This is a genomic window from Agrobacterium sp. AGB01 (assembly GCF_014851585.1).
Classification (GTDB): Bacteria; Pseudomonadota; Alphaproteobacteria; order Rhizobiales; family Rhizobiaceae; genus Agrobacterium.
In genome coordinates this window covers 230,687-287,721 of record NZ_JACVAB010000002.1, presented here as the reverse complement: position 1 = coordinate 287,721, position 57,035 = coordinate 230,687, and the positions used below count along the sequence as shown (strand labels likewise).

At 54.7% G+C, this 57,035-nt stretch carries 55 protein-coding genes, 1 other RNA gene and 2 pseudogenes (2 of these 58 running past the window's edge); 26 read left to right on the top strand and 32 right to left on the bottom strand.

All coding sequences use genetic code 11. From position 1 onward, the window contains the following. From IB237_RS08110 to ruvC, 5 genes are all read right to left on the bottom strand, one after another. Window positions 1-446, bottom strand: the 5' portion of a protein-coding gene (locus tag IB237_RS08110; RefSeq protein ID WP_192488143.1) for an NUDIX hydrolase. The gene continues 76 nt to the left of window position 1, outside the view; the window shows 446 of its 522 coding nt (coding positions 1-446); it begins with the start codon at window positions 444-446; the stop codon falls past the left edge of the window. Beyond that, the gene (locus tag IB237_RS08105) at window positions 443-1,021 is read right to left on the bottom strand and encodes a DinB family protein (protein WP_192488142.1); all 579 of its coding nucleotides are present in this window, start codon (window positions 1,019-1,021) and stop codon (window positions 443-445) included. Before IB237_RS08105 ends, IB237_RS08110 begins: the two co-directional genes overlap by 4 nt. A gap of 21 nt (window positions 1,022-1,042) precedes the next feature. After that, window positions 1,043-2,083: a Holliday junction branch migration DNA helicase RuvB gene (ruvB, locus tag IB237_RS08100; RefSeq protein ID WP_192488141.1), complete on the bottom strand. Its 1,041-nt coding sequence runs from the start codon at window positions 2,081-2,083 to the stop codon at window positions 1,043-1,045. Window positions 2,084-2,159: 76 nt separating this feature from the next. After that, window positions 2,160-2,777 (bottom strand): Holliday junction branch migration protein RuvA, encoded by a 618-nt coding sequence (ruvA, locus tag IB237_RS08095; RefSeq protein ID WP_192488140.1) that lies wholly within the window; start codon window positions 2,775-2,777, stop codon window positions 2,160-2,162. Between the two features lie 29 nt (window positions 2,778-2,806). Then, window positions 2,807-3,319: a crossover junction endodeoxyribonuclease RuvC gene (gene ruvC, locus IB237_RS08090; protein ID WP_192488139.1), complete on the bottom strand. Its 513-nt coding sequence runs from the start codon at window positions 3,317-3,319 to the stop codon at window positions 2,807-2,809. A gap of 251 nt (window positions 3,320-3,570) precedes the next feature. Here ruvC and IB237_RS08085 point away from each other — a divergent pair, with 251 nt between their 5' ends. Beyond that, window positions 3,571-5,886: a methyl-accepting chemotaxis protein gene (locus tag IB237_RS08085; RefSeq protein ID WP_192488138.1), complete on the top strand. Its 2,316-nt coding sequence runs from the start codon at window positions 3,571-3,573 to the stop codon at window positions 5,884-5,886. A gap of 156 nt (window positions 5,887-6,042) precedes the next feature. Further along, window positions 6,043-7,041, top strand: coding sequence for an LLM class flavin-dependent oxidoreductase (locus IB237_RS08080; RefSeq protein ID WP_192488137.1), 999 nt, complete (start codon window positions 6,043-6,045; stop codon window positions 7,039-7,041). A 65-nt stretch (window positions 7,042-7,106) separates the two neighbouring features. Here the strand turns inward: IB237_RS08080 and IB237_RS08075 are convergent, their stop codons facing one another. Continuing rightward, complete coding sequence (locus IB237_RS08075) at window positions 7,107-7,853, bottom strand: YebC/PmpR family DNA-binding transcriptional regulator (RefSeq protein WP_192488136.1); 747 nt, start codon at window positions 7,851-7,853, stop codon at window positions 7,107-7,109. Window positions 7,854-8,043: 190 nt separating this feature from the next. On the opposite strand from IB237_RS08075, the gene IB237_RS08070 reads away from it, so the two are divergent. Beyond that, window positions 8,044-8,547 carry a pyridoxamine 5'-phosphate oxidase family protein gene (locus tag IB237_RS08070; RefSeq protein ID WP_192488135.1) on the top strand — a complete coding sequence of 168 codons (504 nt, stop codon included), beginning with the start codon at window positions 8,044-8,046 and terminating at the stop codon, window positions 8,545-8,547. 69 nt (window positions 8,548-8,616) lie between these two features. Here IB237_RS08070 and IB237_RS08065 read toward each other — a convergent pair whose 3' ends face one another. The 7 genes from IB237_RS08065 to IB237_RS08035 all read right to left on the bottom strand — a co-directional run bounded on the left by IB237_RS08065 (window position 8,617) and on the right by IB237_RS08035 (window position 13,536). Continuing rightward, a complete protein-coding gene (locus tag IB237_RS08065; protein ID WP_192488134.1) occupies window positions 8,617-9,459 on the bottom strand; it encodes an MBL fold metallo-hydrolase in 843 nt (280 codons plus the stop codon). Window positions 9,460-9,591: 132 nt separating this feature from the next. Next, a complete protein-coding gene (locus IB237_RS08060) occupies window positions 9,592-10,416 on the bottom strand; it encodes a TIGR00282 family metallophosphoesterase (protein ID WP_192488133.1) in 825 nt (274 codons plus the stop codon). 11 nt (window positions 10,417-10,427) lie between these two features. Next, the gene (locus tag IB237_RS08055) at window positions 10,428-11,006 is read right to left on the bottom strand and encodes a 5-formyltetrahydrofolate cyclo-ligase (RefSeq protein ID WP_192488132.1); all 579 of its coding nucleotides are present in this window, start codon (window positions 11,004-11,006) and stop codon (window positions 10,428-10,430) included. Beyond that, window positions 11,006-12,268, bottom strand: a complete 1,263-nt coding sequence (locus tag IB237_RS08050; RefSeq protein ID WP_192488835.1) for a hemolysin family protein — start codon at window positions 12,266-12,268, stop codon at window positions 11,006-11,008. Before IB237_RS08050 ends, IB237_RS08055 begins: the two co-directional genes overlap by 1 nt. A gap of 362 nt (window positions 12,269-12,630) precedes the next feature. After that, window positions 12,631-12,789, bottom strand: a non-coding RNA gene (gene ssrS / locus IB237_RS08045) — 6S RNA. Window positions 12,790-12,862: 73 nt separating this feature from the next. Continuing rightward, window positions 12,863-13,246 carry a cell division protein ZapA gene (locus IB237_RS08040; RefSeq protein WP_192488131.1) on the bottom strand — a complete coding sequence of 128 codons (384 nt, stop codon included), beginning with the start codon at window positions 13,244-13,246 and terminating at the stop codon, window positions 12,863-12,865. Between the two features lie 17 nt (window positions 13,247-13,263). Then, complete coding sequence (locus tag IB237_RS08035) at window positions 13,264-13,536, bottom strand: DUF4164 domain-containing protein (RefSeq protein WP_192488130.1); 273 nt, start codon at window positions 13,534-13,536, stop codon at window positions 13,264-13,266. A gap of 317 nt (window positions 13,537-13,853) precedes the next feature. On the opposite strand from IB237_RS08035, the gene tkt reads away from it, so the two are divergent. The 9 genes from tkt to IB237_RS07990 all read left to right on the top strand — a co-directional run bounded on the left by tkt (window position 13,854) and on the right by IB237_RS07990 (window position 25,061). Beyond that, on the top strand, window positions 13,854-15,836 hold the full coding sequence (tkt, locus tag IB237_RS08030) for a transketolase (RefSeq protein WP_192488129.1): 1,983 nt from the start codon (window positions 13,854-13,856) through the stop codon (window positions 15,834-15,836). Between the two features lie 57 nt (window positions 15,837-15,893). After that, a complete protein-coding gene (gap, locus tag IB237_RS08025; RefSeq protein WP_192488128.1) occupies window positions 15,894-16,904 on the top strand; it encodes a type I glyceraldehyde-3-phosphate dehydrogenase in 1,011 nt (336 codons plus the stop codon). Between the two features lie 377 nt (window positions 16,905-17,281). Beyond that, window positions 17,282-19,090 carry a potassium/proton antiporter gene (locus IB237_RS08020; RefSeq protein WP_192488127.1) on the top strand — a complete coding sequence of 603 codons (1,809 nt, stop codon included), beginning with the start codon at window positions 17,282-17,284 and terminating at the stop codon, window positions 19,088-19,090. Between the two features lie 108 nt (window positions 19,091-19,198). Beyond that, a complete protein-coding gene (gene pgk, locus IB237_RS08015) occupies window positions 19,199-20,398 on the top strand; it encodes a phosphoglycerate kinase (RefSeq protein ID WP_192488126.1) in 1,200 nt (399 codons plus the stop codon). 191 nt (window positions 20,399-20,589) lie between these two features. After that, the gene (locus IB237_RS08010) at window positions 20,590-21,615 is read left to right on the top strand and encodes a class I fructose-bisphosphate aldolase (protein ID WP_192488125.1); all 1,026 of its coding nucleotides are present in this window, start codon (window positions 20,590-20,592) and stop codon (window positions 21,613-21,615) included. Between the two features lie 227 nt (window positions 21,616-21,842). Beyond that, on the top strand, window positions 21,843-22,322 hold the full coding sequence (locus IB237_RS08005; protein ID WP_192488124.1) for a 2TM domain-containing protein: 480 nt from the start codon (window positions 21,843-21,845) through the stop codon (window positions 22,320-22,322). Between the two features lie 397 nt (window positions 22,323-22,719). Beyond that, window positions 22,720-23,997 (top strand): MFS transporter, encoded by a 1,278-nt coding sequence (locus tag IB237_RS08000; protein ID WP_192488123.1) that lies wholly within the window; start codon window positions 22,720-22,722, stop codon window positions 23,995-23,997. Next, window positions 23,994-24,185: a DUF1192 domain-containing protein gene (locus IB237_RS07995; protein ID WP_192488122.1), complete on the top strand. Its 192-nt coding sequence runs from the start codon at window positions 23,994-23,996 to the stop codon at window positions 24,183-24,185. The genes IB237_RS08000 and IB237_RS07995 overlap by 4 nt, the downstream gene beginning before the upstream one ends. A 360-nt stretch (window positions 24,186-24,545) precedes the next feature. Beyond that, on the top strand, window positions 24,546-25,061 hold the full coding sequence (locus IB237_RS07990) for a DUF1465 family protein (RefSeq protein WP_192488121.1): 516 nt from the start codon (window positions 24,546-24,548) through the stop codon (window positions 25,059-25,061). A gap of 177 nt (window positions 25,062-25,238) precedes the next feature. Here IB237_RS07990 and rpmE read toward each other — a convergent pair whose 3' ends face one another. After that, entirely contained in the window at window positions 25,239-25,460 is a 222-nt protein-coding gene (gene rpmE / locus IB237_RS07985; protein WP_192488120.1) for a 50S ribosomal protein L31, read from the bottom strand. A gap of 253 nt (window positions 25,461-25,713) precedes the next feature. On the opposite strand from rpmE, the gene IB237_RS07980 reads away from it, so the two are divergent. Then, entirely contained in the window at window positions 25,714-27,507 is a 1,794-nt protein-coding gene (locus IB237_RS07980) for an ABC transporter transmembrane domain-containing protein (RefSeq protein WP_371815267.1), read from the top strand. Between the two features lie 21 nt (window positions 27,508-27,528). On the opposite strand, the gene IB237_RS07975 is transcribed toward IB237_RS07980, so the two are convergent. The 5 genes from IB237_RS07975 to IB237_RS07955 all read right to left on the bottom strand — a co-directional run bounded on the left by IB237_RS07975 (window position 27,529) and on the right by IB237_RS07955 (window position 32,502). Then, the gene (locus tag IB237_RS07975) at window positions 27,529-28,560 is read right to left on the bottom strand and encodes a peptidoglycan -binding protein (RefSeq protein WP_192488119.1); all 1,032 of its coding nucleotides are present in this window, start codon (window positions 28,558-28,560) and stop codon (window positions 27,529-27,531) included. A 2-nt stretch (window positions 28,561-28,562) separates the two neighbouring features. Continuing rightward, complete coding sequence (locus IB237_RS07970) at window positions 28,563-29,630, bottom strand: flagellar motor protein MotA (RefSeq protein ID WP_192488118.1); 1,068 nt, start codon at window positions 29,628-29,630, stop codon at window positions 28,563-28,565. Window positions 29,631-29,809: 179 nt separating this feature from the next. Beyond that, window positions 29,810-30,610: an inositol monophosphatase family protein gene (locus tag IB237_RS07965; RefSeq protein ID WP_192488117.1), complete on the bottom strand. Its 801-nt coding sequence runs from the start codon at window positions 30,608-30,610 to the stop codon at window positions 29,810-29,812. A gap of 142 nt (window positions 30,611-30,752) precedes the next feature. Further along, window positions 30,753-31,841: a tetratricopeptide repeat protein gene (locus tag IB237_RS07960; RefSeq protein WP_246787750.1), complete on the bottom strand. Its 1,089-nt coding sequence runs from the start codon at window positions 31,839-31,841 to the stop codon at window positions 30,753-30,755. 7 nt (window positions 31,842-31,848) lie between these two features. Beyond that, the gene (locus IB237_RS07955; protein ID WP_192488115.1) at window positions 31,849-32,502 is read right to left on the bottom strand and encodes a thiamine phosphate synthase; all 654 of its coding nucleotides are present in this window, start codon (window positions 32,500-32,502) and stop codon (window positions 31,849-31,851) included. Between the two features lie 107 nt (window positions 32,503-32,609). Here IB237_RS07955 and IB237_RS07950 point away from each other — a divergent pair, with 107 nt between their 5' ends. Beyond that, complete coding sequence (locus IB237_RS07950) at window positions 32,610-33,371, top strand: sulfite exporter TauE/SafE family protein (RefSeq protein ID WP_210323864.1); 762 nt, start codon at window positions 32,610-32,612, stop codon at window positions 33,369-33,371. Window positions 33,372-33,396: 25 nt separating this feature from the next. Here IB237_RS07950 and IB237_RS07945 read toward each other — a convergent pair whose 3' ends face one another. From IB237_RS07945 to IB237_RS07925, 5 genes are all read right to left on the bottom strand, one after another. Further along, on the bottom strand, window positions 33,397-33,999 hold the full coding sequence (locus IB237_RS07945) for a tetratricopeptide repeat protein (protein WP_192488114.1): 603 nt from the start codon (window positions 33,997-33,999) through the stop codon (window positions 33,397-33,399). A 103-nt stretch (window positions 34,000-34,102) separates the two neighbouring features. Next, complete coding sequence (gene ykgO, locus IB237_RS07940; RefSeq protein ID WP_003497670.1) at window positions 34,103-34,228, bottom strand: type B 50S ribosomal protein L36; 126 nt, start codon at window positions 34,226-34,228, stop codon at window positions 34,103-34,105. Between the two features lie 144 nt (window positions 34,229-34,372). Then, window positions 34,373-35,443, bottom strand: a complete 1,071-nt coding sequence (locus tag IB237_RS07935) for a 5-(carboxyamino)imidazole ribonucleotide synthase (protein WP_192488113.1) — start codon at window positions 35,441-35,443, stop codon at window positions 34,373-34,375. Further along, window positions 35,440-35,940, bottom strand: a complete 501-nt coding sequence (purE, locus tag IB237_RS07930) for a 5-(carboxyamino)imidazole ribonucleotide mutase (RefSeq protein WP_192488112.1) — start codon at window positions 35,938-35,940, stop codon at window positions 35,440-35,442. The genes IB237_RS07935 and purE overlap by 4 nt, the downstream gene beginning before the upstream one ends. A gap of 16 nt (window positions 35,941-35,956) precedes the next feature. Further along, window positions 35,957-36,160 (bottom strand): YdcH family protein, encoded by a 204-nt coding sequence (locus tag IB237_RS07925; protein WP_192488111.1) that lies wholly within the window; start codon window positions 36,158-36,160, stop codon window positions 35,957-35,959. Window positions 36,161-36,394: 234 nt separating this feature from the next. Here IB237_RS07925 and IB237_RS07920 point away from each other — a divergent pair, with 234 nt between their 5' ends. Then, window positions 36,395-36,571: a YdcH family protein gene (locus IB237_RS07920; RefSeq protein ID WP_192488110.1), complete on the top strand. Its 177-nt coding sequence runs from the start codon at window positions 36,395-36,397 to the stop codon at window positions 36,569-36,571. A gap of 104 nt (window positions 36,572-36,675) precedes the next feature. Here IB237_RS07920 and IB237_RS07915 read toward each other — a convergent pair whose 3' ends face one another. The 3 genes from IB237_RS07915 to IB237_RS07905 form a co-directional block, all read right to left on the bottom strand. Continuing rightward, window positions 36,676-36,930 carry a DUF2312 domain-containing protein gene (locus IB237_RS07915; protein ID WP_192488109.1) on the bottom strand — a complete coding sequence of 85 codons (255 nt, stop codon included), beginning with the start codon at window positions 36,928-36,930 and terminating at the stop codon, window positions 36,676-36,678. 158 nt (window positions 36,931-37,088) lie between these two features. Continuing rightward, a complete protein-coding gene (locus IB237_RS07910; protein ID WP_192488108.1) occupies window positions 37,089-37,394 on the bottom strand; it encodes a DUF1244 domain-containing protein in 306 nt (101 codons plus the stop codon). Between the two features lie 17 nt (window positions 37,395-37,411). Then, a complete protein-coding gene (locus IB237_RS07905; RefSeq protein WP_192488107.1) occupies window positions 37,412-38,203 on the bottom strand; it encodes an N-formylglutamate amidohydrolase in 792 nt (263 codons plus the stop codon). A gap of 204 nt (window positions 38,204-38,407) precedes the next feature. Between IB237_RS07905 and IB237_RS07900 the strand changes: the two genes are divergently transcribed. Continuing rightward, complete coding sequence (locus tag IB237_RS07900; RefSeq protein ID WP_246787748.1) at window positions 38,408-38,884, top strand: DUF1036 domain-containing protein; 477 nt, start codon at window positions 38,408-38,410, stop codon at window positions 38,882-38,884. After that, the gene (gene pyk / locus IB237_RS07895) at window positions 38,884-40,323 is read left to right on the top strand and encodes a pyruvate kinase (protein WP_192488106.1); all 1,440 of its coding nucleotides are present in this window, start codon (window positions 38,884-38,886) and stop codon (window positions 40,321-40,323) included. Before IB237_RS07900 ends, pyk begins: the two co-directional genes overlap by 1 nt. Before the next feature lie 127 nt (window positions 40,324-40,450). On the opposite strand, the gene IB237_RS07890 is transcribed toward pyk, so the two are convergent. The 3 genes and pseudogenes from IB237_RS07890 to IB237_RS07885 all read right to left on the bottom strand — a co-directional run. After that, window positions 40,451-42,232 carry a DUF882 domain-containing protein gene (locus IB237_RS07890; RefSeq protein ID WP_246787819.1) on the bottom strand — a complete coding sequence of 594 codons (1,782 nt, stop codon included), beginning with the start codon at window positions 42,230-42,232 and terminating at the stop codon, window positions 40,451-40,453. Window positions 42,233-42,520: 288 nt separating this feature from the next. After that, window positions 42,521-42,724: pseudogene (locus IB237_RS26540) on the bottom strand (helix-turn-helix domain-containing protein); the annotation flags it as partial. Window positions 42,725-42,894: 170 nt separating this feature from the next. Continuing rightward, window positions 42,895-44,083 (bottom strand): annotated as a pseudogene (locus tag IB237_RS07885) (sigma-54-dependent transcriptional regulator); the annotation flags it as partial. Window positions 44,084-44,252: 169 nt separating this feature from the next. On the opposite strand from IB237_RS07885, the gene IB237_RS07880 reads away from it, so the two are divergent. The 7 genes from IB237_RS07880 to IB237_RS07850 all read left to right on the top strand — a co-directional run bounded on the left by IB237_RS07880 (window position 44,253) and on the right by IB237_RS07850 (window position 52,346). Continuing rightward, the gene (locus tag IB237_RS07880; protein ID WP_192488104.1) at window positions 44,253-46,118 is read left to right on the top strand and encodes a M3 family oligoendopeptidase; all 1,866 of its coding nucleotides are present in this window, start codon (window positions 44,253-44,255) and stop codon (window positions 46,116-46,118) included. Between the two features lie 93 nt (window positions 46,119-46,211). Beyond that, a complete protein-coding gene (locus tag IB237_RS07875; RefSeq protein ID WP_192488103.1) occupies window positions 46,212-46,847 on the top strand; it encodes an aminotransferase class IV family protein in 636 nt (211 codons plus the stop codon). A gap of 196 nt (window positions 46,848-47,043) precedes the next feature. Further along, the gene (gene omp10, locus IB237_RS07870; protein WP_192488102.1) at window positions 47,044-47,412 is read left to right on the top strand and encodes an outer membrane lipoprotein Omp10; all 369 of its coding nucleotides are present in this window, start codon (window positions 47,044-47,046) and stop codon (window positions 47,410-47,412) included. A gap of 196 nt (window positions 47,413-47,608) precedes the next feature. Continuing rightward, entirely contained in the window at window positions 47,609-49,525 is a 1,917-nt protein-coding gene (locus IB237_RS07865; protein ID WP_192488101.1) for a 5'-nucleotidase C-terminal domain-containing protein, read from the top strand. A gap of 257 nt (window positions 49,526-49,782) precedes the next feature. Next, window positions 49,783-50,817 (top strand): ferrochelatase, encoded by a 1,035-nt coding sequence (gene hemH / locus IB237_RS07860; RefSeq protein WP_192488100.1) that lies wholly within the window; start codon window positions 49,783-49,785, stop codon window positions 50,815-50,817. Between the two features lie 48 nt (window positions 50,818-50,865). After that, complete coding sequence (locus IB237_RS07855) at window positions 50,866-51,882, top strand: SPFH domain-containing protein (protein WP_192488830.1); 1,017 nt, start codon at window positions 50,866-50,868, stop codon at window positions 51,880-51,882. Between the two features lie 2 nt (window positions 51,883-51,884). Further along, complete coding sequence (locus tag IB237_RS07850; RefSeq protein WP_192488099.1) at window positions 51,885-52,346, top strand: NfeD family protein; 462 nt, start codon at window positions 51,885-51,887, stop codon at window positions 52,344-52,346. Between the two features lie 20 nt (window positions 52,347-52,366). Here IB237_RS07850 and IB237_RS07845 read toward each other — a convergent pair whose 3' ends face one another. Beyond that, complete coding sequence (locus IB237_RS07845) at window positions 52,367-53,362, bottom strand: SIS domain-containing protein (protein ID WP_192488098.1); 996 nt, start codon at window positions 53,360-53,362, stop codon at window positions 52,367-52,369. A 152-nt stretch (window positions 53,363-53,514) separates the two neighbouring features. Here IB237_RS07845 and IB237_RS07840 point away from each other — a divergent pair, with 152 nt between their 5' ends. After that, window positions 53,515-55,029 (top strand): outer membrane beta-barrel protein, encoded by a 1,515-nt coding sequence (locus IB237_RS07840; RefSeq protein WP_192488097.1) that lies wholly within the window; start codon window positions 53,515-53,517, stop codon window positions 55,027-55,029. Between the two features lie 85 nt (window positions 55,030-55,114). On the opposite strand, the gene galU is transcribed toward IB237_RS07840, so the two are convergent. Next, window positions 55,115-56,002, bottom strand: a complete 888-nt coding sequence (gene galU / locus IB237_RS07835; protein WP_192488096.1) for a UTP--glucose-1-phosphate uridylyltransferase GalU — start codon at window positions 56,000-56,002, stop codon at window positions 55,115-55,117. A gap of 194 nt (window positions 56,003-56,196) precedes the next feature. Between galU and IB237_RS07830 the strand changes: the two genes are divergently transcribed. Beyond that, window positions 56,197-57,035: the 5' portion of a lytic murein transglycosylase gene (locus tag IB237_RS07830; RefSeq protein ID WP_192488095.1), read on the top strand. The gene runs 385 nt beyond the window's last position; only the first 839 of its 1,224 coding nucleotides appear in the window; it begins with the start codon at window positions 56,197-56,199; the stop codon falls past the right edge of the window.

Below are 57,035 nucleotides of genomic sequence, written 5' to 3'. Positions count from 1 at the left end.
TCGTCGGCAATGAAATAGGGAGGAATATCGAGTGCTTTCAAGGCGTCACGCGTCGCCGGCACCCAGCGGAATTCCAGCTCGTTTTTACCATCTTGCACCCGGTGGATGATATCACTGGGGTGGAATGGGAAGCTCTCAGGCAGTTCCATCAGGTAATAAAAGCCGAGTTCGTGCCAATGTTTTTCTTCATAATGGAAGAAGTTTTCAACGGCCCAGAGCAAGCGACCGACCTGGACTTCAGCACCCAGCTCTTCCACCATTTCGCGGGCAAGCGTCTCGGCAGAGGTTTCCCCCATTTCAGCCCGGCCACCGGGAAATGTCCAGAATGTCTCGTGTGTCGCACGGTGCACCAGCACATGCCCATCGCGAAAAGCCAGTCCGGCAATCCGCATCTGGAAAATACGCTTTGGTTTAAATTTCATGCGGATGCGCATGTCTTGTGTCATAAAAATGATCCTGCCTGCATAAGCCGTTTCTCATCCAGCCCTAACGCTGCGACCTCGTCCTGACGAAATTTCGCGTCATCGGCAACAATGAATTCATCCAGTTGCGGCGGCTTAACACTTGTACCAGCCAACATTGCATGCACCTGGCCACGATGATGTGTCTGATGTTGAAAGACGTGCTGCAAAACGTCGTCAAACCGTTCACGCTGAATACGCTGCTGACGGTGAATGAGGACCTCGGAGGAGAGCTCCTCAGCGGCGAGATCATCAGTAAGCGTGATGAGAACCTTGTCCAAAGCGCCTTGCTCAATGGTCAAGTCGTCAATGTTTTTGTAGGGTTCGGGGTCAGCCCATGCAGCGGGGCCCAAACTCCCACCCTGCAACGCATCGATATAAAATCGGTCGACAACGAGGATGTGATTGAGTGTCGACCGAATGGACGGGAAGAAGGAAACCCGCGGCGCCTCAAATTCTCCCGGCTGCAATTGCCGACAAGCCTGATGTAGACGGTAATTGGCCAGCGCATTGTTAAAGGCAAGTTTACGAAAGCCGCGGACAGGATCGTAAATGCTCATGGTCTCTCCTTCAAACGAGCCTCAGTCATCCTCCAGTGTCAGGCGGAACTGTGCCGCCTCCATATCCTTCGGTGGCTGCAGCCCCAGATGTTTCCATGCCGTTGCCGTCAACACGCGGCCGCGTGGCGTGCGCTGAATGAACCCCTGCTGGATCATGTAGGGCTCGATAATATCCTCAATCGCATCACGTGGTTCTGACAATCCGGCGGCAATTGTTTCAATACCCACCGGACCGCCACCAAAGTTGACGGCAATCATCGTCAGATAACGCATGTCGAGCTGGTCGAGCCCCATATTGTCAACCAGAAGACGGGTCAGTGCCTGATCTGCGATTTCCCGCGTAACGGCTTCCGCCTTGGCGACCTCGGCAAAGTCACGCACTCGCCGCAACAAGCGGCCGGCAATACGTGGCGTACCACGTGCACGACGGGCAATTTCGCGCGCGCCTTCATCGGTCATGCCGAGGCCCATCAATCTCGCACCACGACGAACGATCAGTTCAAGCTCTTCGACCGTATAAAAGGACAGACGGACTGGAATGCCAAAGCGGTCACGCAATGGCGTGGTCAGCAGGCCAAGTCTGGTGGTCGCGGCAACGAGTGTAAATTTGGACAGGTCAATCTTGACCGAACGCGCCGCCGGCCCTTCACCGATAATCAGATCGAGCTGAAAATCCTCCATCGCCGGATAAAGGATTTCTTCGACGGCCGGGTTCAATCGGTGGATTTCGTCGATGAACAGAACGTCGCGTTCTTCCAGATTGGTCAGCAAGGCGGCAAGATCTCCGGCCTTGGCGATCACCGGACCGGATGTCGAACGGAAATTCACGCCCAGTTCCTTGGCCATGATCTGCGCGAGTGTCGTTTTGCCAAGGCCGGGTGGTCCCACGAACAATACATGGTCAAGCGCCTCGCCGCGGTTCTTGGCTGCCTCGATAAAGATCTTCAGATTGGCGCGCGCCTCGGCCTGCCCGGTAAACTCGTCGAGCGATTGCGGGCGTAAGGTTGTGTCGATATCCTCGCCACGCTTGTCCGCCGATATCAGTCTTGTGGCATCGCTCATTCAGCGCATTCCATCTTCATTGCAGAGAATAGACGGCACCGGGTCAAACAGATGCCTTTGATGTTGTTCTTTTGCCTTACCGGGACAGTTCCTTCAACCCGAGGCGAATAAGCTTGGCACTGTCGGCGTCTTCACCGCCATTTTTAAGCGCCGCCGCCACCGCATTGGCAGCTTGATCGCGCGAGTAACCCAGATTGGTCAAAGCTGACACCGCATCGGCAACTGGCGCAGGCGCTGCCCCCTCACCCAGTTCCTGTTTCAGACTAATCGAACCGGATGCCTCACCGGCAAAGGCAGGCGCCTTGTTGCGAAGCTCGGTCATAATACGAATGGCAACCTTTGGCCCCACACCGGGTGCACGTGACACCACGGTCTTATCCTGCAACGCGATAGCGTTGGCCAGTTCCGAAGGCGACAGCGTCGACAACACAGCAAGCGCCACCTTGGAGCCTACCCCCTGCACGCTTTGCAGCAGGTTGAACCATTCCCGCTCCAGCGCAGACATGAAGCCAAACAGCTTCAACTGGTCTTCGCGTACATAAGTCTCGATGAACAGCACGATGGCTTCACCCACCGAGCCAAGCCTGGACAGTGTGCGCGCTGAACAATGCGCGACGTAACAGACACCATGCACGTCAACGAGGACATAGTCATCGCCGATTTCTTCAATTGTGCCCTTGAGTTTACCGATCATGACAACGCCCGTTTAAACAGTGAAAAATATCAACCCGCCGCCAGCGCGCGACGCATGCGGTCGCCACCGCGATTATGTGCGTGGCAAATGGCAATGGCCAGCGCATCCGCCGCATCGTTACCCTTGAACTCAGCTTTCGGCATTAGGATTTTCAGCATCATGTGAATTTGCTGTTTGTCACCATGTCCGACACCGATCACCGATTTCTTGACGGCATTCGGCGCATATTCGGAGACGGGCAACCCGGCGCGTGCCGGAACGAGCATGGCAATGCCACGCGCCTGCCCCAGTTTGAGTGTCGCGACAGCGTCCTTGTTGACGAAGGTTTGCTCAACCGCCGCCTCATCCGGTGTGTAGGAATGCACCACCTCGGCAAGTCCGTCATGCAACTGGCAAAGGCGCGAAGCCAGATCCATATCGCCGTCAGAAGTCACTGTTCCAGAGGCGACGAAACGCAGGCTGTTGCCCAGTGTTTCGATAATCCCCCACCCCGTGCGGCGAAGGCCGGGGTCTATTCCTATGATGCGAATCGTCTGTTGCATGGTCTCACTCTATCGTCAGCAACAAATACCTGCCAGCGAGAAGTGAACAAAACGACAACATTGATAAATTTGCACTGCAGCATTTACCAACACTTAAATTCCTGTCCGCATGCTGCGCATCAAAAATAGAGGGGAATTCCGGGCACCGCCTGTCGTTCCAAATAAAACAAGAAGCGTAAACTTCACTTGGCACTGGCAACCCTGTGGACTGTTGGTCTGCGGTTGTTCCAGACAGGCATAGGCTCGTATTGATGTTAAACAGGTTTCATTCAATCTCATCAAAAGTGCTGGTCATTTTTTTGGCACTGATGTTCGTCTCCATCTCGCTCATGACCCTGCTGGCTTACCGAAGCAGCAGTAGCGTTCTACAAGAGCAGGCCCAGAACGCCATGGAAAGTGTGCTGACCTTCCGTGGCGACATGCTGAAAGAGCGGTTGGAGCAACTGCAAAACCAGGCCGATTCCATCGCAAAAATCGAAGCCCTGCAAATGGCTGTGGTTTCTATGCGTAGTGGCTGGGGAACGGTCCAGAAAAACTCCGGAGATGCCAAGTCTGAATTGAAACGGGTATTCATCTCGGAAAATCCCAACCCTGCGGATCAACGCGAAAAGCTGATCAAACCTGAAAATCCGAGTGGCTTTTATTACTCCACCCACGAAAAAACCCAGACTGACATTGCCACCTACCTGAAAGGCACACCTTTCAGCGATATCCTTTTTGCCGACACATCAGGCACCGTCTATTACTCCTATAAAAAGGACGAGTCCTTCGCGGAAAACACCACGGATGCGGCCTGGAAGGATACCGGATTGGGGGTCGCCTTTGCGCGTGCGGCAGAAAACGCCAGCAAAGCGGTGGGTGATATCGCAGCCTCCAGCTTCTCCGGCTGGAAGGTAGAACAGGCAACCGGTCAATCCGATATTTATTTTGCCGTACCAGTCATGAAGTTCGAAGCCTTCAAGGGTGTCGTCCTTTTCCGTGTTCACAGCGATGTTTTCGTACAGTTGCTTGCTAAAGGTATTGCACCGGCAAGTTCTGAACAGTCTGCCGTTTTATCTGCTGACGGTTCGGCAATCGGCCTTGATCAGGGCAAGCTGACCAATCTCGATCCTGCACCATTTACCTTCCAGTCAAAGGCAATGGCTGAAAAGGGTATGACGGTCGCCGAAATCCAACGAGGCAATTCCAAGGCCAACGCCTATGCGCGGCCGTTTGAGTTTAATGGCCAGACCTATCTTGCCGTTGAAAGCATCCTGCAAAGCGAACTGGATGCAGGCTCGTTCTCCATTGCCAGCGCTTTGGCAGTCATCGGCATATGTGTACTGATCGCCATGTGCCTGATCACGGCCGTGTTCTCCAGACGGCTGTTTGCACCGCTGTCGAAACTCGCCAATCTCACGCGCGAGGTTGCCAATGGCAACCTGCAAACTGAAATCACCGCGCAGGACAGAAAAGACGAAATCGGCACCATGGCCAAGGCGCTCGGCAGTTTTCGGGAAAAGCTGATCCAGCAGCGCGAATTGGAAGACACTACGTCCCGCACCCGTGCCGAAGCCGAGGAAACCCGCAGGCAGAACCTGGCGGAACGTGAGGCTGAGGCCGCAACATTGCAAATGGTAGTCCACTCTCTTGATCAGGGGCTGGACCGCCTTGCCAAGTGTGACCTCTCCTACCGTATTGAAAAGCCCTTCCCACAGGAGCTAGAAAGCCTGCGGCTGAACTTCAATCAGGCTTTGGCAACCCTCAGCGACACTTTGCACTCAATCGGTGGCAATTCGCAGGCTGTGCGCAGCGGCTCAGAAGAAATGCGTGTTGGATCAGACCAGTTGGCCGAACGCACGGAACGACAGGCCGCTTCGATTACGCAAACGGCAAGTGCCATCAACGCCATTACCGATGCCGTCAAACACCAGATCGCGCGCGCCGAGCAGGCAAGCAAGATCGCCAAGGATGCCAACGCCGAAACGCAATCCTCCGGGAAGATCATGGGGCAGACGATAGCGGCCATGGAAGCCATTCAGGCCTCGTCACGACAGATCAACCAGATCATCGGTGTGATCGATGAAATTGCCTTTCAAACCAACCTTCTCGCACTGAATGCCGGCGTGGAAGCTGCCCGTGCGGGCGAAGCAGGCAAAGGCTTTGCCGTGGTAGCCCAGGAGGTGCGTGAATTGGCGCAACGTTCTGCCACCGCAGCCAAGGAGATCACGGCTCTCCTGAAGAAATCGACCGACGAAGTCTCAAGCGGTGTTTCACTGGTAGAACAGGCCAGCAATTCGCTTTCCGGCATCGGCAGCCATGTTGAAACAATCAACAGCCGTATCCACGACATCATGGAATCCACCCGCGATGAGGCAACCACACTGCTTGAAATCAACCGGGCTGTTTCCAGCCTTGATTCGATGACGCAGCAGAATGCCGCTATGGTGGAAGAAACTACAGCTGCCATTCACAATCTTGCCGCGGAGGCCGGAGAAATGGACAGCAAGCTCAGCCAATTCGTGCTGGCACCTGCGACCGACGCATTCGCTGGCAACCATAGCCAACATTTGCGACGCGCCGGATAAAGTGGGTTCCCCGCTCTGATCAGAAACCGGATTGGGGCTTCAATTGAAGCCCCAATTTTTTTGATCCTTCATACAATTACGCTTTCACACTCTGGCAATAGTGTCCACGCACCTTACATCCTGCACAACAACAATTCGCATATGCAGGAGCCGCCGATGATCCCCTTTTCAATTCTAGATCTTTCCCCCATCGGCGAGGGAGAAACGGCGGGTGATGCCTTGCGCAACTCCCGTCATCTGGCCGTCAAGGCCGAGGAACTGGGTTACAAACGTATATGGCTGGCAGAACACCATGGCATGCCAGGTATCGCAAGCGCGGCAACATCACTGGTTATCTCGCATGTCGGTGCTGCCACCTCACGCATCCGCATCGGGTCAGGTGGTATCATGCTACCAAACCACTCGCCGCTGGTCATTGCAGAACAGTTCGGCACGCTTGCGGCGCTATACCCCGACCGTGTCGATCTGGGCCTTGGCCGTGCACCGGGCACCGACATGCGCACCGCACGTGCCCTGCGTCGCAACATGGACAATGGCGTAGACACCTTCCCGCACGACATCATTGAATTGCAGCGCTATCTCGGACCAGAACGCGAGGATCAGGCGATCTTTTCCGTGCCGGGCACCGATACCAACGTGCCGATCTGGCTTCTGGGCTCCAGCCTCTACAGCGCCCATTTGGCGGCGGCCCTCGGCCTGCCCTATTCCTTCGCATCGCACTTTGCGCCTGACATGTTAATGGACGCAATTGCCATTTATCGTGAACGCTTCCAGCCATCGGCAACACTCGACAAACCCTATGTCATGGTGGGTGTCATGGCATCTGCGGCCGATACTGATGAAGAGGCGAAATATCACTTCACCTCGGCGCAACAGCAATTCATCAATCTGCGCCGTAATGTACGCAAACGTTTCCCAAGGCCAGTGGCCGATATGGATGAGTTGTGGAATGAAATGGAGCGCATCAATGTCGATCACACGTTGCAATATGCAATGGTCGGCTCGCCGCAAACTGTCCACCGTCAGCTTGAAGAATTCCTTCGGGTGACCGCTGCCGATGAATTGATTATCTCGACACCAATCCACGATGTGGATGCCCGACTGCGATCGATCGAAGTGTTCGCCGGGCTTGACGGCCTGTTCTCTAAATCCTGACAAAACCAAAAAAGCCCCGGTCGAACCGGGGCTTTTTTTTAAAAAAAACTCTGATGGCGGAAAAATCAGGCCGACAGCTTGGCCAGAATTTCTTCCGACACTTCGAAGTTCGAATAAACGCTTTGAACGTCATCGTCGTCTTCAAGGTTGCCGATAAGCTTCATCAGCGACTCGGCCTTGTCTTCGTCAACAGGAACCGTGTTCTGTGGCTTCCAGATTGACTTGACGCTTTCAGCTTCGCCGAGCACGCCTTCCAGCGCCTTGGAAACTTCGTTCATCGCTTCGAAACCGCAGATGATCGTGTGACCATCTTCCGTGGTTTCAACATCGTCAGCGCCAGCTTCGATAGCAGCTTCCATCACCTTGTCAGCATCGCCAACCGATGACTTGTAGGTGATTTCGCCAACGCGGTCGAAGGAGAAGGACACCGAACCGGTTTCGCCGAGCGCGCCGCCAGCCTTGGTGAAGATCGAACGAACATTCGATGCCGTGCGGTTACGATTGTCCGTCAGAGCTTCAACAATGACAGCCGTGCCGCCTGGACCGTAACCTTCGTAGCGAACATAATCGTAGTTCTCAGCATCAGCGCCCGATGCCTTTTTGATGGCGCGGTCGATGTTGTCTTTCGGCATCGACTGGGCCTTGGCGTTCTGGACGGCCAGACGCAGAGCAGCGTTCATGGTCGGATCTGGCAGACCGGTCTTGGCCGCGACGGTAATTTCACGGGCGAGCTTGGAAAATATCTTCGAACGAATCGAATCCTGTTTTCCTTTGCGATGCATGATGTTTTTGAACTGTGAATGGCCAGCCATGGCACCCCTGATCCGATAATTTGTTTGGAATGCGGCCTTATAAGTGTGAAGCGCCTTTCATTCAAGCCTGTTGGCAAACTGAAATGCCATCACGCACTGGAACGGAACGCAATGTTCGTTCGTTTTCTGACCGGAAACACAAAAATGCGGCATTAACGCCCATTTGGGAAAAGGCAGAAAGGACAACAGAATGGTAAGTCTTAGCGAAGCTCGTGAGGCACCGGCCCAACAGCTGTGGGACGAGATCAACTCCGTTCATGCTGGCATGCTCGGCCTAGAGGGTCTTCACGCGCATATGCAGCCAATGGCACCCCATGCCGACCCGAAAACAAACACGATCTGGTTTTTTACCAAAACCAATACGGACTTGGTCAACCAACTTAAACCGGGCTCGAGAGCGCATTTTTGTCTCGTTGGCAAAGACCACGACTACCACGCCTGCCTTTCAGGTAAACTCGAACAGCGCAAGGATCTCGGCAAGATCGACGAATATTGGAATTCTGTTGTCGCTGCCTGGTATGAACACGGCAAGCAAGACCCGGAACTGACCATGCTGGCCATGCACATTGATGACGCAGATATCTGGGCATCCACCGACAGCACGTTGAAATTCGGATGGGAAATCGCCAAGGCTAATTTGACCGATAACAAAATGCCCGATGTCGGCGTTCGCCAGCATCTCGCATTTGCATAACAGGACGCAGACAAGCGATATCAACCAAGGGCATGCGGTTTCCGACCTGCATGCCTTTTTCATATCTCCTCACATACCCTGAGGCACAAGTATGGTCGGCTTTTTCGGTAGCGAACGCATGGAAACCGTAATGACGGGATCCTTTGCATAGGCAATATCAAACGACGCGCTGAACATGCTGACGAACTGTTCAAGCGGTGGCCCAGTGCGATGCATGGGCAGGATCAGCGCTGAACGCAATCGTTTGACCACCCGGCTCATACTATCGGCGCCCATGGTCAAACCGCCGTCCACCGGCACCATCAGAATATCGAGACGGCCGATTTCGGCGTAATGTGTGTTGGTTAGCTCATGGTGCAGATGCCCAAGATGGCCGATGCACAGGCCGGCAACCTCAAAGATGAAGATCGAATTGCCGTTCTTCTGAAAGGACTCGTAGTCCGCCCAACCGCTGCGAATATCCGTCGTGACGTTTCTGATATAAACATCATCCACCATCACCTGATGTTCAGCCTTTTCACCCGCCTTATCGCTCCAGCCATGCAGGACATATTCAATGCCCGGGTCCGGTTTCAGTGTGTAATGGGTGGTGTGGGCACGGTTCATCGTCGCAACGGTTGGCGTACGCTGCGGCCTATAGACCCCGTTATAATCGGTTGCGATCCGCACACCGGCCGGTGTCTCAATTTCATAGGTCGAATGGCCGATGAAGGTGATTTTCACCTCTTCCTTGGCCGACTGTTGCACAAGCTGTACGTCTGGAAGTTTGAAGCTGGCGAAGGTAACGCCAGGAATGTTCTGTGCGATTGCCTGACATTGGCTGACAGGTAATCTTGCTGCCTGTTGGGCGAATGATGGTCCCGCCACTGACAGAAGTCCGGTGAATGCACTTAAAAGCACGCGCAGCATCATGCCGCTCTCCTGAACTGGTTTCCCGTCAGAAAGATGCGGCAGAACAGGCAAACCGTCCAGCGGCAAGCCAGAACAGCCTTTCACAATCTCGTCATCGAGACGCTATTGCAAATGATATCGACGTTTAGAGGATCAGGCCCAGAAGGACGGAATGGTTTCTGCCAAACGTGGTCCGAGACGCAGAGGTGCAATCTTTTCAGCCAGACCTGTACTGTCTGAGATTTCCACGCCAACGCCGCAAATCGTGGCAGGCCCGCTCGCAGCCTCGAAACGACCCTTTGGCATCTTGGAAATGAACCGGTTGATCGGCTCTTCTTTTTCCATGCCAAGCGAGGAATCGTAGTCACCGCACATGCCGGCATCCGACATATAGGCTGTTCCGCCATTGAGGATCTGCGCGTCAGCTGTCGGAACATGCGTATGCGTTCCAACCACGAAGCTGGCACGGCCATCGACGAAATGTCCGAAGCACTGCTTTTCACTGGTCGCTTCGGCATGGAAGTCGAAGATAATGGCATCCGCCTGCTCTTTCAGCGGGCAGGCAGCCAGAATGTTTTCTGCTGACTTGAAGGGGTCATCCAGTTCAGGGTGCATGAAAACGCGCCCCATAATATTGGCCACCAGCACGCGCGCGCCATTGCGAGCATAAAAGATGCCGGAACCTTTACCGGGTGTGCCATCAGGATAATTTGCCGGACGCAGAAACTGGTCATGGCGCTCACAGAACGATACGGCTTCCTTTTGGTCCCAGACGTGATTTCCGGTTGTCACAACATCAGCACCGGCATTGATCGTTTCGAGATAGATATCCTCGGTGATACCGAAACCACCGGCCGCATTCTCACCATTCACGATCACAAAATCGAGTTTCAGATCAGAAACCAAACCCGGCAGTCGGTCCCAAACCGCTGTCCGACCTGTTTTTCCAACCATGTCACCCAAAAACAAAAGCCGCATGCAAACATCCACTACTCGAAATATCGGAAGCCGTTTTCAGTCAGAACGGCATGAAGGCGCACATCATGCGGCTCCGCTGGCACTGATGGCACTTCCTGGCAGGCAAATGCAACGCCCACGAGCACGGGATTCAGGCCTTTTTTGTGCAATTTATCGACGGCACGGTCATAATGGCCAGCACCATAGCCAATACGATTGCCCTGACCGTCAAAAACCGCAAGCGGCACCAGAAGAATATCCGGATCCAGCACAGCAGCATTGTGCCCCGGCCCACGCGTGCCGAAACCGGTATCAACGAGCGGAATGTCGGGATGAAACTCACGAAACACGATAGTCTGGCGATCCAGAACCACTGGCAGACACAGTCGAACATCCTTTTGTGCCAATACAGTCAGCAGCGGCAAAAGGTCGACCTCGGAACGGATTGGCAAAAATCCTGAAATGATCGCACCGGGCTTGAAAGCAAGCCCGGCCAGGGCGTGTCTGGCAATCAGAAGGCTTTTCTCAACACGCTCATCTTTTCCAAGCGTATCGCGCGCGGCAAGCCTTTCGCCGCGCAGCCTTGCTTTTACCAGTGGATCGCCGGACATCAGGCAGCCCGGCTCACGAGCACCTTGTCGATACGATGACCATCAAGGTCGATAACCTCGAAACGCCAGCCGTTGCGGGTGACGTGCTCACCCAATTGCGGCAGGCGACGGAATTCACCCAGCACCAGACCGGCAACGGTCTCAAACTCGGCATCGTCATCAATCTGGAAGCCCATGAGATCGGCAAACTCGTCGGCAGGCATCCAGCCGGCAACGAGGAAGGATCCATCTTCACGTTCAACCATTGCAGGCTCTTCGTCGTCCTCTTCCTGAAACGCACCTGTGATGGCTTCAAGAATGTCACCGGAACTGATGATACCTTCGAAATGGCCGTATTCGTCATAGACCAGCACCATATGCACCGTGGAGCGGCGCAGAGACTGGATGACATCAACAGCACTTGTCAGGTCGGAGACGACGGGAACTTCACGCATCGCTTCACGAACATTGAGTTCCTTACCGGATGCAAAAGCGTCGAACGCGTCTTTAACAAACAGCACGCCGAGGATTTCATCCGACGAGCCGTTACGGACCGGCAGGCGGGATCTCTGCGTGCTGCGAAGCTGCTCGCGAATTTCCTCAGCGGTGTCTTCAATGTCGATAACCTCGACGTCGCGACGTGGTGTCATCAGACCGCGGGCGTTACGGTCCGCCAGTCGCATAACACCCGATATCATCGCCGATTCCTCGGTTTCGATAACACCGGCACTATGGGCTTCGGCAAGAACAGTACGGATTTCATCATCGGTGACAGATGCGCCGGTATCACCGCTGTGACCCAGCAGGCCGAGGATCAGCTTGCCGGACTTGTCCAGCAGCCACACAAGCGGCGCACCGATTTTGGAAAGCAGCATCATGGCCGGAGCGACGCGTGCTGCAACCCGTTCCGGGTCGCGCAAAGCAATCTGCTTGGGAACCAGTTCACCAACGATCAGCGAGAGATAGGTAATGGCAACAACGACAGTACCAACACCAAGCGCATCGGCGAGCCTGTCGGAAACGCCCTGTGCCAACAACCAGGCGGTAAAGCGCGCACCGAGCGTTGCACCAGAGAAGGCACCGGACAAAATACCGACAAGGGTAATACCGATCTGTACCGTGGAAAGAAATCGGCCGGGATTTTCCGACAGACTAATGGCGATTGCGGCTCCCTTACTACCCTGAGCGGCAAGCACCTTCAGCCTCGCCGGTCTGGAGGAAACCACGGCGAGTTCTGACATGGCAAGCACACCGTTCAGGACGGTGAGCAGAACCACGATAATAATTTCAGTAAACAAGTTTAGCTCTTTGGGCTGTTGAACGTCGCATCACGGCTGGAAACAGCAGAAACCCTAGGGGGTTAAACGGATACGCCATGTCGGATAATAAGGAATAAAATTATCAATGCAATGACCGCCAATATAAAATATCAGCGTAAACTCATGATTATTTCTACATTGGCGATAATATTTATCGTTCGCAACCTGTGGGAAAGACACCGCAACAGGCGATTGATCAAAATGCCTGAACAGGTATCGCGCCATCAAAGCATCGACATCCCGGAAAGAGCCGAAGATGAAGGGCCGAAAGCGGTCTTGCGCCGCCAAGCGACGACTGTAGCAAACATCACCGAGAGAGGAGTGAAGCGCGATCCACGGCGACCGATGGAGGTTTACGATCCTGGGTGCCTACAAACGTAGGTGGGCGCCGTGTGTCCAGTCCCACGGGACTGGTCAGGGACAGCTCCCTTTGGATCGAGTATGGCCCCAGGGATTGTGATTCCTGTCGAGAAGCGCAGACCGCACATCAGATATAGAGTGTATCAAATCGCTTTGCCAGAGGCAGACGTAATTGAGGCGCGGAAAATTGTCTGCGGATCAGTTCGGCTGGGCCTGCGGCTTTGGCCGCGACAACAGTTTTTCGGTAACACCGTTAAGCCGCGACGTCAGATCGCCAATGGCCTGCACCAGCAAGGCATCGGTCTGGGCGCGGTTTTCTGCAGCACCATCGCGGTGTTGCTTGAGGTTATCGACCTGCTCCTGCAGCGATGCCAGTTTGCGGTTCACTTCCGACAACTCGTCCGTCACCATGATGCCAGCCATCACGGTCAGGCGCAGATCGCCAATTTCGCCAAACTGGTTCTTCAAATGGCCAACATATTGATCGAACCGCGAGGCGAGTTCGGTCAAATGACCCTCCTGCCCTTCTTCGCAGGCCATGCGATAGGCCTTGCCATCGATCATAACGGTCACTTGCGCCATTCGATTACCTTTTTACCTCAGCGATCCAGAACCGCACGTATGGTTTCCATCGCCGTCACCAATCGACGCGATACTTCGCGATTGACTTCCTCGAGCCTATTGGCACGAAACTCGGATTGGTCCAGTTCCTGAGCCAGCCGGGAGCGATCCGTGTGTACACGGCGCACTTCGCTATCGATATCGCCCTGCTCACGTTGACGCTCGATACGCATGTCGATTGCGTTTTCAAGGCCTGTAATCGCGGAGCCAAGCTCCGACAGCGCCAGTTGTAGTGTCTTGTCCGCCGCCATTTTCTTATCCGGTTTGACGCAGCCGCGACGAATCGTCCGATTGCGTCCTCTTCAGCCCGGATACGATATTCCCAGAGTAACAAGCACGTCAATCAAACGTGGGATAATGCTATAATATAGCCTGTGGACGGAGATTTACGCGGCCCCGCCAATCGTCAATCGCGCTGAAGTCTAAAGCACAGTGTTTTTTTATAGCATCGACGACGGCAAACGCGCGTGCTTTTATTGACTTGGCTGTACCACCTGCTATGGATCAGCCGCTTTCTGGATAGTATCTCGAAACTATCACCTTTCACCCGAAACAAAGCGGAAAAGCCATGATCTCTCGCGACAAACATAACCGGATGGCGAATGCGATCCGCTTCCTTGCCATGGATGCTGTGGAAAAGGCCAATTCCGGCCACCCCGGCCTGCCGATGGGAGCCGCAGACGTAGCAACGGTCCTGTTCAGCCGTTATTTGAAATTCGATCCCAAAAATCCTTTGTGGCCAGATCGCGACCGCTTCGTGCTGTCTGCCGGTCATGGTTCCATGTTGCTGTACGCCCTGTTGTACCTGACGGGTTACGAAGACATGACGATCGATGAGATCAAGCGTTTCCGCCAGTTGGGCTCCAAGACCGCCGGTCACCCGGAATATGGTCATGCCACCGGCATCGAAACCACCACCGGCCCGCTCGGCCAGGGCATTGCCAACGCCGTTGGTATGGCAATCGCTGAAAAGAAGCTCGAGCAGGAATTCGGCACCGACCTGCAGAGCCATTTCACATATGCCCTGTGCGGTGATGGTTGCCTTATGGAAGGCATCAGCCACGAAGCCATCGCACTTGCTGGCCACCTGAAGCTGAACAAGCTGGTCCTGTTCTGGGACAACAACAACATCACCATCGACGGTGAAGTTGGCCTGTCTGATTCCACGGACCAGATCGCACGCTTTAAGTCCGTTCACTGGAACACCATCGAAATCGACGGTCATGATCCAGACGCGATTGCCGCTGCCATTGAGGCTGCCCAGAAGTCGGACCGTCCGACCTTCATCGCCTGCAAGACCGTGATCGGTTTTGGTGCGCCGAACAAGCAGGGCACACATAAGGTTCACGGCAACCCACTGGGTGCTGAAGAAATCGCTGCGGCCCGCAAGCACCTCAACTGGGAGGCTGAAGCGTTTGTTGTGCCGGAAGATGTTCTGGATGCATGGCGCCTCACCGGCCTGCGCTCCACCAAGGCACGCCAGGAATGGGAAGGTCGCCTTTCCGCCACTGAAAATGCCAAGAAGGCTGAATTCACCCGCCGTTTCGCGGGCGACCTGCCGGGCAACTTCAACAGCGCAATCGACGCCTTCAAAAAGAAGGTCTCCGAGAACAACCCAACTGTTGCGACCCGTAAGGCTTCGGAAGACGCTCTGGAAGTCATTAACGGCATCCTGGCCGAAACGCTGGGCGGCTCTGCCGACCTGACGCCGTCGAACAACACCAAGACCAGCCAGATGAAGTCCATCACGCCTTCGGACTTCTCGGGCCGTTACATGCACTACGGTATCCGCGAACACGGGATGGCTGCTGCCATGAACGGTATCGCCCTTCACGGCGGTCTCATTCCTTACTCCGGCGGCTTCCTGATCTTCTCGGATTATTGCCGTCCGTCCATTCGTCTTGCTGCTCTCATGGGCATCCGCGTCGTTCACGTGCTGACACATGATTCCATCGGTGTTGGCGAAGACGGTCCAACCCACCAGCCGGTCGAACATGTTGCAGCACTGCGCGCCATTCCAAACCTGCTGGTCTTCCGCCCTGCGGATGAAACCGAAACCGCGGAATGCTGGCAGATTGCTCTGGAGCATAAAGACCGCCCATCGGCACTTGCGCTGACCCGTCAGAACCTGACGCCAGCCCGCAAGGAATATGAAGAAAAGAACCTTTGCGCTTATGGTGCCTATGAACTGGTTTCCGCAAGCGACGCCAAGGTTTCGATCTTCGCGTCCGGTTCTGAAATCGAACTGGCACTCAAGGCCGCAGAAACATTGAAGCAGAAGGGTGTTTCTACCCGCGTTGTTTCGGTTCCTTGCTTTGAGTTGTTCGCTGAGCAGCCAGAAACCTACCGCAATTCAGTGATCGGCAAGGCACCTGTCAAGATTGCCGTCGAAGCAGCAATCCGTCAGGGCTGGGATTACTTCATCGGTTCGGATGGCGCATTTGTCGGCATGAACTCCTTCGGCGCATCCGCACCGGCCAAGGATCTCTTCAAGCATTTCGGCATCACGGTGGAAGCCGTTGTTGCTGCAGCCGAAGCAAAGCTAGCGTGAGGGCCCCAAGCCCTCACTATTTCCCACTACAAGCATTTTTTGATCGGGAGTATGTAAATGACTGTAAAAGTAGCCATTAACGGCTTCGGCCGTATCGGCCGTAATGTCCTTCGCGCTATCGTTGAATCCGGCCGCACTGACATTGAAGTTGTCGCAATTAACGACCTTGGACCAGTAGAGACCAACGCGCACCTGCTGCGTTACGATTCGATCCACGGCAAGTTCCCAGCCGACGTAAAGGTTGAAGGCGACACCATCACCGTTGCCGGTGGCAAGCCAATCAAGGTTACCGCAGTTCGCGACCCAGCCCAGCTGCCGCACAAGGAACTCGGCGTCGACATCGCACTGGAATGCACAGGCATTTTCGTTGCACGCGACAAGGCTGCTGCTCACCTGACAGCTGGTGCAAAGCGCGTTATCGTTTCGGCTCCTGCTGAAGGCGCTGACCTGACTGTTGTATTCGGCGTAAACCATGACCAGCTGACCAAGGACCACCTGGTCATCTCCAACGCATCTTGCACCACGAACTGCCTCGTGCCAGTCGTGAAGGTTCTCGATGATGCCGTTGGTATCGACCATGGCTTCATGACCACCATCCACTCTTACACAGGCGACCAGCCAACGTTGGACACCATGCACAAGGACCTGTACCGCGCTCGCGCTGCTGCCCTGTCTATGATCCCGACCTCGACCGGTGCTGCCAAGGCCGTGGGCCTCGTGCTGCCTCACCTCAAGGGCAAGTTGGACGGTACGTCGATCCGCGTTCCGACACCAAATGTTTCGGTTGTCGACTTCAAGTTCGTTGCCAAGCGCGACACGACAGCTGCAGAAATCAACGAAGCCATCAAGGCAGCCTCCAACGGCGCCCTGAAGGGTATCCTCGGCTACACCGAAGAGCCGCTGGTTTCGCGTGACTTCAACCACGACAGCCACTCCTCGATCTTCGCAATCGACCAGACCAAGGTTCTGGAAGGCAAGTTCGTCCGCATCCTGACCTGGTACGACAACGAGTGGGGTTTCTCCAACCGTATGTCCGACACGGCTGTTGCCTTCGCAAAGACCATCTAATCAGATTTCACTCTGATGATGAGAACCCGGTAGAAGCAATTCTGCCGGGTTTTTTCTTTTTCCGACATCAACGCGTCGACACTCACGCTTCGACAGCCCTGCAAACATAAATTTATTGCAGTGCAAATTTTTTGCGAAATAGACACTAACTTTCCGTCTTCCTGCCTTGCTGTGGTCCATTTTGCTGCGGAAAAACGAAAGCAGGGATTGGTTGCGCATCATGTGCTTCATGCCCTGCCCGTATCAATCGATACACCCCGCCTTGCCCTGCCTTGACCAGTAAACCCTGCGGTCAGAAGGCCGTCCAACCCGTGGCGCATTGACTGCTGACGTGCACGGCATGCCTGATGACACAGCACTGCTGAAGGATTAGGGCATTGGAATCATTTTATATTCTTCTTTTAGCAGCAACCGTTCTTGTTCTTGTCGCTGCGTTTTCCAGTCTCATTGCTTTCCGCTTCGGCGCGCCCTTGCTGCTTCTCTTCCTGCTGATCGGTCTTCTCGCTGGATCAGATGGGCTGGGCATTCACTTCGAAAACAACCCGCTCGCCTACATGCTCGGGTCTGTGGCGCTTGCCGTCATTCTGTTCGACTCAGGTTTTGGAACCAACCTGCAATCCTTCAAGCTATCGGCAGCCCCCGCAATAACCCTTGCCTCCGTCGGCGTGGTGCTGACGGCAATCTTTTTCGCCGGGGCGGCCTCACTGCTGCTGGGTCTCTCATGGATTGAAGGGCTTTTACTCGGCGCCATCGTTGCTTCCACGGATGCCGCAGCGGTGTTTTTCCTGCTGCGCATTGGCGGCATTCATATTCGCGATCAGGTCCGCTCCACACTGGAAGTCGAATCCGGCACAAACGATCCCATGGCCATCTTCCTGACGCTTATACTGGTTGAGGTTATTTCCAGCGGTCGCGGCATGTCCGGTCTCGATAGCAGCATCCTCCTGCTGTTCATCGAAGAAATGGGCCTCGGCGTGCTGGTCGGTCTTGCCGGCGGTTACATGATCGTTGCCATCGTCAATCGTTTTGCAGTGGATCGCGGGCTGGCACCGATCTTTGTCCTGGCACTGGCGATGCTGGTATTTTCATTCACCGGCACGATTGGCGGCAGCGGCTTCCTTGCCGTCTACGTCGCCGGCATCGTGGCCGGCAATCGCAAGATTTTCGCCAAACATGCGATCCGGCGCTTCCACGAAGGCATGACCTGGCTTTCACAGATCATCATGTTCCTGATGCTCGGACTTCTGGCCACGCCGTCGCAATTTCCCGCCATCATCGTACCAGCCATACTCTTGGCCTTGTTCCTGATCTTAATTGCCCGCCCGCTGGCGGTGTGGCTGAGCCTGATGCCGTTCAATTATACGCAGCAGGAAACCTCCTTCATCGCCTGGGTTGGCCTGCGTGGTGCGGTTTCCATCCTGCTTGCCATCATGCCGATCCTAGGCGGGCTGGAAAACGGCCAGATATTCTTCAATGCCGCCTTCATCATCGTTCTTGTGTCTCTGATGCTGCAAGGTTGGACCATCAAACCCGTTGCCATGCGTCTCGGACTGATCGTGCCGCCACGCATGGGCGAGGTCGACAAGCTGGAGGTCGATTTGCCCGGTACAGCCAATCATGAACTGATTTCATACCGTGTGACAAAAGAAAGCCCTGTGCTGCACGGAGAACGCATTCCACGCTGGGCAATGCCGTCGCTGGTCATCCGCGATGGCAAGTCCATCCGTTACCAATATGCAGGTCGGCTACGGGAAAATGACCAGATCTATCTGTTCGTTGCCCCTGGCTACTCCCGACTGCTCGACAGACTGTTTGCCAGCCGCATTCCGGTTGCTCCAGATGATGCCGATTTTTTTGGAACATTCTCGATCTCGCCCACCGGCTTTGCCCGCGACCTCGACACGTCCTATGGGCCGGATCTGTTGGCAACCTCTGAGCAGTCGATGACCATTGTCGAACTGATTGAAAGCCGCCTTGGCGGCAAGGCAGAATATGCCGACCGTATTCGTCTGGGTTCAATCGTCCTGATCGTTCGCAATCTCGATGAAAACAACGCCATATCGAGTGTTGGATTGTCGCTTGAGCCGGTAGAACCGGCCACGCACCTGCCGGTTTTCATCAATCTTCGCGAAATCATCCACCGCGTCCAAACCCACTTTGCCAGTCGTGAGGTGAAAGGTTCCTAGGATGTTTGGCGGCAGTATCAAAAATGACACTTGAACCGCTTGCGTCCAAAAGCAGTCATAGTATGGTCCGGCAATATTTTTCCACAACGCATAGATCAGGACCGACACATGCCCGCCTTTAAGACCCTTGACGATCTGAACGACATTTCGGGAAAACGCGTTCTTGTACGCGTCGATCTCAACGTACCGGTTGCCGACGGCAAAGTAACGGATGCTACCCGCATTGAGCGCGTTGCACCGACCATTCTCGAGCTGTCGAACAAAGGTGCCAAAGTTATTCTGCTTGCGCATTTCGGTCGTCCGAAGGGTGAGCCGGTCGCCGACATGTCGCTGAGCCTGATCGTGCCAGCCGTGCAGGACGTTCTTGGCAAGCCTGTTCAATTTGGTGACGATTGTATTGGCGATGCCGCAGCCGAAGCCGTTGGCAAAATGGCAAATGGCGACATCCTGCTTCTGGAAAATACCCGCTTCCACAAGGGGGAAGAAAAGAACGACCCGGCATTTGTTGAGGCACTTGCCAAAAACGGCGACATCTACGTCAACGACGCGTTTTCGGCGGCGCACCGTGCGCACGCTTCGACCGAAGGCCTTGCCCACCACCTGCCATCCTATGCCGGCCGCACCATGCAGGCCGAGCTTGAAGCATTGGAAAAGGGACTCGGCAAGCCGTCGCGTCCGGTTGTTGCCATCGTTGGCGGCGCCAAGGTTTCCAGCAAGATCGACCTGCTGATGAACCTTGTCAAAAAGGTAGACGCTCTGGTGATTGGTGGCGGCATGGCCAACACCTTCATTGCAGCTCGCGGCACCAATGTCGGCAAGTCGCTGTGCGAACATGACCTGGCCGCGACCGCCAAGCAGATCATGATTGAAGCAGCAAGCTCTGGCTGCGCAATCGTTCTGCCGGAAGATGGCGTAGTTGCCCGCGAGTTTAAGGCCAATGCTGCCAACGAAACTGTCGACATCAACGCAATTCCTGAAGATGCGATGGTTCTGGACGTTGGTCCGAAATCCGTCGAAAGCATCAAGGCATGGATTTCCCGCGCTGAAACACTGGTCTGGAATGGCCCGCTTGGCGCATTTGAAATCGCTCCATTCGACACGGCAACCGTTGCAGCCGCCAAACATGCTGCTGAATGCACCAAGTCCGGCAAGTTGGTGTCGGTTGCAGGCGGTGGCGACACCGTAGCTGCCCTCAACCACGCTGGCGCTGCAGACGACTTCACCTATGTGTCGACTGCCGGCGGCGCGTTCCTCGAATGGATGGAAGGCAAGATTCTTCCAGGCGTTGCGGTGCTCAGCAAGGCCTGAGATCAACCTATCATTTGATACTTTTGCAGCCGGGCAAAATCTTTTGTCCGGCTTTTTCTTTTTGGGTGTACAATGGGCCAACAACTTTCAAACGATTGAAATGATTTCAATCGTTTCAATGAGTTAGCGTGCCATTTTCCTCGTCGTAAACATCTGTTATCGCGAAAACATTGTGCCTTGGGAGAATAGCAATGACCGAACGCCTTGAAGACATCGCAATTAAAATGGTTGCCGACGGCAAGGGTATCCTGGCTGCCGACGAATCCACATCCACAATCAAAAAGAGATTTGACACCATCAATCTTGAATCCACGGAAACCAGCCGTCGCGACTACCGCGAGATGCTGTTCCGTTCCGATGATGCCATGAAGAAGTACATCTCTGGCGTTATCCTTTACGAAGAAACCCTCTACCAGAAAGCTGCCGATGGCACGCCTTTCGTAGACCTGATCAAAGCTGCTGGCAGCATTCCAGGTATCAAGGTTGATATCGGTGCCAAGCCAATGGCTTACCACCCGCACGAATTCATCACCGAAGGCCTAGACAACCTGTATGAGCGCCTGCGCAAATATCACGAGGCTGGTGCACGTTTTGCCAAATGGCGCGGCGTTATCACTATTGGTGAAGCGCGTCCGAGCTGGGGTTCGATCAAGGCCAACTCCCAGTCGCTCGCACGTTATGCAGCTCTCTGCCAGCAGGCCGACATCGTTCCGATCGTCGAGCCGGAAGTGCTGATGGACGGTGAACCTGGCACTCACGACATCGATCGTTGCGCTGAAGTAACCCAGTGGGTTCTGCAGACTGTGTTTGCAGACCTGTTTGACGCCCGCGTCAATCTTGAAGGCATGATCCTCAAGCCGAACATGGTCATCGACGGCAAGAAAGCACGCAAGGCAGGCGTTGAAGAAGTTGCGGAGAAGACCGTCAAGGTTCTCAAGGCAACCGTACCGGCTCTGGTACCGGGCATTGCTTTCCTCTCCGGCGGCCAGTCTTCGGAAGAAGCAACGGCGCACCTGTCGGCCATGAACTCCGGTTACGACCTGCCTTGGGGCCTGACATACTCTTATGGTCGCGCCTTGCAGGACACCGCACTCAAGACCTGGGCCGGCAAGTCAGAAAACGTGGCTGCTGGCCAGCGCGCTTTCACGCACCGTGCAGAAATGAACAGCCTTGCCGCCACCGGCAGCTGGAAAAAGGAACTGGAAAAGGCAGCCTGATAGAGGCATGTTTCCAAACCATCAAAGCCGCCCTCCGGGCGGCTTTTTTGTTGCCATGCAGGACCCTTGAGGCTGGAAATGGCAATATGCACGGAAAGGCGTTATCAAATAGCCAGGGTCCTGTAGCCTCGCTACCGCCCACCTGACAGCAACACGACAGTCGTGTGCCTGACGTGGCGACGGCCCGGAAATTTGCGCATTAATCCGCCGTCGAACTTGGAGAGACAGTGCTGATACAGAAACTCAGGCTTCAGCGCGGATGGTCACAGGAGCAATTGGCAACCATAAGCGGGTTGAGCACACGAACCATTCAACGGTTGGAGCGCGGCCAGCCCGCCAGCCTCGAAACCATGAATACTCTGGCAGCAGTCTTCGAAGTCGATTTGTCCCAACTGACAGATCAGAAGGAAGCCGAAATGCCGAATTATGTCGCAAATCACACCGAGGCTGAGGAAGCGATTGCCTTTGCCAAGGTTCGCCGCATCAAGAAATTCTACCTGCACCTCATTCAATATGTCGTCGTTCTGTGCGTACTGAGCGTGATCAACATACTTACAAACCCCGGATATTTCTGGGTGATCTGGCCTGCTCTCGGCTGGGGTATTGCGCTTGCGTCCCATGCCCTCAGGACCTTTGAACTAATTCCCTTCCTGAATGCAGACTGGGAAAAGAAACAGGTCGAAAATCACCTTGGGCGTAAGCTTTAATCGACAATCGGAAAAGTCCGACGCGATGGCTGGTCCATAACGAAGATTGCATTTTGCAATTCGCTTTCCTGCCTTCAATAGGCAGGAGAGCGGCCCGTTACGGCCTGATCAACAAAACAATTGACCAGATGACGAAGGCTGCGACAGCAATCTTCCAGCAGTCGCTACGCTTTTTCAGGCCCGGATATCCAAGCGGCCTGATGATCTGCACCAACATTGCCAAAAGCAAAAAAAGACCTATCGCTTTTGTCATCGCATAAACCTTTTGTCTTTATCCATATCCCGTCACAGGGTGGACATCTTTGACGTGCAGCAGGGAAAGTGCAGTATCTCTTTCACCTACCCTTCATCAAAGACAAACGCGATAACGACGAGCGGAAAAAATGAGAGTGTTGCTATGAGCAGAAATCTTCTACCCGTATTCGCACTTTTATCCAGCACTCTGTTTTTGTTTTTAGGCAATGGTCTTCAAGGTCTTATCCTGCCCCTTCGCGGCGCAGAAGAAGGTTATTCCAACGAAATCCTTGGCTTTCTCGGCACATCCTGGGCTGCAGGTTTTGTGATTGGCTGTTTCATTGCGCCAAATATTGTCCGCAGAGTAGGCCACGTTCGGGCCTTTGATACATTTCTTGCGCTGATATGCCTTACGGTTCTGACCACCGGCCTGATCATTGACGACGTATGGTGGATTGTTCTGCGCGCCATTACCGGTTTCTGCACCGCTGGCACCTCGATGATCATCGAAAGCTGGCTGAATGAACGCGCCACCAATGAAAGCCGTGGCACGATCTTTTCGCTGTATATCGCCATCACCTTGATGGGTGTAGTGGGCGGTCAGTTGCTGGTGCCAATTGGTGATATCAGCAACACCTCGCTGTTCATGATTTGCGGCATTGTCTACTGCATCGCCATTTTGCCCGCGACCTTGTCCAAAGCAGAAAGCCCCAAACCGTTGCAGACGGTACGGTTGGACCTGCCTGCCCTCTATAAAAACTCACCGGTCTCATGCGTTGGCATATTGATGATCGGCATCGCCAACGGTGCCTATGGTACACTGGGCGCTGTCTTTGCCTCCCGTGCGGGATTAGAACCAACCATGATCGCTGTCATGGTCAGCGTCACGATCTTTGCCGGTGCCATTGCCCAGTTTCCGGCAGGACGCCTCTCTGACAGAATTGACCGTCGTTATGTGCTGGCCGGTCTTTCAGCCCTCGCGGCCTTTGCAGGCCTTGCCGTGGCGCTGTTCCAGCCATCCAACGTCTATGTCCTGATCAGCATGATCGCCATCTATGGTGCCGCTGCAAACGCGCTTTACCCAATCGCCGTTGCACACGCCAACGATTACGCGTCGCCTGAAGATTTCGTCAAAGTCTCTGGCGGCCTGCTGCTGCTTTTCGGCATCGGCACGATTATCGGACCAACGATTGGCGGCCCGATCATGACCGCAGTCGGACCCTACGAACTGTTTCTGGTCACAGCAGTCTCTCACCTTCTCATCACCGCCTATGCGATGTTCAGAAGCAAGAAACGTGCAGCGCTGACCACAAAGGAGAAGGACAACTTTTCGACCATGCCAGCCGTTACCTCTGCGCTGGCAACGCCGGAAAGTGCCGTACTTGACCCACGCGCCGCCCAATCTAACGATGACGACGTCGATAAAGGAGCCGGAATATGAGTATGTCGGATGACGATCGCCCCAAGAGGCTTGCAGCCCATGAAATCGGCTGTGACCTCACGCTGCTCTCGGTGGATGAACTCAGCTACCGTGTAAAGTTACTTCAGGAAGAGATTGAACGTCTGGAAGAAGAGAAGAAGAAAAAGTCAGCAGGACGGCTCGCCGCCGAGAACTTCTTCCGTTCATAAATATGGAGAAAAATCCGTAAACGTTGATTTTTGGATCAGTCATTCGTTTACCATTAAGACTTTATAAACCTTTTTGAGAGATAACTATACCTATCCAGAGCTTCTGGATTTCAGGCAGCTTCTCCAACTGGCGAATTGGTCTGATTTTTCTCCCTGTTTTACCTTGAGAGCCGCTTTTGCGGCTCTTTTTTTATGGTCCGCTTTGGCCATCAAAACTGTGGGTATTAACCCTTCTTTAATAATCAACTTGCGCATTTGAGTTATTGGTATCATCCTCAAAAGCAGAAAAAAGGGAACCGTATTAAGATTTACGGATTCTATTACCTGACAAAAGTGATGCGTGAGCAGGGATATTAAGAAATGTCAGAACAGGTTTTGAATACTATCAGCTTTGCGGGGCATGCCGCAGCATCCAACCAGTTCAAGACTCTTTATGCCGAGGGCATGACGCTGGTTGAGGAAACAGCGTCCTATCTCGACGGCGCCGGACGCGCAGCGTCCAAGGTGCTGCCGCGCATGGCCTCCGTGCTCTACGCAGCAGAATCCATGCGCCTGACAACCCGTCTCATGCAGATGGCGTCTTGGCTTCTTCTGCAACGCGCCGTCAACAATGGTGAAATGAGCCGTGACCAGGTTCTGAACGAAAAGAGCAAGGTTCGCCTCGACAGCTTCAACGTTGATCGTAACGCACCAGGCTGGAATGACCTGCCAGAATCATTCCGCGATATCGTGGAACGTTCGCTGCGCCTCCAGAATCGCGTTGCCCTGCTTGATCGCGAAATCTACCGTCCTGCAGAAGCCGCGAAGGTGCCGGACAATGAAAACAGCGTTCAAGCCCAGCTTAACCTGCTGCGTACGGCCTTCGTGAACAACTGATCTGCGTCACACCACATGTCATGAAAAAAGCAGGCGCGTAGCCTGCTTTTTTTGTATTTGACATCAGAGGCAATACCAACACCTGAGACATAGCGTCTCATGCACCCCCCTATTACATCACAAACAAAAAGCCCCCGAACGATGTTCGAGGGCTTTTTGTATTCAAATCCAAACGGATTAGAGGCCGAGGCCACCAAAACGCTTGTTGAACTTGGAAACGCGGCCAGCACGGTCAACGAGCTGCTGGTTACCACCGGTCCATGCTGGATGGGACTTAGGGTCGATTTCGAGGTTCATGACCGCGCCTTCGCTGCCCCAAGTGGAACGTGTTTCGTATTCGGTGCCATCAGTCATGACCACTTTGATCACGTGATAGTCGGGATGGATTTCAGCCTTCATGACAATCTTCCTGCTGTGTGACTGCGGTCCATTTGCCGCAATTGCGTCAACGGAGCCAATTCAATAAATGGAACCGCAGCACATTTATTCCACGGCTTCCCAATTCGATGCCGTGCCTATACATGAAGGTCGTCCAGATAACAAGTGCCTGGCGATCTATCGCTAAGTGGTGAAAGTGCCAAAAAACGACCTGTTTGCAAAAAGCAAACACAGACGGCGGTTGTGAGGCAAAACAGGTAGCAGGAGTGGTTACGTGGAAGCGACGCAGGAACAGAAATCAGCACGGCGCAAGGGTCTGAAACCGCTTGCCAGCCTGCTGCCTTACATGAAGCGTTACCGCGGCATGGTCGCAGCAGCCCTGTTCGCACTTGTTCTTTCAGCGCTGACCACACTGGCCCTGCCACTTGCCGTTCGCCGCATCATGGACCACGGCTTCGAAAATGCCGATGGCGCCATGATCAACAACTATTTTGGCATGCTGTTCGGACTTGCCATCGTTCTCGCTGTCGCCAGTGCCATGCGCTATTATTACGTCTCCGCCATTGGTGAGCGGGTTGTCGCGGATGTCCGCAAGGACGTTTTCAATCATATCACGACACTTTCGCCTGCGTTTTTTGATATCAACCATTCCGGTGAACTGACCTCACGCCTGACTGCCGACACCACGCTGATCAAATCCGCGTTCGGTTCTGCAGCTTCGCAGGCGCTACGCAACACCCTGCTCTGTTTGGGTGGCGTGGCAATGATGGTTTACACCAGCCCCGGCCTGTCCGGTCTGGCGCTTTGTGCCATACCACTTATCGTGTTCCCGCTGATTGCCTTTGGTCGTTCTGTTCGCAAACGCTCGCGCGCCACGCAGGACACACTGGCCGCCTCATCCGCCTTTGCAACGGAAACCATTGGTGCTGCCCGCACCATTCAAGCCTTTAATGCCGAATCGGTTGCAACTTCAAAATACGGCGCAGCCGTCGAAAGCGCCTATCGAGACGCACGCTCTTCGATCAGCGCCCGTTCGGGCCTGACCGGTTTTGCCATTGCCATGGTATTTGGCAGTGTTGTCGCCATTCTCTGGTACGGTGCCCATAGCGTGCTGAACGGCACCATGTCGGCCGGTACCCTTGGCCAATTCGTACTTTATTCTGTCATTGCGGCCAGTGCGCTTGGCCAATTGTCCGAGGTCTGGGGTGAATTGTCGCAAGCCGGTGGTGCCGCAGAGCGCCTGTCCGAACTGATGCAGGAAGTTCCAGCCGTGCGTGCGCCGCAGACGGCAAGCGTCATGCCAACGCCGGCCCGAGGTGACGCCGCATTTGAAAATGTCAGCTTCGGTTATGCCACCAAGGAAATCCTGCGCGACCTGTCTTTCCACGTTGCACCGGGTGAAACGGTTGCCATCGTCGGTCCGTCAGGCGCCGGTAAAAGCACCATCTTCTCGCTGCTCCTGCGTTTCTACGATCCAGCATTCGGCCGCATCGTGATTGACGGGACAGATATTCGCACGACCTCACCCCAGGATCTTCGCTCCCGTATTGCCATCGTGCCGCAGGAAGTGACCATCTTCACCACCTCAATCCACGACAACATTGCTTTTGGTATGCCAACTGCAAGCCGTGAACAGGTGCGTGCAGCAGCCGTCGCCGCACAGGCCGACAATTTCATCAGCAAGCTGGAAAACGGGTATGACACGCAGCTTGGCGAGCGTGGCATTACCCTTTCAGGCGGCCAAAGACAGCGTATAGCGATTGCCCGCGCCATCCTGCGCAACGCCCCGATTTTGCTGCTCGACGAGGCTACGTCGGCGCTGGATGCAGAAAGCGAAACACTCGTGCAGAAAGCCTTGGACGGTTTGATGCAGCAGCGCACGACAATCGTCATCGCGCACCGACTTTCCACCGTCCTGAAAGCAGATCGTATTCTGGTATTGGAGGACGGCAAGCTGGTTGAAGAAGGCACCCACCAGAGCCTGATCAATCACGGCGGGCTTTATGCCAAGCTGGCGCGTCTGCAATTCCAGACCAGCGAAGTGACCCATATCGAGGTGGCAGAGTAATCCTCTGCCACACTCCTCTTTTTATCTCTCTGTCAGTTTCAGTTCGATGCGCCGGTTCTGCGAACGTGCTTCCGGCGTCTCGCCTTCGGCAATCGGCTGATATTCACCGAAGCCCGCCGCAACCAGACGGTTGGCTGGTACACCCTTTGAGATCAGGAATTTGACCACCGAGGTCGCGCGGGCAGACGAAAGCTCCCAGTTATCTGCAAACCGGCCAGTGCCAGCCAGCGGCACATTGTCTGTGTGACCATCGACGCGCAGAACCCAATTGATCTCGGCTGGAATTTCCTTTGCGAGATCGATCAGCGCCATGGCCAGCTTTTCCATTTCAGCCTGTCCTGCCGGATTGAGATCATTGCCCCCGGAAGGAAACAGTACTTCCGACTGGAACACAAAACGGTCGCCGACAATGCGGATATTCTCGCGATCGGACAGAATTTCACGCAAGCGTCCAAAAAAGTCGGAGCGATAGCGGTTAAGCTCCTGCACACGCTGCGCCAGCGCCACATTGAGGCGCCGTCCAAGATCAGCAATCCGCACCTGTGAAGACGCGTCCTTGGCCTCCGATGCCTGAAGCGCTGTCTCAACAGACGCAATCTGAGCTCTCAGCGCTGCGATTTGCTGGTTGAGAAGTTCGATCTGGCTCGCAGCCCGCGCACTGACCTGCTTCTCCGCATCCAATTCACCTGTCAGCGCGCCGATCCGCGAGTTAGCAGCAGAACTGCTGCCCGTACCGGCATCCAGCAAGGCCTGCAACCGGGTTCTCTCCTGCTCGGAAACAGCAAGGGTGGACTGCAGATTGGCCAGCGTGTCTTCAATGTCCTGCTTGTTGCCCTGTTCAAGGGCTAAAAGTTCGGTCAGCTCAGATATCTGGTTGTTGAGACGGGTAAGAACTTCATCCCGGCCAGTGATTTCGCGCGACAGCACAAATTGTGCCAGCACGAAAACGGTAAGCAGGAACATGATGGCCAACAACAGTGTGGACAAGGCATCCACAAAGCCAGGCCAATAGTCCACACCCCGCTCACGGCGACGGTTGCGAGCAAGAGCCATGTTTATTTGCTCCCGCCGTCACTAGGCCTGTCAGCCGCCGCAGAGGCATTGAGATCAGCGTTGACGCGTGCGGTCAGCCGATCCAGCGTTCGCCGCAGCGCCTTGGCCTCATCCTGCTGTGCTTCCATCCAGTCGCGCAGCATTTGCTGTTCGCTCCGCATGGTCTTGACCAGGCCCTGCACACCTTCCGCCAGATTGGACAGCGCAGCCAGCGAGCGTTCGCCGGAAGCATTATCGCCCTGCGATGATTTCGAAAGATACTGCGCAATCTGCAGCAGCTCTTTCTTTATCTGAGCAGGCGACGACGCTGCTTCGGAACCGGTATCCGTTACCGTTGAAAGCCAGTTTTCAAGATCAGTGTAAAAGCGGTTTTGTGCCCTGCCGGCCTGCAGGTCGAGGAAACCGAGAATGAGCGAGCCGGACAGACCTAAAAGCGATGACGAGAACGCCGTGCCCATGCCGGATAGCGGTGCTGTCAAACCTGATTTCAGCGACGACAGAACGTCATTGGCGTCCCCCGCATTCGGGTCCAGCGACTGAATGACGTTACTAATCGATCCAATCGTGCCAATCAGACCCCAGAACGTGCCAAGCAGACCGAGAAACACCAGAAGGCCGATCAGATAACGCGATGTATCACGTGTTTCATCCAGACGGGTAGCAATGGAATCGAGAATGGACCGCTGGATGACGGGCGACAGTGTGATGTCGCCCCTGCGCCCGATCAGCGCGTGCATAGGCGCCAAAAGCTTCGGAATGCGGCCGGCCTTGTCGACGCTGCCCGTCGCCTGAAAGGCGTTGAACCAGCGGACTTCCGGCCGCAGGCTCAAGATCTGCGTAAACACCAGAATGATACCGATCAGCAGCACGCCCAGGATGAAGCCGTTAAGACCCGGATTGGTCATGAACGCCTGATGTGCCTGCCGATAGAGAATGGCAGCCAGGAAACCAACGATGATGAGGAAAATGAACATCGTCCAAAGAAACGGCGTGGGGCTGGATAACCGATACTCAAGGCCGTGCTTAACCGGCCTCTCGACCCCCATATCGAGCATTTCAGTATTCGCCATAATACCCATTCCCTTCGGCTACAGTGTTGGCGAAGCTAGTGGAAAAATGCGACGAATTGAAGTGGAAAGCGGCAATGCTCAAGCCGTCTGAGCGGAATAAAGGCAGCCAAACGAAAATGCCCGCCAGCAGCACTAAGGCCATTGGCGAGCATCTTGCAGTAATCAGACCCTGTAAAGGCTTACTTCGCGGGAACCGGACGGTTGACGACCTCGACAAGTGCCTTGTGGATATATTCGTTACCAGCCACCACGGTGGACGAGGTGAACATGTCCTGTGTGCCCTTCATGTCGCTGACAAAACCGCCAGCTTCACGAATCAGCACGATACCGGCCGCAATATCCCATGGGGAAAGGTTGGCTTCCCAGAAGCCGTCAACGCGACCGGCTGCAACATAGGCCAGGTCAAGCGCTGCAGCGCCCATACGGCGAATGCCGGAGACTTCGCCCATGACGTGACGCAGTTCGACCAGGAACTTGCCATGGTTGCCACGGCCCAGATGCGGCACGCCGCAGGCAATGACGCAATCCGGCAGGGTCTTGCGGGCAGCAACGCGAATACGACGGTCATTAAGGAATGCACCACCGCCACGCTCTGCGGTGAACAGCTCGTCGGTTGCCGGATTGAAAATTACACCGGCAACAATCTCACCGTTGCGCTCCAACGCGATCGATACTGCAAACTGCGGGATACCATGCAGGAAGTTGGTGGTGCCATCCAGCGGATCAACGATCCAGCGGTGCGCGCCATCGGTACCTTTTTCTTCGCCGCCTTCTTCACCCAGAAAGTCATAGGTGGGGCGTGCCTTCAACAGTTCGTCACGAACGATTTTTTCGGCCTTGAGATCGGCCTGCGATACGAAATCGCCTGGGCCTTTAACAGAGACCTGAAGGTTCTGCACTTCGCCGAAATCGCGCGATAGCGATTTACCCGCCTTGAGAGCGGCCTGAACCATGACATTAAGAAGGGCAGAACGGGCCATTACAATTTCCCTGAAAGCCGAGCCGAACCTAGCCACATACAAGGGCCGGAGCAGACGGTTATGAATGCTGATTGAAAGATTTGGGGTTCAAGACCACAAAATGACCGGAAATTCAAGGGTAAAGGCAAGAAAGGGCAATAGTTCAGCTGCGCCGGAACTTGTTTGCCGCATCAATTGCCTGTTTCTGCTGCTCATCGGTGAGGCCAAGATAAAAGTCCTCGAGCGCCAGATCCTTCATTCCGGCACGCCGTGACAGCACATACCACTTCGCCGCTTCAACCGGGTCCGGCCGTGTGCCAAGTGCCTGAATATAAAGGTGCGACAACTTGTTCTGGGCGGCAACATTGCCTTTCAAGGCGGCACGCTGCATCCAGTTATAACCCTCATTGTAGTCACGCGGACCACCAACGCCATTTACCAGCCACACACCCATATCAAGTTGTGCGGTATCAAAGCCGGCCTTTGCGGCACGCAGCATCCAGTCACGCGCTTGCGCCCTCTTTTCTGGGCCTATGTCGCTAACCGAGACGTAAATCTGGGCGACGGCATATTGCGCATCGGCAACGCCCTGCTCAGCGGATTTTTCATAATAGGGCAAAGCCTCCGACAGACCTTTTGCGCCAGGGTTTTCCGAAACAAGGATCTGCGCCCAATTGAACTGCGCCGATGCATTGCCAGCATCCGCTGCCTTTCTCATGAACTCGTCGGCTTTCGCCTTGTCACGGGTAACGTTCCTGCCTTGCATCAACAGCAGCGCATACTGGAACATCGCAGCAGGGTCGCCACCATTGGCCGCCTGACCATACCAGAAGGCTGCGGTCTTCGGGTCACTGGCAATGCCAAGCCCCCGTGACATCATTTCAGCGACCAGTGTTTGTGCCGCAGCATCACCGGCCTGTGCGCGGGTCAGCGCCTTGTCCAGTGCCGTTACATATTCACCGCGCTGGAAAGCGCCGTAAGCTTCGTCAATCTTGCCCTTGAATTCTTTCTCGGGCGGCAGTGGCGGCAGATCAGCCCCCATACGGTCAAAAAGCGTTACGCCCTGCGACGGCTGGATGCCATCACCTTCCGGCGCATCCACCCTGCCCTTGCGGATGACATCGGCGTCCTTTTCCAGCGGACGCGAAACCGCATCCGGCGCGGATTGGGAAAACGCCTCGCCACCGCCGGCTATAAGCAGGGTCGATGCAACTATGCCGGTCAGAAACCGAGATGAAAACTTTCGATACATGCCCCTATCAATCTTCAAACCGTGGCGCTTTTTCGTCAAGCAAGGCATTGATTTCAGCAACCGCCTGAGCAGGTCCTGCGGCGTGCTCAAAAACCGCCCGGCCCATTGCCACAAACTCTGCGCCAGTTTCTGCGACAGCAGCCGCAGACGCCGTATCAGTGCCACCCATGACCATGCATGGAATTTCAATCATGGATGCCCACCATTCTGCAAGCGCCAGATTTTTCGGATGGGCTTCCGGCTTGATATCGCCGTCAAATTTGCCAAAGAAAATATAGTCTGGGCCCGGCTCACCAATTTCCAGCGCCTTGTGGCGGTCGTCCGCGTTGCCACCGCCGACAATCATCTTCGGCGTGAATTTTTCCACAGCTTCAGCGACATCGGCCACCGGCCCATTGATATGCAAACCATCCGCCTTGGCACGGCCAGCAATACGGGTGTCACCGGCGATCAGCGCCGCAGCACCTGCGCCCTGAATGACCGGCACCAATATTTCGGCAAATTTCTGAAACGCGCCCTCAGGCTGCGCATATTGCGGCACGATGACCGAGGCCACGTCACCACCGCGCAGGGCCTCTGTCAGCGCGGTTTTTTGCGCTTCGGCATCAGTATTGTCGTTCAGGATCAGAACGAGGCGGCAGCGGTCGTCATGTACACTCATAAGGTCATCCATTCCGGAAACGTGCAGCCGTTTAAAATCCGCACTCGTTTTTATTTCCTAAATCCGATAAACCGGACAGAAATCAGGATCAACCCACCCTTTTCATCATGCTTGATATGTATTTCTTCGCCGCAGCGATTCCAGCCGTCGCTTTGGTTGGATTATCGAAGGGTGGATTGGGTGGCGCCTTGGCCTTGATGGGCGTGCCGCTTATGGCACTTGTCATGCCACCGGTACAGGCCGCGGCGGTCTTTCTCCCTATTTTGATCGTCATGGATATGGTGGCGCTATGGTCGTGGCGGCACTTCAACCATCGCCAGACACTTCTTCTTCTGCTCCCCGGTGCCATGGTTGGCATCGCAATTGGTTGGGCAACCGCCGCCATCATTCCGCCGGATGCCTTGCGCCTGCTGATTGCCATCATAACCATTCTGTTTGTGCTGCGGTATTTCTATGACAGCTGGAAATCAAAGCCGGGACAAACTACACCACCCAAACCGCAAAACCGCATTCTGGCTTCCATCTTCTCAACCCTGTCGGGATATGCCAGCTTTGTGGCCCATGCTGGCGGCCCGCCATTCCAGATCTATGTGCTGCCCCTGAAACTCGACCCCAAGATCTATACTGGCATGAGTGTGCGGTTCTTCGCGATCATGAATGCTGTCAAACTGATCCCGTATTTTGCACTTGGCGGACTGGACAGCACCAATCTCACCGCCTCAGCCAGCCTTCTACCTGTTGCACTTATTGCAACACTTGCTGGCGCAAGGGTCGTCAAATACCTCAAACCACAGATATTTTATCCGCTGATGTATGGCATGGCGCTCTGCGCCGCCTTAAAGCTTCTATGGGATAGCCTGCCGGTTTAACAACAGCCTGCAGGAGGCTGCGCCCTCAGCTGCGCTGGCCAGCCAACTTTTCCGAGAGGTCCTGAAGTTCTTTTTGCGCTTCGCGATTGGACGGATAGATATCCAGATATCGTTCCCACGCCTTTATCGCCAACTCATCACGGCCTGATGCCTCGAGAATCTCTGCCATGCTGGCCAGAGCCAGAAAATGCCGTGGCTCATCACTCAGAACCCTGTTGATATCCGCCATCGCCTTTTTGGTATCACCATCGGCGAGATGCAGCTGGGCGCGTGCAAAAATCGCCTCAAAATATTCAGGCTCAAGTAGAATGGCCTGATCGAGAAAATCATAGGCGGCAGATTTGCGCTTGTCTTCGACCGCTTCAGCGGCCCACTGCGTGAGAAGATTGACTGTTGGGCTTTCAGAATCAGCCCATTCCCCCACGATCTGCATAGCGATGCTTTTGCCTTTGTCGGCATTACGCTCTTTTTTCAAACCATCAAAAAGCGAATCGACTGTCTGGGAAACACTGTCCTGCTGTGGCGCGACAGTTGCGGGAGCAACGTCCTGCGCAAAGGAAACAGAACCAAGCGCGGTTACAAAAACCGCAGGAAGGACAAATAGGCTGTAAAAATGAAATCGGCGCATTGGGATATGGTAATCCCGTCGCGCCGAATATCAAATCATAATTTATGCAGTATCAACAATGTGAACCGGCCTGTTTGACAAGGACGGATCAACCTCGCAGCAATCAGCCCTGACGAGCCTTGAAGCGTGGGTTCTGCTTGTTGATGATGTATACGCGGCCCTTGCGGCGAACCAGGCGGTTATCGCGGTGACGGGCCTTAAGCGCTTTAAGCGAATTCTTGATCTTCATTTTACTGGTCCGCAGTTCTGCGAGACATTCTGTCTCGCGTGGTATCTAACAATCAAAAACGCGCAACGAGGCGCGCTCTTTTCGGTTGGCAGGCAAATACCCTGTCGCCCCCGCCCTGTCAACACGCAAAGCCGTGTTTCCAGTTCAGGAGCGTTGTTTTACAGCACCTTTCAGTTCCGTAACATGCCCCATCTTGCGGCCTGCACGGGCTTCCGACTTACCATAAAGGTGCAAGACGCAATCACTTTTGCCGAGCCATTGCGGCACGGCATCCACATCATCACCAATCAGATTGGTCATAACGCAGTCGGAATGACGTCGGGAATCAGCAGCAGGCAGCGCGCTTATGGCGCGAATATGCTGCTCAAATTGCGAAACTGCACAGGCAGCTTCTGTCCAGTGGCCGGTATTGTGGACACGTGGCGCAATCTCATTGGCTACGAGAGAGCCGTCAGGCAACACAAAGAACTCGATGCCGATAATGCCGATATAGTCCAGAGCGCCAAGAATTTTGCCTGCAGCATCAACCGCTTGACTGGCAGTCGATTCGGAAATGGAGGCCGGAACGGTCGAGGTGTGCAAGATGCCGTTCAGATGAACATTTTCGGCAGGGTCGTAACAAACCACCGAACCATCCTGGAAACGGGCCGCAATGACGGAAATCTCACGCTCGAAATTCACAAGGCTTTCGAGAATCAGTGCACCCCCACCCAACGCATCAAACGCGCCGTCAGCACTTTCGCCACGGAACAGCTTCTGTCCCTTGCCGTCGTAACCAAACCGGCGGGTCTTCAACACGCCCTTGCCGGAAAATTCGGAAAGCGCCTTCTCCAGATCAGACTGGCTATCGACAGCGCGGAAATCAGCGGTTCTGATTCCACAGCCATTGATGAATGTTTTTTCGACCAGACGATCCTGCGAAACGCTGAGCGCCTTCGGCGGCGGGTAAACTGCAACTGTCCGTGCCAGTTCTTCAGCGGCACCGACCGGCACGTTTTCGAATTCGTAGGTGACGATATCGCAAAGCGAAGCAAGTTCCGCCAGCGCTGCGGCGTTATCATACGCCGCCACGATCTGGCGGTTGCAAACCTGCGCCGCCGGACAATCGGCCTGTGGTTCAAGAACAATGGTTTTGAAGTTCAAACGGGCAGCAGCCATGGCCAGCATACGGCCAAGCTGGCCACCGCCAATAATGCCGATGGTCAAAATATTCATTGAGGATTGTCCATCGGGTACTCAGCAACCGAAGCCGTCTGGCGGGCACGCCATGCATCCAGCCGGTCTGCAAGATCTTCGTCAGACAGCGCCAGAACCGCAGCTGCCAGCAGCGCAGCGTTCACTGCGCCGGCCTTGCCAATGGCCAGTGTGCCGACAGGAATGCCGGCGGGCATCTGAACGATCGAATAAAGACTGTCCTGTCCGGACATGGTTTTGGACTGCACCGGAACGCCAAAAACCGGCAAAGAGGTCATTGCAGCGGCCATGCCCGGCAAATGTGCAGCACCACCGGCACCTGCAATAATTATCTTGAAGCCTTCATCACGTGCGCCTGTTGCAAAACTGAACAACCGTTCAGGCGTGCGATGCGCAGAGATAATTCGCGCCTCATATTCAATATCCAGGGCATCCAGTGTGTCGGCAGCGTTCTTCATGGTCTCCCAATCCGACTGGCTGCCCATGATGATTGCGACTGGTGGCGTTTCTGTCGTCATGCTTACCGGCTCCCTGTCAGGCAATAATGTCGGGAATGATCTGGTCTTCGATCTGACTCATCTGATCCTTAACCACCAGTTTTTTCTTCTTCATCCGCTGAACACGCAAGGCATCGCAATTGGTCTGGATCATCGCATTGATGGCGACGTCGTAATCTTCATGTTCCTGCCGCAATCGCGCCAATGCCAATCTGATATCTGCCTGTGACTGATCGGGCATTTCTGCATCCCCACTCTATGATCCCGGCTTTGCCGGTGTTCTGACATTCGCTGACCTGCCTCTACCACCAAATGCCGGTAACGGGAAGTTATCCATTGCGACCAAATTGCCCAGATGTTGCCCTGATTTCGCCTTCGACAATCCTAACAATCCGTGTCACATTAGTTTCGTAAACCTGAAACTCCAGCAGTGGAGTGCTGGAAGTAGGTCACAAAAGAAGGAAGGACGTGCAGCATGACCATACAGGCTCATATCGCATCGCTCGAAAAGAAACACGGAGCTCTTGAGGACGAGCTCGAAAGTATTCTTGCTTCCCCGTCATCGAATGACCATGAGATTTCGGAACTAAAGCGACGCAAACTTCGCCTGAAGGATGAATTGCAAAAACTCAAAAAAGATACACGTCATTAAAAATATGCTTCCGCGGCGCCAATGAGCGACAGGAAGCTGAAGTGTAAAAAGAACTGGCCGTCTCGCAGGAGACGGCCAGTTTTTTATTGCCCGTTGAAGGACACTTATTCCATGCCAAGGGCAGCCATGTAGGTCTGCAGAATGGATTCTTCTTCCAGACGCTCATTGGCGTCCTTCTTGCGAAGGCGGATAATGGTGCGGATGGCCTTGGTGTCGTAACCGCGGCCCTTGGCTTCGCCCATCACGTCCTTGATGTCGCCCTGGATAGCCGCTTTTTCTTCTTCAAGGCGCTCGATCCGCTCGATGAACTGGCGCAGCTCGGCAGCGGCTACGGTTTCTGTTGTGCTGGTCTCATCCATCGTGAATTCCTTCATCTTGTCTGTTATTGAGCCCGATCGGGCATGTTTCATCCGGCACATGTCAATGGAACGACGTCCAGAACATGGCACCAATTTTTTCCCGCTGTGAACTGCCGACTGGAAACGCCCGCGTCAAGCCTGTTCGACAGCGCGAACCTTCATTCCTTTGGCTTATTTATTTCAAATGCTGATTTTTGCGCATCTGACGCCTCATGCTGGTGCTGGTTTTTCCAGTCCTCGTAAGGCATGCCGTAGACGATTTCCCTGGCTTCGTCCTTGCTGATCTCGACGCCGGCATCTGTTGCGGCATCGCGGTACCAGTTTGAAAGGCAGTTACGGCAGAACCCGGCCAGGTTCATCATATCGATGTTTTGCACATCGGTTCTTTCACGCAAATGTTGAACGAGCCTGCGGAAAGCGGCCGCTTCAAATTCAATCTGCTGTCTGTCGTCCGGTGTGGTCAAAACGTCACTCCCCCTTTTCAGGCATAAGGTCCGGTCCGGGATTGGAATAGCTGGTATTCGTGCAACGCCGGATCGCTGTTCATTGCGGCAAAAATAGGAGCAAGCCTGTCAGACCATGAGGTAATTCCCGCCTCATCCGCGATCAGATCCTGGCGCACCTCCAACAGCGCATGCGCAAGACCCTTGCTCATGCAGTGCTGATACATGCAGTCACCTTTAAGCGCACCATCATAGGGTTCGTTGTCGCCAACCAGAATATCGCCGGGCAAACGCAGCGCGTCCAGAAGCGGGTGAACCGCGCGATAATCTGTGTCCCACAACACCGCAGCATGCCATGGGCGTGGCGTCTGTTTCCAGAACGGCGTGTAGGAATGCAGCGAAAACACCAGCGGCGCCTTGCCAGTCGCCAGTTTTGCCTGACTGAGAACCCTGTCGACAGCGTTATGGTACGGACGGTGGTAGGTCTCGATACGCCGGTTCCACTCTTCATCCGAAATCGGATGGTTACCGGGAATGATGGCGCCATCGGAAATTTTCATGATCAGCGTCGGATCGTCCTCACCACGATTGGGATCAATCAGCAGTCGGGAAAAGCGGCTCATGACCGCAGGCACGCCTAGCTTCTTTGACAGGGACCGGGTCAAGCCCTCAATACCAATGTCAAAAGCAATATGTCGTGAAAATGCACTCTCTGGTAAGCCAAGCTGATTATACTGTAGAGGAACAGTGTTCATGGCATGGTCCGCTATTAGAACCATGCCTTTGTCATAATCACCATCTAGGATTTCAAATGCGGGGAAGTCTTGCATCGTCAATTTCTTGAAAGCATTCGTGGGAGCGCGTTTGATGACATGGCTGGCCCAACAGCGCAAGCCAAACGGGAGTGCCAGCTCTCAACTGCCATCAGAATGCAGACACACACCGAATATAATCGATTAGACTTGCGTTGACATTCGCCGCCCGTCGCGCCAAGAAAGTGTATCATGAATAACTATGGAAACCGGAGGGAAGCCATGCGCAAAACCATCTCCTCTCTCCTTCGAGTACCTGCCCGGCTCAGCGCCGCAACACCTGCCATTGGCGCCCTTCTGGTCGCTCCGTTCCTGTTCGCAGCGCCTGCAAAAGCAGATTTCCGTGTTTGCAACAGCACACAGAACCTCGTTGGCGTGGCTATCGGATATCGCGCCGAAGCGGGTTGGGTCAGTGAAGGATGGTGGCAGGTTCCGGCCTCTACATGCGCCACGTTGATCGAGGGCGAGTTGCAATCACGATATTATTATCTTTATGCGGAAGATGCTGCACGCGGTGGTCGCTGGACTGGCGATGTCAACATGTGCGTGGCTGAAAACGAGTTCAAGATTGCAGGCATCGACGATTGCTACGCTCGCAGTTTCCAGCGCATGGGTTTCAAGGAATATGATACGGGGCGCCAAGGAAGCTGGATGGTCCAGCTTTCGGATACGCCCGGCACACAGGAAAGTCAGCACTGATGAGGCGTAACCGCAAAGTCAAAATTCTTGCAACACTTGGTCCGGCTTCCGGCGAAGAAGCCATGATCGAAAAGCTGCACCTTGCTGGCGCAGACCTCTTCCGCATTAACATGAGCCATGCAAGCCATGAACTCATGCGTACGCTCGTGGCGCGCATTCGCTCGGTCGAAAGCCGTAATGGCCGCCCGATTGGCATTCTCGCCGATTTGCAGGGACCAAAACTGCGCGTTGGCAAATTTGCCGATACCAAGGTTGATCTCGTACCGGGACAGACCTTCACACTGGATAGCAACGAGGAGCCAGGCGACAAGAACCGAGTGTTCCTGCCGCATCCTGAAATCCTCGAAGCCGTGAAGCCAGGCGACCGCCTGCTGATCGATGACGGCAAGCTGCACCTGCGCGCTGAAAAGTGCGATGGCAAGAGCATCGTTGCCACGGTTGTCGCTGGCACCAAGATTTCTGACCGCAAGGGCATCAGCCTTCCCGACACACTGCTCGGCGTTGGCGTGTTGACCGACAAGGACCGTGTGGACCTTGATGCGGTTCTGGCGACCAATGAAATTGACTGGGTTGCCCTGTCCTTCGTGCAGCGCCCGGAAGACCTTGCAGAAGTTCGCAAGATTGCCCGTGGTCGCGTTGGCCTGATGTCGAAGATCGAAAAGCCGCAGGCTATTGAGCGAATCGAAGAAATCATCGAGCTGTCTGACGCTCTGATGGTTGCCCGTGGTGACCTTGGCGTTGAAATGCCACTAGAAACTGTGCCTGGCCTGCAAAAGCAGCTCATTCGCGCATGTCGCCGCGCCGGCAAGCCGGTTGTTGTGGCAACACAGATGCTGGAATCGATGATCACCGCACCGGTCCCGACCCGTGCGGAAGTCTCCGACGTTGCAACAGCCGTGTTCGAAGGCGCAGATGCCATCATGCTTTCGGCCGAATCAGCCTCGGGTGATTATCCTGTTGAAGCGGTTTCGACCATGGCGTCGATTGCCAGCACGGTTGAACTCGATCCGCATTATTCCGGCATCATCTATGCGCAGCGCGCCCAGCCGGAAGCAACCGGTGCCGATGCGATTTCGCTTGCTGCCCGCCAGATCGCTGAAACACTGAAACTGTCGGCTATCGTTACCTACACGTCCTCAGGCACGACCGGCTTGCGTGCGGCCCGTGAACGTCCACAGGTTCCGATCATCGCCCTGTCTCCGGTCATTCAGACGGCGCGCCGTCTGTCGGTTGTCTGGGGTCTGCACTGCGTGGTCACTGGCGACGCAGACAATCTGGATGACATGGTCAACCGCGCCTGCCGGATCGTTGTGTCGGAAGGCTTCGGTAATCCGGGCGACCGTATTATCATCTCCGCAGGTGTACCGCTTGGCACGCCTGGCGCAACCAACATGGTCCGTATCGCCTACATCGGCTCCGACGGCCAGAGCGGCGTCTAACACAACAGTTGCGGCATACTCCTGATCTATCGAGCATGCCGCCTGTTTTAAAAAGCCCAATCAACCAGACAACAAAAAAGCCCGCTGACACGATCAGCGGGCTTTTTTAATGGGACGGCTTTATGCGTTACGGCATTCTGGTCGGCGTGCTGAAGCGGCTGGAGTCGATTGCTGCGGCACCCTGCTTGAAGCCGGAAGAAGCATTCGAAGCTGTCATCTCGTTATTCAGAATACGGTTGCTGACAACACGTGGAGCCTTCACGTTACGCGGAGCCTCACCCTTGGTCTTGTTGAGCGCCCAGCCGGAAATCAGGTCCTGGGTCAAGCGACCACCACCGGTCATCGCCTGCTCGGAGATCGCAGCTTCCTGCTTGCTTGGACGGCCACCCTTGGCAGGCAATCCGGCACGCAGACCATTATCGGCCGTGCCCTTCACATCGAAAGCATCACCAAACTGCGCAGCGGTTGGCTTGGTAGCCTGCGCTGCGGCGGCAGGAGCAATCGAAGCAACCTGCTGCTTTGCCTGCGCTGGCTTCTGGTTGTGGATCAGGTCAGCAACATTATCTTTCGCAGCAGGCGTGGCTGGAACCGGTGCGGACGCAGACTGTATGCTATCGCGTGCACTCTGACCGCTACGCTCAAGCGCAGCAACCACGATCGGCGAAAGAACAGCTTCTTTCTGCTCGGCCTCGTCTGCCTGTGCTTCAGTATCTGCATCAGCCACGGCAATCAGCGATTCGACACTTGCAGGACGGTGAGACGGAATTGGCGCCATGATATTGGGTTCGCCAGACGCCTGCGGATCAACAGCAGCTGTCATCACACCATTTTCAGCATCGCCACGCATACCACGCGGTCCAAGCAGGGTCGGAACCGGGATTTTGTAGTCGCCCAGATCTGCAAACTGTGGGTTCGCAGGTGTCGGCGTTGCCGGAAGTGCGGCCTGCAAAGCTTCTTGCGCCGCATTCCGTGTCGGAGAATAGAGCGCCGTTGCAAGACCGGTATTGGCCTGCTGGGTGTTCAGCGAAGGACGCGAAAGCGGAAGCGGAGCATCGATATTAACGCCCGGAGGCGGTTCTGCGCTTGCTACAGCAACAGGCTGCTGCGCCCGCACAACAGGAGCGGGACGCTCTTCAGGTGCTGGTGCTGCAATGCTTTCTGCATCTTCATCCTCGTCGCCACCTCCGCCAAACAGCGCAGACAACAGAGTTCTCTTCTTGCCACCGGAGGATGATGTCGGACCGGCACCGGCAGTGCTTGCCACCTGAACGGACGACGAGCTGACACGACGCTTGTAGTCGGCCAATGCCTGATCATAACCCGGCAATGGCTTACCATCGGCAGGCAGGTGAATAGTATTGCCCTTCGGGAAAATGCGCACGAGATCCTGACGGCTCATGCGTGGCCAGGCGCGAACGCTGCCGACATCAAGATGCACGAAAGGAGAACCGGAGGTTGGATAGAAGCCCACGCCGCCGATCTGCATCTGCATGGCGACTTCACGAAGACGGGAAAGTTTTACACCAGGAATATAAAAGTCCATGGCCTTGCCAAGCGTGTGCTGGCTGTTCTTTGCAACACCCTTGGTGCGCGACCGCAGCATGCCATTGGTCTCTGGCGAGCGGAACGCGGACACAACATTGATATATTCAGTCGCGCCACTGCGCTGATAGACTTCCCAAACAAGGTCAAAAAGTCTCGGATCCATCTTGGTTGGCTGGTTACGACGCCAGTCGCGGAGGAAACGGTTAAGCTCCTGGAGACCCTTCTGATCATACTTTCCATTACGCTTGAAGGTGATAACCGCCTTCTCTTTCGTATGGATGTAATACAGCTTGAGGCTACGGGTCTCGGCTGCCGCCGGAGCAGCAGACAAGGACAATGCAGGCAATGACATCAGAGCAGCCATAACCAGGGCGATACCACGCCCGGAAAGCTTCTCTCCCACATGCTTGAGCCTGTCACACACGCTTTTGCCCGAGCGCGCTATATTCCGCTTCAAATCTGGCAATTCGATCCCCGTCTGATAGACAACCCACCATAGTGTCTCAGATGAACGTAAATTACGGTGACACGATGGCAAATTTACCACACATATACAACCTTCCTCTTTATAGTGAATAGTACGCTAATAAGAGGTTTACAGATGGTAAGGGAATATCCTTGACTGACGGTTAACGCAAGAAGTCATTGGTTTTTAAGCAGCTTCGTTGAGTGGATCGTCCGGATCGATGCCATAATCCTTCAGTTTGCGATAAAGCGTGGAACGTCCAATCCCCAGTTTTCTGGCAACTTGACTCATCTGACCACGATAAAATCTTAAGGCAAAACGGATCAATTCCTCCTCAATGTCGGCCAATTTGCGGACATTTCCATTGTCATCAACGCTGGAAATGAGGTTGCCACCTGAAAAAACAGGGGAGGATTGGCTGTCTTCGGCGGAGAAAGCCTCCATCACAGAAAGGATATCAGGCGTGCGCGACATCGGGCGCGGTTCCGGCGCCGGCGTGGTCAGCAACATGCGGTCGCTGATACGATGGCTAAGGTCATGCAACTCGTCGGATGACGCAAATTCCGGCATCTGCAGTGCAATCTGCGGGAAATCGTCTTCCGTCAATTCATCGCCCTGCGCCAGAACAACAGCGCGGAAAATCGCATTTTCAAGCTGGCGAATATTACCCGGCCAATCGTAAGCCGTCAGCAGCGCAAGCGCACTGGCGTTAACGCCCATGGCATGTGGCAGTTTCTGTTCAGCCGAAAAACGCTCTGCGAACACGCGCGCCAGATATGGAATATCTTCCTTGCGACGACGCAATGCTGGAATGGTGATGGGGAACACATTGAGACGGTAATAGAGGTCCTCGCGGAAACGCCCTTCTTTCACCTCTTCAATTAGGTTCTTGTTGGTTGCCGAAATCAGGCGAACATTGACCTTCTGTACCTTTGCGGAACCGACGGTCTCGATTTCTCCCTGCTGCACGGCGCGCAGCAGCTTGACCTGCACTTCAAGCGGCAGATCGCCAATCTCGTCGAGGAACAACGTGCCACCGTCGGCTTCCATGAACTTGCCAACATGTTTTTCGGTCGCGCCAGTGAAGGCACCCTTTTCGTGACCGAACAGAATGCTCTCAACCAGATTTTGCGGAATCGCACCGCAATTGACGGTAATAAATGGTTTGCCAGCGCGATCACCGGCCGACTGGATGGCACGCGCCACCATTTCCTTGCCGACGCCGGATTCACCTTCCAGCACAACAGGAATATTGGACTGCGCTGCACGCTGCGCCAGTTCGACGACACGCAACATGGCAGGGCTTGCCGATACGATATCATTAAAGCCAACCGCGTGATGACGGCTGCGACGGCCTGTTCGGGCCTTTGCTTCACGCTGATCAAGCTTCAGGGCATTGGCAATGGCCGCACCAATACGTTCGGGTGAAACCGGCTTCACCACAAAATCAAACGCACCTGCGCGCATGGCCTGAACGACGGTATCAATGCCTCCCTGCCCGGTCTGAACGACCACTGGCACATCGATACCCTGTTCGCTGATCGCCTTGAGGAAGGAAAGCCCGTCCATTTCCGGCATCATGAGATCAAGTACGACAACGCTGATTTCGCCGCTATGCTGCTTGAGCAGTTCGAGACCGGCTCTGCCGTTTTCGGCGATCATGGCGGCATGGCCATAACGTTCAACCGCGTTTTTGAGCAGGCGGCGCTGAACTGGATCGTCATCGATAACGAGAATTTGCGCGATCATCTTGGGCTCCCGGTTTCCGGTTTATGGACCCACTTCATGCAGACCCTTTGATCTCACACTTGCACAAAAGGCTTGAACATCCAGTTTTGAGAATTGCTTGCATTTTATCGATTGCCGGGGGAAACAAGAGGCGAAATTTTGTGAGATGCACAGCTGATGAGGACAGAAAATGACATTTCCGACGCAAGGCAACCACCGCACGTTCTCGACTTCGGTTGCAGGTGGGCAGGCATTCGATCCAGCCCTTGGAGAACTTCCTGTCTGGAAATTGTCTGATCTTTATCCTTCGGCAGATTCTGCCGCACTGAAGCAGGACATCGAAAAATCAGCATCAGATGCCAAGGCATTTGAAGATAAATGGAAAGGCAAGCTGGAACAGGCGGCAGCCAAGACCGGCAACGAAGGCATTGGTCAGGCGCTGCGAGAATATGAGGCGCTGGATGATCTGCTCGGCAAGATTGGCTCTTTTGCCGGTCTCACCTATTTTGCCGACACGGCAAACCCCGCCAATGGCAAGCTGTATGGCGACACACAATCCAAGCTCACCGACATCTCCGCACATTTGCTGTTCTTTACGTTGGAGCTGAACCGGCTTGATGACGCAACGCTTGAAAGCGCCATGCAGAACGACACGGTTGCCGGTCACTACCGCCCATGGCTGGTAGATCTGCGTAAGGACAAGCCGCACCAACTGGATGACAAGCTGGAGCAGCTGTTGCTTGAAAAGTCGATGACCAGCGCTGCAGCCTTCAATCGCCTGTTCGACGAGACCATGGCCGAACTGCGCTTCGACATTGACGGCGCAGAACTGCCGTTGGAAGCCACGCTCAACCTTTTGCAGGACCCGGAAGCAGAAACCCGCGCCAAGGCCGCCAAGGCGCTGAGCGGCACATTCTCCAAGAACATCCGTATCTTCACGCTGATCACCAATACGCTGGCCAAGGATAAGGACATCTCCGACCGCTGGCGCAAGTTTGATGATATTGCCGACAGCCGCCACCTCGCCAACCGCGTCGAGCGCGAAGTAGTTGACGCACTGGCAGCAGCTGTTCAGCAGGCTTATCCCCGTCTGTCCCACCGTTATTACGCGATGAAAGCCAAGTGGCTTGGCATGGAACAGATGGAATATTGGGATCGCAATGCGCCCCTGCCCGACACCTCCAACACGCTGATTTCGTGGAGTGAAGCAAAGGACACTGTTTTGACCGCTTACGGCGACTTTGCGCCGGAAATGGCCACAATCGCCGCTCGTTTCTTCGATGAACAATGGATAGATGCGCCTGCCCGCCCCGGCAAGGCACCGGGTGCATTTGCCCATCCGACAGTTCCTTCTGCCCACCCATATGTCCTGGTCAACTATCTTGGAAAACCACGCGACGTCATGACCCTGGCCCACGAGCTTGGTCACGGCGTGCATCAGGTACTGGCCGGCGAACAGGGCGCACTGATGTGCTCCACACCGCTGACACTGGCGGAAACCGCATCCGTCTTTGGCGAAATGCTGACCTTCCGCACTCTATTGAAAAACACCACCGACAAGCGCGAGCGCAAGGCCATGCTCGCGCGTAAGGTGGAAGACATGATCAACACCGTCGTGAGACAGATCGCTTTTTATGAATTTGAGCGAAAGGTCCACACCGCCAGAAAAGACGGTGAACTGACCTCAGAGCAGATCGGCGAATTGTGGCTGTCGGTGCAGGCAGAAAGCCTCGGTCCGGCTATTCGCATTTCGGAAGGCTATGAAAGCTGGTGGGCTTATATCCCACACTTCATCCATTCACCCTTCTATGTCTACGCCTATGCCTTTGGCGATTGCCTCGTGAACTCGCTCTATGCGGTCTACCGTAATGCGGATGAGGGTTTTCAGGACAAATATTTCGCGCTGCTCAAGGCTGGCGGTACAAAACACCATTCAGAACTTTTGAAGCCTTTCGGTCTTGATGCGACCGATCCGTCCTTCTGGAGCAAGGGCCTGTCGATGATCGAAGAATTGATCGATGAACTGGAAGTTCTCGACAAAGCCGAAAATCCTTAAATTTCGGGCAAGCTTCATAGTCCTGAATACGTATGAAAATTCGTCCCCGCGCCAGTGGGGATGAACACGTTTTGGCAAGCGGATGAAACAGCGATGAAACGCAAACCAGTCGATCTGACCTTGATGGAAACCCTGCGATGGGAGCCGCAAACCGGCTTTCAGCGTCTGGAGCAGCATCTTCGCCGCCTGGCCCGGTCAGCCGATGCGCTTGGTTTCCGCCAGCCAGTCGATGCCCAGAAGACGTTGGAAAAAAGCGTTGCCGGAGAGGCAGCCCTCAGGGTCAGCCTTGTGATGAACTACAAGGGACAATTGGACATCACCACCTCAGACCTACAGGTTCTGCCTGAAGGTACCGTCTGGAAATTGAAAGTTGCCAACAAAACACGGCTGGACTCCAGCGACACGTTTTATCGTCACAAGTCATCCCGCCGTGAGCCTTATGAAACCGCGCGTGCAGAATTCCCGATTTCTGAAGCAGACGAGGTTTTGTTGCTGAATGAACGGGGTGAGGCATGCGAAGGCTCTTCCACCAGCCTGTTTGTCGAAGATAGCGAAGGCCAATTGCTGACCCCACCGCTGGACAGTGGCATTCTGCCCGGCGTGCTGCGCGCCGATTTGATAAGAGAACGACGGGCACGTGGTCAGGCGCTCAAGCTGGACGACCTGCAGGGACGACGTATTTTCGTTGGCAATTCGGTGTACGGCCTTATTCCAGCACAGCTGATTTAGCACGCAAGAAACGAAGCAACGATTTCGCGCGCTGCGCATTTACCGACTGTGGATCTGCGAAGATGCGAGTTTTTGTGCAACGCATATCTGAAATCTATTGTTGTTTGACGTGATTGAAACCAATGCATCCTTGCAACGCGCCATTCTTCACGGCATGTTTTCACACCATAAATATCGAATCGCAGGGAGTTTACGCATGAAGATCAAGACCGGTATTGCTCTGGGCCTGGTTTCCATAACATTGGCATCGTGCGTTTCCGCACCGCCCCCGCGTTCGATGGCTCCGGCCGCACCACGGGGACCTGCTGTTGATGGCCGCTGGGTGGATCGCAACGGTATTGTGTCGACCTTCCAGAACGGAACATTCTCCACCCATTCGACCGACAGCAATACGCTGCTGGCTTCCGGCAACTACAGCATGATTTCGCCGACCCTGATCGAAATCAACATGACTTCGCTGCTGCGTAACACCCAGTCGAAGGTTAATTGCGCCATGGTTTCTCAGTCTCAGCTGAACTGCACCACGGATAGCAACAATCAGTTTTCTCTGTCCCGTCAGGGCTGATTCATTCCTGTTATATTTACGGTTTAAAGAGTGCGCGCATGAGAAGTGTGTTCGCAAGGAAAAGCTGTGTCACAATTTAGCTTGCAGTTCGTGCGGCCAAATGGAAACATCTGCTTCGGGTGAACAGCTCATGAGACATTAGCGGCCTCTGCAAAATGAGGTGGCCGTTCATATCGTATTGATACAGGAGAGAAAAATGCACAGACTTACAAAACTCGGCTTGCTGGCCGCATCGGTTGTTACGCTGTCGACAAGCGCCGCCTTTGCCGATTACGAACTCAACATCCTCCATATCAATGACCTGCATTCACGCATCGAAGCGATCAATAAATTCGATTCGACTTGCTCTGAAAGTGAAGCAGCCAAGAATGAATGCTTTGGCGGCATCGCACGCGTAAAAGGCGCCATTGACGCTCGCCGTGGCGAACTCGGCAACGCCAACACGCTCGTTCTCGATGCTGGCGACCAGTTCCAGGGCTCCCTGTTTTACACACAATATAAAAGTGGCCCAGTTGCCGAATTCATGAATGGCATCGGTTTTGACGCCATGGCCATCGGCAACCACGAATTTGATGATGGCCCTGAAGAACTGCTGAAATTTATCGACGCCCTGAAATTCCCGATCATCTCTGGCAACACCATGGCGGGTGACAGCTCCATCCTGAAGGACAAGTTCAAGGGTTATGTCATCAAGGAAATGGGCGGCGAGAAAGTTGCTGTTGTTTCCGTTCTGGCCACAGACACGGATGAAACCTCTTCGCCAGGCGACAAAATCCTGTTTGCCGATGAAATTTCCTACCTCAAGGGCGCGGTAAAGGAAATTCAGGATCAGGGCGTCAACAAGATCGTGCTTCTGTCGCATGTCGGTTACGTCAAGGATCAGGAAATCGCCAAGGAAGTTGATGGCATCGACGTTATCGTCGGCGGCCACAGCCACACACTTCTGTCCAGCACGGATGATAAGGCCGCCGGCCCTTATCCGACACTGGTCAAGAACCCATCGGGCGTCGAAGTTCCAATCGTCACGGCTTATGCCTATTCCAAGTATCTTGGCGACCTCAAGGTAACCTTCGATGACAACGGCGTCGTCAAGTCTTGGGAAGGCGCACCAAAGCTGCTCGACGCATCGGTTACCCCTGATGCCGGCTACGTGACCCGCGTTTCGGAACTGGCACAGCCGCTTGAAGAGCTGAAGAAAAAGGAAATCGGCTCGACCACGGAAAGCATCGATGGCTCGCGTGAAGTTTGCCGCGCCAAGGAATGCACCATGGGCAACCTGGTGTCGGATGCGCTGCTCGACCGCGTGAAGGATCAGGGCATCTCGATTGCCATCCAGAACGGCGGTGGTCTGCGTGCCTCCATCGACTCTGGCACCATCACCATGGGCGAAGTGCTGACGGTTCTGCCATTCCAGAACTCGGTGGCCACCTTCCAGCTCAAGGGCTCCGACATCAAGGAAGCACTTGAAAATGGCGCAGGCCAGATCGAAGAAGGTGCAGGCCGCTTCGCACAGGTTGCCGGTCTGAAATACTCCTTCGACCGCTCCAAGGCACCCGGCAGCCGTGTGGTTTCCATTGAAGTCAAGGAAGGCGATGCCTTCGTACCGCTGGATAACGACAAGGTTTATGGCGTCGTTTCAAACAATTACATGCGTTCGGGCGGTGACGGCTACAAGGTATTCGCAAGCAAGGCGATCAATCCTTACGATTTCGGGCCAAGCCTTGAAGATTCCGTTGCAGCCTACCTGACGGCAAACAACCCGTACAAGCCTGCAACAGACGGCCGTATCACCGACGTAACCCCTGCTGACTATGTTGCTCCTGCCAAGGAAGCTGCTCCTGCAACTGCTGCCGCACCGGCTGCCCCTGCTCCAGCTGCGACAGCACCTGCGGCTCCGGCCCCTGCTGCAACAGCACCTGCGGCAACTGCGCCGGCAGCAACCGCTGAAAACCTTGCCAAGTATGTCGTCACCAAGGGCGACTCGCTTTGGAAGATCGCCGTTGAAAAATACGGTGACGGCACGCTGTGGACAAAGATTGCCGAAGCCAATGCGCTGAAGCGTCCAAACCACATCGAGGTTGGCGCCGAGCTGGAACTGCCAGGCAAGAACTAAGCAGCAAAGACAATTTGCCGCACATGACACAGCCGGCCCTTCATGGGCCGGCTTTTGTTTTGTACAGCTCTATAAATATATGAAAAACCGGAATTATTTGACATATGTCATATCAATAACCGCCACCTGCCCTTTTATGGGAGGCGAAAAGCAATTCTGGAAGATGTTCACGGTGAACCATTTTCCGTTAGAAGAGTGAACCGTTGAAGCAATACGAACGTATTGCACACAACCTATTGATGTTCAGGAATTTATATATGGCAGCCAGCACTTCGGTCATTCCGGCAGATCACCCTCCTGTTTCCTTCGGCAAGGTCGGCGTACTTCTCGTCAATCTCGGAACTCCGGATGGAACCGATTACTGGTCCATGCGCCGTTATCTCGCAGAGTTTCTTTCGGACAAGCGCGTCATCGAATGGTCGCGCCTGTACTGGTACCCCATTCTCTACGGCATCGTGCTCAACAAGCGCCCGCAGAAGGTTGGCAAGGCTTACGAAGAAATCTGGAACAAGGACCTAAACGAAAGCTATCTGCGCACCTATACCCGCAACCAGTCTGATCTGCTTGGCAAGATCCTCACCGACCTGCCAAATGTGGTTGTCGACTGGGGCATGCGTTATGGCCAGCCATCCATTGCCGAGCGCATTGACGCGCTAAAGGCCAAGGGTTGCGAAAAGCTGCTGATTTTCCCGCTTTACCCGCAATATGCCGCTTCCACGACGGCAACGGTTAACGACAAGGCATTCGAACATCTGATGAAACTGCGCTGGCAGCCTGCCGTACGCACCGTTCCTCCCTATCATGATGATGACGCCTACATTGAAGCGCTTGCCAACTCGGTGAAGTCACATCTCGCCAAACTGGATTGGGAGCCAGAAAAGATAATTGCCTCGTTCCACGGCATTCCGCAGTCCTACTTCAAAAAAGGCGACCCCTACCATTGTCATTGCGCAAAAACGGCACGTTTACTGCGTGAAAAACTGGGTATGGACAAAAACCGCTTCCTTCTGACATTCCAGTCGCGTTTCGGACCGGAGGAATGGTTGCAGCCTTACACCGACAAGACGGTTGAAAAACTGGCACAGGAAGGCGTCAAGCGCATCGCGGTCATGAACCCGGGCTTCGTTTCCGATTGTCTGGAAACACTGGAAGAAATTGCCGGTGAAGCAGGGGAGATATTCCTGCATAATGGCGGCGAACATTTCACACATATCCCATGTCTGAACGACAGCGAGGACGGCATGCGCGTTCTGGAAACAGTTGTGCGTCGGGAATTGCAAGGCTGGGTATAAGCGCATAAGACTTTCTACGGAAAGTTTAACATGCATATGGAGGAACCGATGGTTCTCGGAGGGTTTGATATTGTGGTGTTGGTCGGGGTGGCGCTGGTCATTCTGGTCCTGTTTGCGGGTATAAAAACCGTACCACAGGGTTACCGTTACACGGTGGAGCGCTTTGGTCGTTACACACGTACGCTGGAACCAGGCCTCAACATCATAACACCCTTCATCGAGTCCATCGGCGCTCGTATGAACGTCATGGAGCAGGTGCTCGACATTCCGACCCAGGAAGTCATTACCCGCGACAACGCCAGCGTCTCTGCGGACGCCGTCGCCTTCTATCAGGTTCTTAATGTTGCGCAGGCCGCTTACCAGATCTCCAATCTGGAAAATGCCATCCAGAACCTGACCATGACCAACATCCGCTCGGTAATGGGTTCGATGGATCTTGATGAATTGCTGTCCAACCGTGACGCCATCAATGACCGGTTGCTCCGCGTCGTGGATGAGGCCGTTGGCCCATGGGGCATCAAGGTCACCCGCATTGAAATCAAGGACATCGCACCACCGAAGGATCTGGTTGATTCGATGGCCCGCCAGATGAAGGCCGAGCGCGAAAAACGTGCGCAGGTTCTGGAAGCTGAAGGTTCGCGTGCCGCGCAGATCTTGCGTGCGGAAGGTTCCAAGCAGTCGGCCATCCTGCAGGCGGAAGGTCAGCGTGAAGCAGCGTTCCGTGACGCTGAAGCCCGCGAACGCCTTGCCGAAGCGGAAGCCAAGGCGACCCGCATGGTGTCGGAGGCCATTGCTGCGGGTGATGTACATGCCATCAACTACTTCATTGCGCAGAAATACACCGAAGCCCTGTCGGACATCGGGACTGCCAACAACGCCAAGATCGTGCTGATGCCGATGGAAGCCTCGGCGCTGATCGGTTCACTGGGCGGCATCGGCGCAATTGCCAAAGAAGTGTTCGGCAGCGACGGCACACAACGCCAGCCGGAACCACGGCCACGCCCTGCAGCGCCTTCGCGCACCGCACCTCAGGTCAATCCATTCGCACCGTCGTCGGATAGATAATCATGATAAAACAGGCCATAGCAGAGCTTGGTCCATGGAGCTGGTGGATCACCGGCTTCATCCTGTTTGCCGCAGAACTTGCCGCTCCAGGCGTATTCCTGATCTGGATCGGTGCAGCGGCTATCGTTGTTGGTGCATTGTCACTGTTGCTCTGGGACGCAACATTGTGGTCATGGCAGGTGCAATTCGTACTGTTTGCAGCACTCTCTGTGGCCTTTGCCCTGATTGGCCGCCGTTACTTCGGCAAGCCAAATGCAGCCTCGGACGAACCCTTCCTCAATCAGCGTGAAGCTAGCCTGATTGGCCGCACAGCAACACTGATGGAGCCGATTGCGGAAGGTCGCGGACGCGTAAAATTGGACGACACGGTCTGGCCGGTCAACGGCCCGGATCTGCCAGCCGGAACGCGCGTGCGCATCATGGCTGCACATGGGCGTAACCTCACCGTCGAGTCGGTGGAATAAGTTAGAAAAAACCTTGCGGCTTAGGCAACGCCAAGCCGCAAGAAATCGTGGAAATGCACCAGCCCAAGCGGCCGGTTCTCATCGTCGACCACGATCAGCGCACCAATCTGATGCTTTTCAAGGAAGGCAAGTGCGCTGGTTGCCAGCATGGTGGTCTTAACCACTTTCGGCGTGCGGGTCATGATGTCGTCAACCTGCAATCCTGAGAGATCGCGAGACAGATTACGGGCAAGGTCACCCTCGGTGACGATACCGCACAGTCGGCCATCCTCATCGAGAATGCCGACACAGCCAAAATGTTTGTGCGACAGAACCTTGACCGCCTCGGGCATCAAGGTGCCCTTGCGAACCAGCGGAACCCGCTCACCGGTGTGCATGATATCACCGACCTGCGCCAGGCTCGCACCCAGTTTGCCACCTGGATGAAACACCCGGAAATCACCAGCCGTGAACCCGCGCGCTTCCAGCAGTGCAACGGCAAGCGCGTCACCCAAGGCGAGCTGCATCAATGTCGACGTGGTCGGCGCCAGACCATGCGGGCAAGCCTCCTGCTCATTCGGCACCAACAGCACGATGTCGGCCGCCTTGGCGAGCGAAGAATTTTCCGAACAGGTCAGTGCAATCAACGGAATGGAAAAACGCCGTGTGTAATCGATGGTGCTGCGCAGCTCTGCACTCTCACCACCCTTGGAGATGGCCAGTACAACATCATTGCCAGCAATCATACCAAGATCGCCGTGGTTTGCCTCGGCGGCATGCACGAAAAAGGCGGGTGTTCCGGTCGATGCAAATGTCGCCGCCAGCTTGCTGCCAATGTGCCCGCTTTTGCCAACACCCGTGATGATGACACGGCCGTCAATCGAACCAATCGTCTCGATTGCCGCGTTAAACGGCTGGGCAAGACCATTCTGCAGCGCCAGTTCCAGTGCCTCAAGACCCTTCCGCTCGATATTGATCGTGCGCAGGGCCGAGTCGATGGCGAGATTATCGATGAGTTTCACAGATCTTTTAATCATGCCGGACTGTTACTCCTTTCGAAAAAAACTGTCCAGCGGTCAAAACCAACCTGGCACCCGCATTATAATCGCCGCAATCCCGGCATGCGAAACCAGATGTTAACCACATGGCTTTACCTTTGGGTAAGATTTGGAAATTTGCCGGAACAGCCATGCCGAAACCCACAGACAGCGCGGCCAGACGCCTTAAAGCGTGGCGCAATGCAGCCGCATTGCTGGTGGCATGCACATGTCTGTATGAACCGGCCATCGCCTTTGCCCAAAGCACACAAGCCACGCCCGTCCTCAAAAGACGGACCGACAGCCGTGTCGCCACGGCCCTGCAACAAAACCAGGCGGAAGTAGAAGCTGAAGCCACAGGCGTTGATCCGGCAGCGGCAAACCCGGCCGACCCGACAACACTGACCACACAAGGCATCGCCCCTCCGGTCAATGCGGGAGATGCCATCACCGACGAGCCGGACGAGGCAAATGCACCCTATGAGCAGCAGCTCAATCCTTACGAACCGACCATAGATGGTGGTGACGTTGATCCAACGGCTGCGACGAACCTGACCCCCGGTATTCGGTTGGGAACGATGGTGCTGCGCCCGACAATCAGCCAGACACTAAACACCGAAAAACAGAAATCATCCGGCAGTTCTGATCGTCGCAACTACATGACGACAGGCATTCGCGGTACTCTGAACAGCGACTGGTCGCGCCACTCCTTGACGGTAACGGGCGACGGAGCCTGGGAGCGCAATCTCGGCAGCGATAAAAGCGGCGAGGAACCACGCGCCTCGATCAATGCCGACCTGCAGCTTGATCTGGCAAAAGACACAACCGTCAACATAACCGGCGGCTACAACTTCAGCCGCGAAGATACTGATGATCCGAACGCCCTGAACAATGCATCCGTTCAGTCAGGCGTCCATGAATTTACCGGCGGCGTTGCCGTGGCGCGCGATCTTGGCCGTATACGCGGACTGGCGGCCATTGAACTGCAACGCAACGTCTATTCTGCCGCCAAGGCACTGGATGGCAGCTCGATTGATCTGAGCGCCCGCGACCGCACCGGCGGCGATATTCGCGTGCGGGCAGGTTATGAACTGTCACCTGCTCTCATTCCGTTTCTCGAGGTCTCATCCGGCCTGACCCGTTATGACGACAAATTCGACGATACGGGTTATGAGCGCTCTTCCAAATCCTACGGCGCCAAGCTTGGAACGGAGCTTGATCTCGGTGAGAAACTGCGTGGCGAACTGGCACTCGGTTATCTGCGTAAAAGCTACGACGACCAGAGGTTGGGCTCCATCAATGCATTCAGTGTTGACGGCGATCTCTCGTGGTCGCCACAGCGCGGTACAGACGTGAGCCTTGGCCTGCGCACAACCATCGAAGATTTTGCTGGTGGCTCACAGGGTGGCTGGATATCTCATCGCCTGACGGCAGGCCTGACCCATCAGTTGCGCAACAACCTCGTAGCGCGCCTCACCGGACAGGTCACCCGCCGCAACTTCCCATCCGGAGATACGCGGGACGTGACGGAATATTTCACCTCGGCCGGGCTGACATGGAGCCTCAACCGTTATCTCGATCTGACAAGCGATATCAGTTACCAGACGACACCGGTCTACGACACCGGCACATGGCGGATTGGCGCAGGTATCGCTTTCAAGCGTTGAACGCGCCACCGCAGTTGCTTCAAATCGAGACATAAAAAATCCCGGCTTTCACCGGGATTTTCTGCTATTCTGACTGTGCCGCCGCTTATTTCAGCTTGGCAAGCAGTTCCTTCAACGGACCTTCGATAGATGGGCGAATATCGCTCCGCTCCAGCGCGAATGCCAGGTTGGCAAGAATGAAGCCATCCTTTGCACCGCAGTCATAGGTCTGACCCTGGAAATGGTAACCGAAGAAATCCTGGTCCTTGGCAAGCGTCAGCATGCCATCGGTAAGCTGGATTTCATTGCCGGCGCCACGTTCCTGCGTTTCCAGAATGTTGAACACTTCCGGCTGCAGAATGTAGCGGCCGTTGATGTAGAAGTTGGAAGGTGCAGTGCCCTTGGCTGGCTTTTCGACCATTTCGGTGATCTTGAAGCCGTCGCCAGCCTTTTCGCCAACACCGACGATACCGTACTTGTGCGCCTGATCAGGGTCGCATTCCTGCACGGCAATAACGTTGCCACCGGTCTGGTTGTAAACGTCGACCATGCCCTTGAGGCAGCCCTTTTCGGAATGCATGATCATGTCAGGCAACAGAACCGCAAATGGCTCATCACCAACGATGTCGCGTGCACACCATACCGCATGGCCAAGACCAAGTGGTGCCTGCTGGCGTGTGAAGCTCGCTGTACCGGCCTTTGGCAAAAGGTCTTCAAGCAAAGTCAGCTCGGCCGTTTTGTTGCGCTCTCGCAGCAGCTGCTCGAGTTCGAATTGAATATCAAAATAGTCTTCGATGACCGCTTTGCCGCGACCTGTAACAAAAACAAAATGTTCAATGCCTGCTTCAATGGCCTCATCGACCACGTACTGCAGAACAGGCTTGTCAACAACAGTAAGCATTTCCTTCGGAACAGCTTTCGTTGCCGGCAAGAAACGAGTTCCCATACCTGCGACCGGAAAAACGGCCTTCCGAATTTTCGTATTTTCTACCACGCATCCCTCCTGAGAGACTAATTGGATAATATTCCCCGCGCAGCGCTATATTCCAAAACTTTTTAAGAATTGCAAAGGGTGACGCTACGAACGGTTAATGGTAAAGAATTTGTTGACATTAATTTGTTATCACATCGTGAAGCCCGATGCGTATCTCGCCATCGAAATGAAATTCGAGAGACGAAAGACTGACGATGAAAAAGCTGATCCTTTCAGATGTCCGTAAATTTGGCTGCATGGTTTTTGCAGGCTTAGCAATAACTTTGACCCCAGCGTCTGCCAGCGCTGATGCTGGTTTTCGAAAATGGATCAACGACTTTTATACCACTGCCGCTAAAAGTGGTATTACCAAGGCGACATATCAAAAGGCTTTTTCAGGCGTTACTGAGCCAGACCCTGAAGCCTTGCGCAAAGCAAACTTTCAGCCGGAATTCAGCAGCCAGATCTGGGACTACCTGGATTCACGCGTAAACCCGTACACGGTTCGCATTGGTCGTGAAATGAAGGCTAAGCACGCCTCGACGCTGAATGCCATCGAGCGTCACTTCAACGTCGATAAGAACATCCTGCTCGCCATCTGGTCGATGGAATCGAATTATGGTGCCGTTCTGGAAAAACCAGAACGCCTGCATCACATTCCGACCACGCTGGCAACGCTTGCCTATGCCGATCCGAAGCGCGCAAAATTTGCCAGAACGCAGCTGATTGCCGCCTTGCAGATTCTTCAGAACGGCGACGTGTCAGCGAAAAACCTCACTGGTTCCTGGGCAGGTGCCATGGGCCACACACAGTTCATTCCTACCAGCTACCTGCTTTACGCGGTTGATGCGGACGGAAACGGCAAACGCGATATCTGGCACTCCATTCCTGATGCTCTGGCAACCGCCGCCAACCTTCTGGCGAAGAATGGTTGGGAGCCAGGCAAAACATGGGGTTATGAAGCCGCTGTCCCCTCAGGTGCCGGTCGCTATGAAGGCCAGACAAAAACTCTGGCGGAATGGGCAAAGCTTGGTTTCGCCAGACCGAATGGCAA

What these genes read in the sequence shown, in the direction of transcription:
- IB237_RS08105 (WP_192488142.1), bottom strand. Translation starts at nt 1,021, where the DNA reads ATGAGCATTTACGATCCTGTCCGCGGCTTTCGTAAACTTGCCTTTAAC.
- ruvB (WP_192488141.1), bottom strand. Translation starts at nt 2,083, where the DNA reads ATGAGCGATGCCACAAGACTGATATCGGCGGACAAGCGTGGCGAGGAT.
- ruvA (WP_192488140.1), bottom strand. Translation starts at nt 2,777, where the DNA reads ATGATCGGTAAACTCAAGGGCACAATTGAAGAAATCGGCGATGACTAT.
- ruvC (WP_192488139.1), bottom strand. Translation starts at nt 3,319, where the DNA reads ATGCAACAGACGATTCGCATCATAGGAATAGACCCCGGCCTTCGCCGC.
- IB237_RS08085 (WP_192488138.1), top strand. Translation starts at nt 3,571, where the DNA reads ATGTTAAACAGGTTTCATTCAATCTCATCAAAAGTGCTGGTCATTTTT.
- IB237_RS08080 (WP_192488137.1), top strand. Translation starts at nt 6,043, where the DNA reads ATGATCCCCTTTTCAATTCTAGATCTTTCCCCCATCGGCGAGGGAGAA.
- IB237_RS08075 (WP_192488136.1), bottom strand. Translation starts at nt 7,853, where the DNA reads ATGGCTGGCCATTCACAGTTCAAAAACATCATGCATCGCAAAGGAAAA.
- IB237_RS08070 (WP_192488135.1), top strand. Translation starts at nt 8,044, where the DNA reads ATGGTAAGTCTTAGCGAAGCTCGTGAGGCACCGGCCCAACAGCTGTGG.
- IB237_RS08065 (WP_192488134.1), bottom strand. Translation starts at nt 9,459, where the DNA reads ATGATGCTGCGCGTGCTTTTAAGTGCATTCACCGGACTTCTGTCAGTG.
- IB237_RS08060 (WP_192488133.1), bottom strand. Translation starts at nt 10,416, where the DNA reads ATGCGGCTTTTGTTTTTGGGTGACATGGTTGGAAAAACAGGTCGGACA.
- IB237_RS08055 (WP_192488132.1), bottom strand. Translation starts at nt 11,006, where the DNA reads ATGTCCGGCGATCCACTGGTAAAAGCAAGGCTGCGCGGCGAAAGGCTT.
- IB237_RS08040 (WP_192488131.1), bottom strand. Translation starts at nt 13,246, where the DNA reads ATGGCGCAAGTGACCGTTATGATCGATGGCAAGGCCTATCGCATGGCC.
- IB237_RS08035 (WP_192488130.1), bottom strand. Translation starts at nt 13,536, where the DNA reads ATGGCGGCGGACAAGACACTACAACTGGCGCTGTCGGAGCTTGGCTCC.
- tkt (WP_192488129.1), top strand. Translation starts at nt 13,854, where the DNA reads ATGATCTCTCGCGACAAACATAACCGGATGGCGAATGCGATCCGCTTC.
- gap (WP_192488128.1), top strand. Translation starts at nt 15,894, where the DNA reads ATGACTGTAAAAGTAGCCATTAACGGCTTCGGCCGTATCGGCCGTAAT.
- pgk (WP_192488126.1), top strand. Translation starts at nt 19,199, where the DNA reads ATGCCCGCCTTTAAGACCCTTGACGATCTGAACGACATTTCGGGAAAA.
- IB237_RS08010 (WP_192488125.1), top strand. Translation starts at nt 20,590, where the DNA reads ATGACCGAACGCCTTGAAGACATCGCAATTAAAATGGTTGCCGACGGC.
- IB237_RS08000 (WP_192488123.1), top strand. Translation starts at nt 22,720, where the DNA reads ATGAGCAGAAATCTTCTACCCGTATTCGCACTTTTATCCAGCACTCTG.
- IB237_RS07995 (WP_192488122.1), top strand. Translation starts at nt 23,994, where the DNA reads ATGAGTATGTCGGATGACGATCGCCCCAAGAGGCTTGCAGCCCATGAA.
- IB237_RS07990 (WP_192488121.1), top strand. Translation starts at nt 24,546, where the DNA reads ATGTCAGAACAGGTTTTGAATACTATCAGCTTTGCGGGGCATGCCGCA.
- rpmE (WP_192488120.1), bottom strand. Translation starts at nt 25,460, where the DNA reads ATGAAGGCTGAAATCCATCCCGACTATCACGTGATCAAAGTGGTCATG.
- IB237_RS07975 (WP_192488119.1), bottom strand. Translation starts at nt 28,560, where the DNA reads ATGGCTCTTGCTCGCAACCGTCGCCGTGAGCGGGGTGTGGACTATTGG.
- IB237_RS07970 (WP_192488118.1), bottom strand. Translation starts at nt 29,630, where the DNA reads ATGGCGAATACTGAAATGCTCGATATGGGGGTCGAGAGGCCGGTTAAG.
- IB237_RS07965 (WP_192488117.1), bottom strand. Translation starts at nt 30,610, where the DNA reads ATGGCCCGTTCTGCCCTTCTTAATGTCATGGTTCAGGCCGCTCTCAAG.
- IB237_RS07960 (WP_246787750.1), bottom strand. Translation starts at nt 31,841, where the DNA reads ATGTATCGAAAGTTTTCATCTCGGTTTCTGACCGGCATAGTTGCATCG.
- IB237_RS07955 (WP_192488115.1), bottom strand. Translation starts at nt 32,502, where the DNA reads ATGAGTGTACATGACGACCGCTGCCGCCTCGTTCTGATCCTGAACGAC.
- IB237_RS07950 (WP_210323864.1), top strand. Translation starts at nt 32,610, where the DNA reads ATGCTTGATATGTATTTCTTCGCCGCAGCGATTCCAGCCGTCGCTTTG.
- IB237_RS07945 (WP_192488114.1), bottom strand. Translation starts at nt 33,999, where the DNA reads ATGCGCCGATTTCATTTTTACAGCCTATTTGTCCTTCCTGCGGTTTTT.
- ykgO (WP_003497670.1), bottom strand. Translation starts at nt 34,228, where the DNA reads ATGAAGATCAAGAATTCGCTTAAAGCGCTTAAGGCCCGTCACCGCGAT.
- IB237_RS07935 (WP_192488113.1), bottom strand. Translation starts at nt 35,443, where the DNA reads ATGAATATTTTGACCATCGGCATTATTGGCGGTGGCCAGCTTGGCCGT.
- purE (WP_192488112.1), bottom strand. Translation starts at nt 35,940, where the DNA reads ATGACGACAGAAACGCCACCAGTCGCAATCATCATGGGCAGCCAGTCG.
- IB237_RS07925 (WP_192488111.1), bottom strand. Translation starts at nt 36,160, where the DNA reads ATGCCCGATCAGTCACAGGCAGATATCAGATTGGCATTGGCGCGATTG.
- IB237_RS07920 (WP_192488110.1), top strand. Translation starts at nt 36,395, where the DNA reads ATGACCATACAGGCTCATATCGCATCGCTCGAAAAGAAACACGGAGCT.
- IB237_RS07915 (WP_192488109.1), bottom strand. Translation starts at nt 36,930, where the DNA reads ATGGATGAGACCAGCACAACAGAAACCGTAGCCGCTGCCGAGCTGCGC.
- IB237_RS07905 (WP_192488107.1), bottom strand. Translation starts at nt 38,203, where the DNA reads ATGCAAGACTTCCCCGCATTTGAAATCCTAGATGGTGATTATGACAAA.
- IB237_RS07900 (WP_246787748.1), top strand. Translation starts at nt 38,408, where the DNA reads ATGCGCAAAACCATCTCCTCTCTCCTTCGAGTACCTGCCCGGCTCAGC.
- pyk (WP_192488106.1), top strand. Translation starts at nt 38,884, where the DNA reads ATGAGGCGTAACCGCAAAGTCAAAATTCTTGCAACACTTGGTCCGGCT.
- IB237_RS07890 (WP_246787819.1), bottom strand. Translation starts at nt 42,232, where the DNA reads ATGGCTGCTCTGATGTCATTGCCTGCATTGTCCTTGTCTGCTGCTCCG.
- IB237_RS07880 (WP_192488104.1), top strand. Translation starts at nt 44,253, where the DNA reads ATGACATTTCCGACGCAAGGCAACCACCGCACGTTCTCGACTTCGGTT.
- IB237_RS07875 (WP_192488103.1), top strand. Translation starts at nt 46,212, where the DNA reads ATGAAACGCAAACCAGTCGATCTGACCTTGATGGAAACCCTGCGATGG.
- omp10 (WP_192488102.1), top strand. Translation starts at nt 47,044, where the DNA reads ATGAAGATCAAGACCGGTATTGCTCTGGGCCTGGTTTCCATAACATTG.
- IB237_RS07865 (WP_192488101.1), top strand. Translation starts at nt 47,609, where the DNA reads ATGCACAGACTTACAAAACTCGGCTTGCTGGCCGCATCGGTTGTTACG.
- hemH (WP_192488100.1), top strand. Translation starts at nt 49,783, where the DNA reads ATGGCAGCCAGCACTTCGGTCATTCCGGCAGATCACCCTCCTGTTTCC.
- IB237_RS07855 (WP_192488830.1), top strand. Translation starts at nt 50,866, where the DNA reads ATGGTTCTCGGAGGGTTTGATATTGTGGTGTTGGTCGGGGTGGCGCTG.
- IB237_RS07850 (WP_192488099.1), top strand. Translation starts at nt 51,885, where the DNA reads ATGATAAAACAGGCCATAGCAGAGCTTGGTCCATGGAGCTGGTGGATC.
- IB237_RS07845 (WP_192488098.1), bottom strand. Translation starts at nt 53,362, where the DNA reads ATGATTAAAAGATCTGTGAAACTCATCGATAATCTCGCCATCGACTCG.
- IB237_RS07840 (WP_192488097.1), top strand. Translation starts at nt 53,515, where the DNA reads ATGCCGAAACCCACAGACAGCGCGGCCAGACGCCTTAAAGCGTGGCGC.